General features: G+C 65.4%; 58 protein-coding genes, 1 tRNA gene and 1 pseudogene (1 of these 60 running past the window's edge). 10 read left to right on the top strand and 50 right to left on the bottom strand.

From position 1 onward, the window contains the following. The 4 genes from ruvB to moaA form a co-directional block, all read right to left on the bottom strand. Positions 1–879, bottom strand: partial view of a Holliday junction branch migration DNA helicase RuvB gene (gene ruvB / locus Q1X76_RS03330; protein ID WP_300718105.1) — the 5' portion only. It extends 198 nt beyond the left edge of the window; only the first 879 of its 1077 coding nucleotides appear in the window; the start codon lies at positions 877–879; its stop codon lies off the left edge, out of view. A 75-nt stretch (positions 880–954) separates the two neighbouring features. Next, entirely contained in the window at positions 955–1566 is a 612-nt protein-coding gene (gene ruvA, locus Q1X76_RS03325) for a Holliday junction branch migration protein RuvA (protein WP_300718104.1), read from the bottom strand. Between the two features lie 56 nt (positions 1567–1622). Beyond that, positions 1623–2036, bottom strand: a complete 414-nt coding sequence (locus Q1X76_RS03320; RefSeq protein ID WP_300718103.1) for an EamA family transporter — start codon at positions 2034–2036, stop codon at positions 1623–1625. Positions 2037–2221: 185 nt separating this feature from the next. Next, positions 2222–3229, bottom strand: coding sequence for a GTP 3',8-cyclase MoaA (moaA, locus tag Q1X76_RS03315; protein ID WP_300718102.1), 1008 nt, complete (start codon positions 3227–3229; stop codon positions 2222–2224). 57 nt (positions 3230–3286) lie between these two features. On the opposite strand from moaA, the gene Q1X76_RS03310 reads away from it, so the two are divergent. Next, positions 3287–3592: a DUF5334 domain-containing protein gene (locus Q1X76_RS03310; RefSeq protein WP_300718101.1), complete on the top strand. Its 306-nt coding sequence runs from the start codon at positions 3287–3289 to the stop codon at positions 3590–3592. Between the two features lie 54 nt (positions 3593–3646). Here Q1X76_RS03310 and Q1X76_RS03305 read toward each other — a convergent pair whose 3' ends face one another. Next, on the bottom strand, positions 3647–4210 hold the full coding sequence (locus Q1X76_RS03305) for a hypothetical protein (protein ID WP_300718100.1): 564 nt from the start codon (positions 4208–4210) through the stop codon (positions 3647–3649). Positions 4211–4377: 167 nt separating this feature from the next. Here Q1X76_RS03305 and Q1X76_RS03300 point away from each other — a divergent pair, with 167 nt between their 5' ends. Genes Q1X76_RS03300 through Q1X76_RS03290 form a run of 3 tightly spaced genes read left to right on the top strand, consistent with a single transcriptional unit; the run spans position 4378 to position 6714 of the window. Further along, a complete protein-coding gene (locus tag Q1X76_RS03300) occupies positions 4378–4761 on the top strand; it encodes a hypothetical protein (protein ID WP_300718099.1) in 384 nt (127 codons plus the stop codon). Positions 4762–4765: 4 nt separating this feature from the next. Beyond that, entirely contained in the window at positions 4766–6109 is a 1344-nt protein-coding gene (miaB, locus tag Q1X76_RS03295; protein WP_300718098.1) for a tRNA (N6-isopentenyl adenosine(37)-C2)-methylthiotransferase MiaB, read from the top strand. Continuing rightward, a complete protein-coding gene (locus Q1X76_RS03290; RefSeq protein WP_300718097.1) occupies positions 6103–6714 on the top strand; it encodes a bifunctional nuclease family protein in 612 nt (203 codons plus the stop codon). Before miaB ends, Q1X76_RS03290 begins: the two co-directional genes overlap by 7 nt. 161 nt (positions 6715–6875) lie before the next feature. Here the strand turns inward: Q1X76_RS03290 and Q1X76_RS03285 are convergent, their stop codons facing one another. The 4 genes from Q1X76_RS03285 to Q1X76_RS03270 form a co-directional block, all read right to left on the bottom strand. Continuing rightward, positions 6876–11120, bottom strand: a complete 4245-nt coding sequence (locus Q1X76_RS03285; RefSeq protein ID WP_300718096.1) for an acyl-CoA dehydratase activase-related protein — start codon at positions 11118–11120, stop codon at positions 6876–6878. Beyond that, on the bottom strand, positions 11092–11856 hold the full coding sequence (locus tag Q1X76_RS03280; protein WP_300718095.1) for a TetR/AcrR family transcriptional regulator: 765 nt from the start codon (positions 11854–11856) through the stop codon (positions 11092–11094). The genes Q1X76_RS03285 and Q1X76_RS03280 overlap by 29 nt, the downstream gene beginning before the upstream one ends. Before the next feature lie 320 nt (positions 11857–12176). Further along, positions 12177–13655 carry an MATE family efflux transporter gene (locus Q1X76_RS03275; protein ID WP_300718094.1) on the bottom strand — a complete coding sequence of 493 codons (1479 nt, stop codon included), beginning with the start codon at positions 13653–13655 and terminating at the stop codon, positions 12177–12179. Positions 13656–14209: 554 nt separating this feature from the next. Continuing rightward, on the bottom strand, positions 14210–15028 hold the full coding sequence (locus tag Q1X76_RS03270; protein WP_300718093.1) for a 1,4-dihydroxy-6-naphthoate synthase: 819 nt from the start codon (positions 15026–15028) through the stop codon (positions 14210–14212). 297 nt (positions 15029–15325) lie between these two features. On the opposite strand from Q1X76_RS03270, the gene mqnE reads away from it, so the two are divergent. Continuing rightward, positions 15326–16459, top strand: a complete 1134-nt coding sequence (gene mqnE / locus Q1X76_RS03265) for an aminofutalosine synthase MqnE (protein WP_300718092.1) — start codon at positions 15326–15328, stop codon at positions 16457–16459. Continuing rightward, positions 16456–17583 (top strand): cyclic dehypoxanthinyl futalosine synthase, encoded by a 1128-nt coding sequence (mqnC, locus tag Q1X76_RS03260; RefSeq protein WP_300718091.1) that lies wholly within the window; start codon positions 16456–16458, stop codon positions 17581–17583. The genes mqnE and mqnC overlap by 4 nt, the downstream gene beginning before the upstream one ends. A 583-nt stretch (positions 17584–18166) precedes the next feature. Here mqnC and Q1X76_RS03255 read toward each other — a convergent pair. Together Q1X76_RS03255 and Q1X76_RS03250 are read right to left on the bottom strand one after the other, a co-directional pair. Next, positions 18167–19623: pseudogene (locus tag Q1X76_RS03255) on the bottom strand (catalase). A 311-nt stretch (positions 19624–19934) separates the two neighbouring features. Continuing rightward, entirely contained in the window at positions 19935–20444 is a 510-nt protein-coding gene (locus tag Q1X76_RS03250; protein WP_300718090.1) for a heme-binding protein, read from the bottom strand. A 187-nt stretch (positions 20445–20631) separates the two neighbouring features. Here Q1X76_RS03250 and Q1X76_RS03245 point away from each other — a divergent pair, with 187 nt between their 5' ends. After that, positions 20632–21486: a menaquinone biosynthesis protein gene (locus tag Q1X76_RS03245; RefSeq protein ID WP_300718089.1), complete on the top strand. Its 855-nt coding sequence runs from the start codon at positions 20632–20634 to the stop codon at positions 21484–21486. Between the two features lie 642 nt (positions 21487–22128). Here the strand turns inward: Q1X76_RS03245 and lon are convergent. The 39 genes from lon to queF all read right to left on the bottom strand — a co-directional run bounded on the left by lon (position 22129) and on the right by queF (position 52979). Continuing rightward, positions 22129–24570: an endopeptidase La gene (gene lon, locus Q1X76_RS03240; protein ID WP_300718088.1), complete on the bottom strand. Its 2442-nt coding sequence runs from the start codon at positions 24568–24570 to the stop codon at positions 22129–22131. A gap of 249 nt (positions 24571–24819) precedes the next feature. After that, complete coding sequence (gene clpX, locus Q1X76_RS03235; RefSeq protein ID WP_300718087.1) at positions 24820–26097, bottom strand: ATP-dependent Clp protease ATP-binding subunit ClpX; 1278 nt, start codon at positions 26095–26097, stop codon at positions 24820–24822. 3 nt (positions 26098–26100) lie between these two features. After that, positions 26101–26703 carry an ATP-dependent Clp endopeptidase proteolytic subunit ClpP gene (gene clpP / locus Q1X76_RS03230; RefSeq protein ID WP_300718086.1) on the bottom strand — a complete coding sequence of 201 codons (603 nt, stop codon included), beginning with the start codon at positions 26701–26703 and terminating at the stop codon, positions 26101–26103. 138 nt (positions 26704–26841) lie between these two features. Further along, positions 26842–28164 (bottom strand): trigger factor, encoded by a 1323-nt coding sequence (gene tig / locus Q1X76_RS03225; protein WP_300718085.1) that lies wholly within the window; start codon positions 28162–28164, stop codon positions 26842–26844. Between the two features lie 583 nt (positions 28165–28747). Next, positions 28748–28831 (bottom strand) — tRNA-Leu (locus Q1X76_RS03220). Between the two features lie 323 nt (positions 28832–29154). After that, complete coding sequence (selD, locus tag Q1X76_RS03215; protein WP_300718084.1) at positions 29155–30213, bottom strand: selenide, water dikinase SelD; 1059 nt, start codon at positions 30211–30213, stop codon at positions 29155–29157. Positions 30214–30852: 639 nt separating this feature from the next. Further along, on the bottom strand, positions 30853–31257 hold the full coding sequence (gene rplQ, locus Q1X76_RS03210) for a 50S ribosomal protein L17 (RefSeq protein WP_300718083.1): 405 nt from the start codon (positions 31255–31257) through the stop codon (positions 30853–30855). Then, positions 31247–32290 carry a DNA-directed RNA polymerase subunit alpha gene (locus Q1X76_RS03205; RefSeq protein WP_300718082.1) on the bottom strand — a complete coding sequence of 348 codons (1044 nt, stop codon included), beginning with the start codon at positions 32288–32290 and terminating at the stop codon, positions 31247–31249. Before Q1X76_RS03205 ends, rplQ begins: the two co-directional genes overlap by 11 nt. A gap of 11 nt (positions 32291–32301) precedes the next feature. Further along, the gene (rpsD, locus tag Q1X76_RS03200) at positions 32302–32928 is read right to left on the bottom strand and encodes a 30S ribosomal protein S4 (protein WP_006008451.1); all 627 of its coding nucleotides are present in this window, start codon (positions 32926–32928) and stop codon (positions 32302–32304) included. A gap of 47 nt (positions 32929–32975) precedes the next feature. After that, a complete protein-coding gene (gene rpsK, locus Q1X76_RS03195; RefSeq protein WP_006008449.1) occupies positions 32976–33365 on the bottom strand; it encodes a 30S ribosomal protein S11 in 390 nt (129 codons plus the stop codon). A gap of 45 nt (positions 33366–33410) precedes the next feature. After that, on the bottom strand, positions 33411–33779 hold the full coding sequence (rpsM, locus tag Q1X76_RS03190; RefSeq protein ID WP_040369828.1) for a 30S ribosomal protein S13: 369 nt from the start codon (positions 33777–33779) through the stop codon (positions 33411–33413). A 15-nt stretch (positions 33780–33794) separates the two neighbouring features. After that, positions 33795–33908: a 50S ribosomal protein L36 gene (rpmJ, locus tag Q1X76_RS03185; RefSeq protein ID WP_005027799.1), complete on the bottom strand. Its 114-nt coding sequence runs from the start codon at positions 33906–33908 to the stop codon at positions 33795–33797. Between the two features lie 149 nt (positions 33909–34057). Then, positions 34058–34852 (bottom strand): type I methionyl aminopeptidase, encoded by a 795-nt coding sequence (map, locus tag Q1X76_RS03180; protein ID WP_300718081.1) that lies wholly within the window; start codon positions 34850–34852, stop codon positions 34058–34060. Between the two features lie 24 nt (positions 34853–34876). Further along, a complete protein-coding gene (secY, locus tag Q1X76_RS03175; RefSeq protein ID WP_300718080.1) occupies positions 34877–36190 on the bottom strand; it encodes a preprotein translocase subunit SecY in 1314 nt (437 codons plus the stop codon). Between the two features lie 117 nt (positions 36191–36307). Beyond that, on the bottom strand, positions 36308–36772 hold the full coding sequence (rplO, locus tag Q1X76_RS03170; RefSeq protein ID WP_300718079.1) for a 50S ribosomal protein L15: 465 nt from the start codon (positions 36770–36772) through the stop codon (positions 36308–36310). 27 nt (positions 36773–36799) lie between these two features. After that, on the bottom strand, positions 36800–36976 hold the full coding sequence (gene rpmD, locus Q1X76_RS03165) for a 50S ribosomal protein L30 (RefSeq protein ID WP_300718078.1): 177 nt from the start codon (positions 36974–36976) through the stop codon (positions 36800–36802). A 2-nt stretch (positions 36977–36978) separates the two neighbouring features. Next, positions 36979–37491, bottom strand: a complete 513-nt coding sequence (rpsE, locus tag Q1X76_RS03160) for a 30S ribosomal protein S5 (protein ID WP_300718077.1) — start codon at positions 37489–37491, stop codon at positions 36979–36981. Position 37492: 1 nt separating this feature from the next. Continuing rightward, on the bottom strand, positions 37493–37852 hold the full coding sequence (rplR, locus tag Q1X76_RS03155) for a 50S ribosomal protein L18 (RefSeq protein WP_006008437.1): 360 nt from the start codon (positions 37850–37852) through the stop codon (positions 37493–37495). Between the two features lie 14 nt (positions 37853–37866). After that, a complete protein-coding gene (gene rplF, locus Q1X76_RS03150) occupies positions 37867–38406 on the bottom strand; it encodes a 50S ribosomal protein L6 (protein WP_300718076.1) in 540 nt (179 codons plus the stop codon). Between the two features lie 9 nt (positions 38407–38415). Further along, on the bottom strand, positions 38416–38796 hold the full coding sequence (gene rpsH / locus Q1X76_RS03145; RefSeq protein ID WP_006008433.1) for a 30S ribosomal protein S8: 381 nt from the start codon (positions 38794–38796) through the stop codon (positions 38416–38418). A 691-nt stretch (positions 38797–39487) separates the two neighbouring features. Next, a complete protein-coding gene (locus tag Q1X76_RS03140; RefSeq protein WP_006008429.1) occupies positions 39488–39673 on the bottom strand; it encodes a type Z 30S ribosomal protein S14 in 186 nt (61 codons plus the stop codon). Positions 39674–39683: 10 nt separating this feature from the next. Then, the gene (gene rplE, locus Q1X76_RS03135) at positions 39684–40223 is read right to left on the bottom strand and encodes a 50S ribosomal protein L5 (protein WP_006008426.1); all 540 of its coding nucleotides are present in this window, start codon (positions 40221–40223) and stop codon (positions 39684–39686) included. Between the two features lie 9 nt (positions 40224–40232). Next, positions 40233–40565 carry a 50S ribosomal protein L24 gene (gene rplX / locus Q1X76_RS03130; RefSeq protein ID WP_040369827.1) on the bottom strand — a complete coding sequence of 111 codons (333 nt, stop codon included), beginning with the start codon at positions 40563–40565 and terminating at the stop codon, positions 40233–40235. A 9-nt stretch (positions 40566–40574) separates the two neighbouring features. After that, a complete protein-coding gene (gene rplN, locus Q1X76_RS03125) occupies positions 40575–40943 on the bottom strand; it encodes a 50S ribosomal protein L14 (RefSeq protein ID WP_006008423.1) in 369 nt (122 codons plus the stop codon). A 9-nt stretch (positions 40944–40952) separates the two neighbouring features. Further along, positions 40953–41216, bottom strand: a complete 264-nt coding sequence (gene rpsQ / locus Q1X76_RS03120) for a 30S ribosomal protein S17 (RefSeq protein WP_006008421.1) — start codon at positions 41214–41216, stop codon at positions 40953–40955. Between the two features lie 12 nt (positions 41217–41228). Beyond that, on the bottom strand, positions 41229–41447 hold the full coding sequence (gene rpmC, locus Q1X76_RS03115) for a 50S ribosomal protein L29 (RefSeq protein WP_006008419.1): 219 nt from the start codon (positions 41445–41447) through the stop codon (positions 41229–41231). A gap of 1 nt (position 41448) precedes the next feature. Continuing rightward, on the bottom strand, positions 41449–41862 hold the full coding sequence (rplP, locus tag Q1X76_RS03110; protein ID WP_300718075.1) for a 50S ribosomal protein L16: 414 nt from the start codon (positions 41860–41862) through the stop codon (positions 41449–41451). Next, positions 41862–42503, bottom strand: coding sequence for a 30S ribosomal protein S3 (gene rpsC / locus Q1X76_RS03105; protein WP_006008414.1), 642 nt, complete (start codon positions 42501–42503; stop codon positions 41862–41864). Before rpsC ends, rplP begins: the two co-directional genes overlap by 1 nt. A gap of 3 nt (positions 42504–42506) precedes the next feature. After that, positions 42507–42845 (bottom strand): 50S ribosomal protein L22, encoded by a 339-nt coding sequence (gene rplV / locus Q1X76_RS03100; protein WP_006008412.1) that lies wholly within the window; start codon positions 42843–42845, stop codon positions 42507–42509. A 9-nt stretch (positions 42846–42854) separates the two neighbouring features. Further along, positions 42855–43139, bottom strand: a complete 285-nt coding sequence (rpsS, locus tag Q1X76_RS03095; protein ID WP_006008410.1) for a 30S ribosomal protein S19 — start codon at positions 43137–43139, stop codon at positions 42855–42857. A gap of 9 nt (positions 43140–43148) precedes the next feature. After that, positions 43149–43979: a 50S ribosomal protein L2 gene (rplB, locus tag Q1X76_RS03090; RefSeq protein ID WP_300718074.1), complete on the bottom strand. Its 831-nt coding sequence runs from the start codon at positions 43977–43979 to the stop codon at positions 43149–43151. Between the two features lies 1 nt (position 43980). Next, positions 43981–44271: a 50S ribosomal protein L23 gene (gene rplW / locus Q1X76_RS03085; RefSeq protein WP_300718073.1), complete on the bottom strand. Its 291-nt coding sequence runs from the start codon at positions 44269–44271 to the stop codon at positions 43981–43983. A gap of 12 nt (positions 44272–44283) precedes the next feature. Then, a complete protein-coding gene (gene rplD, locus Q1X76_RS03080; RefSeq protein WP_300718072.1) occupies positions 44284–44907 on the bottom strand; it encodes a 50S ribosomal protein L4 in 624 nt (207 codons plus the stop codon). Positions 44908–44920: 13 nt separating this feature from the next. Beyond that, on the bottom strand, positions 44921–45550 hold the full coding sequence (gene rplC, locus Q1X76_RS03075) for a 50S ribosomal protein L3 (protein WP_300718071.1): 630 nt from the start codon (positions 45548–45550) through the stop codon (positions 44921–44923). A gap of 12 nt (positions 45551–45562) precedes the next feature. Continuing rightward, positions 45563–45880 (bottom strand): 30S ribosomal protein S10, encoded by a 318-nt coding sequence (rpsJ, locus tag Q1X76_RS03070; RefSeq protein WP_006008400.1) that lies wholly within the window; start codon positions 45878–45880, stop codon positions 45563–45565. Between the two features lie 1043 nt (positions 45881–46923). After that, complete coding sequence (gene ftsY / locus Q1X76_RS03065) at positions 46924–48234, bottom strand: signal recognition particle-docking protein FtsY (protein WP_300718109.1); 1311 nt, start codon at positions 48232–48234, stop codon at positions 46924–46926. Between the two features lie 1434 nt (positions 48235–49668). Continuing rightward, on the bottom strand, positions 49669–50679 hold the full coding sequence (locus Q1X76_RS03060) for a hypothetical protein (RefSeq protein ID WP_300718070.1): 1011 nt from the start codon (positions 50677–50679) through the stop codon (positions 49669–49671). Beyond that, positions 50676–52343: a murein biosynthesis integral membrane protein MurJ gene (gene murJ, locus Q1X76_RS03055; protein WP_300718069.1), complete on the bottom strand. Its 1668-nt coding sequence runs from the start codon at positions 52341–52343 to the stop codon at positions 50676–50678. The genes Q1X76_RS03060 and murJ overlap by 4 nt, the downstream gene beginning before the upstream one ends. A 132-nt stretch (positions 52344–52475) precedes the next feature. After that, a complete protein-coding gene (gene queF / locus Q1X76_RS03050; protein WP_300718068.1) occupies positions 52476–52979 on the bottom strand; it encodes a preQ(1) synthase in 504 nt (167 codons plus the stop codon). Positions 52980–53103: 124 nt separating this feature from the next. On the opposite strand from queF, the gene Q1X76_RS03045 reads away from it, so the two are divergent. From Q1X76_RS03045 to yjgA, 3 genes are all read left to right on the top strand, one after another. After that, complete coding sequence (locus Q1X76_RS03045) at positions 53104–53886, top strand: MogA/MoaB family molybdenum cofactor biosynthesis protein (RefSeq protein ID WP_300718067.1); 783 nt, start codon at positions 53104–53106, stop codon at positions 53884–53886. Between the two features lie 117 nt (positions 53887–54003). Beyond that, on the top strand, positions 54004–54828 hold the full coding sequence (locus Q1X76_RS03040; RefSeq protein ID WP_300718108.1) for a 4-hydroxybenzoate octaprenyltransferase: 825 nt from the start codon (positions 54004–54006) through the stop codon (positions 54826–54828). 1 nt (position 54829) lies between these two features. Continuing rightward, positions 54830–55378 carry a ribosome biogenesis factor YjgA gene (gene yjgA / locus Q1X76_RS03035; RefSeq protein ID WP_300718066.1) on the top strand — a complete coding sequence of 183 codons (549 nt, stop codon included), beginning with the start codon at positions 54830–54832 and terminating at the stop codon, positions 55376–55378. The last annotated feature ends 145 nt before the right edge of the window (positions 55379–55523 follow it).

The raw sequence follows: 55523 nt of genomic DNA, 5'->3' as shown, positions 1-55523 counted from the left end.
CAGGCGCCTGTCCATGCGGTCCAGCCCCATCTCGTCCACGTCCATGCAGCGCAGGGCTTCGGCAGCCTGCTCGGCGCTGATGACGTCGTGGCCGCCCATCATGGCAAAATCCCGCACGCGGCGCAAGAGGCGGTTGGCGATGCGCGGCGTGCCCCGGGAACGGCGGCCGATCTCCTCCGCGCCCTCCGCCGTGACGGAGATGCCGAGGATGCGCGCGGTGCGCCGGACCACCCGGGCCAGGTCGGCGGGCGTGTAGAACTCCAGATGCGCCAGGATGCCGAAGCGGCCGCGCAAGGGCGAAGAGATGAGGCCCATGCGCGTGGTGGCACCCACCAAGGTGAAGGGCTCCAGATCGATCTTCACCGTGCGCGCCGCCGGGCCCTGACCGATGACCAGATCCAGCTTGAAGTCCTCCATGGCCGGATAGAGGACCTCCTCCACGGCGATGGGCATGCGGTGGATCTCGTCCACGAAAAGGATGTCGTTGCGGGACAGATTGGTCAGGATGGCCGCCAGGTCGCCGCTGCGCTCCAGCACCGGGCCGGACGTGCAGATCAGGTTGACGCCCAGCTCGGCGGCCATGATCTGGGCCAGGGTCGTCTTGCCCAGACCGGGGTTGCCGTAAAAGAGCGTATGATCCAGCGCGCCGCCGCGTTCGCGGGCGGCCCCCAGATAGACGCGCAGATTGGCGCGCAGTTCCTCCTGGCCGATGAAATCATCCAGGCTGCGGGGCCGCACGCTCTCTTCCAGCGCGGCCGTGCTCAGGCCGGGATCGTCCGGAACGGACGCGGGCGCGGGGCTCGTGCGGGCCGCGGGCGCGTCCCAGGCGTCATTGCCGAAGAACTGCGCCGCGGGAGAAGGATGATTTTTCTGTGCCATGATCCCTGCCGGTCAGGAGGCTTGCCCCGTCCGGGCCAAAGCCCGCGCGGGAGATGGGAAAAAGAAAGCGGCGGCCTACAGACGACCGCGCGCCAAGGCCTTGAGCGCCGCCCGCAAAGCGCCGGTGACGTCAAGGTCGGGCTCCTGCAGCAGGATGTTCTTGACCACAGGAGCGCATTCATCCTCAGAGTAGCCGAGATTGGCCAATCCATCAAGCACGTCCCGGAACACGGAGCCCGGACGGCCGTCGGCCGCCAGCACCGCCGCCTGCGGCGCGTCCTCCACCTTGAGCTTGTACTTGAGCTCCAGGAAGACGTGCTGGGCCGTCTTCTTGCCGATGCCGCTCACCCGGGTCAGGGCGTCCACGTCGTCTTCCAGCACGATGCGGCGCAGGTCGTCGGGCCGGTACAGGGAAAGGATGGCCAGGGCCGTGCGCGCGCCGACCTTGGAAATGGTCAGCAGCACCCCGAAGACCTGCCGCTCCTCGAAGGTGGCGAAGCCGAACAGCTGCTGGGCATCCTCGCGCACCACCATGCTGACATACAGGGCCACCTGTTCGCCGCGCCCGGGCAAGGACGCCATGGTGTGGGCGGGCAGGTCCACTTCGTAGCCCACGCCGCCGCGCGTGACCACGATGCAGGAGGTGCCCCAGGTCTCGGCCAGCAGGCCTTCAAGATAGGCGATCATGGATGCTCCTTGTCGTGCGGGATGGTTCGGGGGACGGCGACGCGGCCGCGGGCGCCTCACAGGACCAGCAGCAGGGCGCCGGCCGTGATCAGCAGGCCGCCGGCCACGGTCTTGATGTCACAGGGCTCGCCCAAAAAGAGCACGCCCAGCAGCATGGCCAGCGGCACGCTGAGCTTGTCCAGCGGCGCGACCCGGGACACGTCGCCCAGTTGCAGGGCCTTGAAATAGCACAGCCAGGACAGGCCCGTGGCCACGGCGGAAAGAAAGAGGAAGAGCCAGGTCTGGCCGCCCAGCTGGCGCACCTCCCGCCAGGTGCCGGCATAGAGGCTCATGCCCCAGGTCAGGAGCAGGATGAAGCCCACCCGAATGGCCGTGGCCAGCCCGGAATCCACATCCCGCACGCCCAGCTTGGAAAATATGGCCGTCAGGGCCGCGAACACGGCCGCCAGCACCGCATAGACCTGCCACATCGTCTTTCCCCTCCCCGGTCCTCCGGGACCGGCCTGCCGCGACGTCCTGCCCGGGTACCGCCCGCTTTCCCCAGCGCGTTTTTTCAGATGGGCGCGGGAGCATGCGGCAAGTTCCTTCACCGGACAGGCGTGGCCGATATTCTCTATTTACCGGCAATGACTAGCAAAAGTTGCACCAACACGCCCTAGCCGCCGATGGAGACCATCTTGCTGCTGGCCACGGCGGAGCCCTGCCGGGCCGCCAGCAGGTCCGCGCCCACCGGTTTGCTCCTGCAGGCCCGGGCGATGACCCGGGCAAGCTGCTCGTCCGTGATCCTGGAGTGCCGCAGCAGGGGCCGCAGGGGGTATTCCCTGTCCGCGAACAGGCAGGTGCGCAGATGCCCGTCGCTGGTCAGGCGCAGGCGGTTGCAGGAGAGGCAGAAATGGTTGGTCAGGGGCGTGATGAAGCCCATGCGCCCCTTGCCGCCCTCCACGGCGAACATGCGCGCCGGGCCGCGCCGGCCCTCGTTGGCGTCGCCCAGCGGCACCAGGCGGACGTGCTGTTCCACAGCGGCGCGGATCTCGTCCGCGGGCCAGAAATTTTCCGGGCTCCACAGGGTATCGCTGCCCATGGGCATGAACTCGATGAAGCGCACGTCCACGGGCATGGTCCGGGCCGCATGCACGAAATCGGCCATCTGCCCGTCATTGATGCCGCGCAGGCCCACGGCATTGATCTTGACCCGGATGCCCGCAGCCAGCATGGCGTCCAGGGCGCGCAGCACGTCGGGCAGCATGTCGCGTCCGGTCACCCGGGCGAAGGTGGCGCGGTCGAAGCTGTCCAGGGAGAGGTTCACGGCGCTGATGCCGATCTTCCGCAGCAGGGGGATGTGTTCTTCCAGCAGGGTCCCGTTGGTGGTGATGCGGATGTCCAGGTCGCCGAAATCATGCCGCAGGCGGCTGAGGAAGTCGTCACAGCCCTTGCGCGCGAAGGGCTCGCCGCCGGTCAGGCGGACCTTGCCCACGCCCATGGAGCGCACGATCCGCACCAGGCGGAGCATCTCCTCGTAGCGCAGCACCTGCTCGTGCGGGATGCACTGGTGCCGGGCGTTGCTGTGGCAGTACAGACAGCGCAGGTTGCAACGATCGGTCAGCGACAGGCGCAGGTAGCGCACCGTGCGGCCGTGATCGTCATGCAGGGCAAGGATGCTCATTCTCCCTCCGGGGGCCTCCTGTTGCCAAGAAGCCAAAATGGTTTTACACATGCAGCCATGAAGACTTTGTTACGCAATCAGCGTGTCCGGCGTCTGCCGGCCGTCATCGGCCTTTGCGCCTGCCTGGCCCTGCCGCTTCCCGCCCTGGCCTGGGACGGCTTTGATGCGGACTCCGCCGACCTGGTGGAGATCATCCCCGATGCCCTGCCCAACAAGGGGGACACCGTGGACGTGCGCAATTACAGCAATGACGAGACGACCACCTGCCTGGTGGTTTCCGTCACCCGCAACAGCCGCACGGTGGAGATCGTGGTCCGCACGCCTGACGGCGTGGCGCATACCCTGGTCATGGAAGGGCGCTGACCGCCGCCGGCAGGGTGCGCCGGAACCCGCAGGCCCCGGCGCGCTCCAGACATGCTATTCGGCCTGCCCCTGCTCGTAGCCGGGCAGCACCACGCTGGCGGCCTCGCTCTTGCCCTGCCCCTTGGGGCAGTTGGACTGCAGATGACAGATCTCGCAGCCGCCCTTGAAAGGATAATGGGTCACCAGGGCGAAGCGGCGGTTCAGGGTGGGGGCATCCGTGCGGTACTCCAGCCCCAGCCCGGCCAGGGCCTCGCGCAGGGCCTCGGTGGGGCGCGGCGCGGGCGCGCAGCCGGCGTCTTCCACCTGGGGCAGCACTTCCTGCACGGCGGACATGCACATGTACTGGGCCAGGTTGTTGTCCTGCCAGCCGTCCGAAGGCGATCTTTCCCAGGCGGCGTCCACCTGCTGTTCCACGCTCTCGGGCAGCCAGACAGCCAGGTAGGAGATCTTGGCCGTCTTGATCTCGCAGACCTTGAGCTGCGGCATCCATTCTTCCCACAGCTTGCACAGCCGTTCCAGCGTCGCGCCGCCCAGGCGCGTTTCCTGGCTCAGGGTCATGAAGCCTTCCATATCGAAATAGGGACGGATCTCGTGTTCCGTAACGGTAATCTCGCTCACAGTCTCTCCTTGCGGGCATCAGGATGAGCCCTTCGTTACCCGGCTATTGTAACCAAGGAAAGGCGACCGTCAAGCCCGCCCCGCCCTTCTCGCGGGCCACGGCAGCCGGACTTTACTATTGCGGCGGTCTTCTTTACCATCCCCCATATTTTTTTCAAGGAGCCTGCATGAGCAACCAACCCGAGCTTCCCAAGAAGATCCGCTACAGATACGTCATGGACGACAGCGTGCGCATGAGCACGGCCCACGGCGTCTGGGGCGGCATCAATCCCCAGGGAGAGATCGAACTCAATTTTTATGAGGAAAGCGACTCCCTGCCCCAGTGGTCCGAATGCCTGGTGGCCCCCGACGGCTCGCTGGGCCCCGAGATGATGGACGAGGAAAACCTCGAAGTGCGCGAGGTGGTGCGCCGCATCAACACCCGCGTGCTGCTCAACTACAATACGGCCCGCGCCGTGCTGGAATGGCTGGAAGACCGCGTCGCCGCCCTGGAGATGGACGAGAGCGGCATGGCCGTCTACCCCCGCAACATCACCGGGCCCGAACAGTAGCGCCATGATCGACAACAGCTTCCACATCATCACCTTCGGCTGCCAGATGAACGTCCACGACTCGCAGTGGCTGGCCCGGGCCCTGGAGGCGCGCGGCTTTTGCGAGGCGCCGCTGGAGGAGGCCCGCGTGGTGGTGGTCAATACCTGTTCCGTGCGCGAAAAGCCGGAACAGAAAGTCATGAGCACCCTGGGCCGCATCCGGCAGGTCACCCATGATTCGCCGCGCGTGCTGGTGGCCGTCACCGGCTGCGTGGCCCAGCAGCTGGGCGAAAAGCTCTTCAGCCGCCAGGTGCGCCTGGTGGCGGGCAGCGACGGCATCAGCGGCGCGCCCCAGGCCATCGAGCGCCTGCTGGACGAGCCCGCCCTGCGCCTCTCCCTGCTGGACTTCACCAGCCATTATGTGGAACGCGAACCCGGGGCCGATGTCCCCGCCCCGCCCGTGGGCTTCGTGAACATCATGCAGGGCTGCGACAATTTCTGCGCCTACTGCATCGTGCCCTATACCCGGGGCCGCCAGAAGTCCCGCCTGACGCCCGCCATCCTCGACGAATGCCGCCATCTGCTGGATCGCGGCGCGCGCGAGATCACCCTGCTGGGCCAGAACGTCAACGCCTTCGGCCGCGACAGGAGCGGCGACGGCACCAGCTTCGCCGCCCTGCTGGAAAAAGTGGCCGCCCTGCCCGGCCTGGAGCGCCTGCGCTATGTGACGCCCCATCCCAAGGACATGGGGCCCGAGGACGTGGCCGCCTTCGCGAACATCCCGCAGCTTTGCCCGCGCCTGCACCTGCCCCTGCAGGCCGGGTCCGACGCCGTGCTCAGGCGCATGGGGCGCAAGTACGACAGTGCCCGCTATCTGGAACTGGTGGCCAGCCTGCGCGCCGCCCGCCCGGACATGGCCCTGTCCACGGACCTCATCGTGGGCTTTCCCGGCGAGACCGAGGACGACTTCGCCGCCACCCTGGAGCTGATGCGCGCCAGCGACTTCATGTCCAGCTTTTCCTTCTGCTATTCGGATCGCCCCGGCACCCGCGCCAGCCGTTTCCTGGACAAGATCGCGCCCGACGTGCAGCAGGACCGCCTGCTGCGCCTGCAGGCCCTGCAGGAGGAACTTTCCCAGCGCTGGCTCGACGCCCGCGTGGGCCGGGAATGCGTGGTCCTGCTGGAAAGCGCCAGCCGCCGCGACGCCGCGGAGGGCGCGCTGCAGAGCTGGCAGGGCCGCGACAGCCACGGCGCGCTGGTGCATGTGCCCCTGCCCGCCGGCGACCATACGGGCCGCCTGGTGGCCGCCCGCATCACGGAGGCCAAGAAGCACAGCCTGCTGGCCGAGGCCCTGGGGCCATCATGGTAGAGATGTATGTGGAAGGCCTGAGCCTCGACCCCCGCACCCGCAAGCCCATCGTGATCCTGCGGCAGAACGACGGCAAGGGCCTGCTCCCGCTCTGGATCGGCGCCATGGAGGCCATGACCATCTCGCTGGTGCTCAACGGCGAGGAGCTGCCCCGCCCCCTGACCCACGATCTGCTGCTCATGGTGACCCGGGCCCTGAAGGGCAGGCTCACCGGCGTGGACATCGTGGACTACAGGGACGACATCTATTACGCCGTGCTCCTGCTGCGCGGGCCGGAGGGGCTCATCAGCGTGGACTGCCGCCCGTCGGACGCCATCGCCCTGGCCCTACTGGCCTCGGTGCCCATCCGCGTCAAGGCCGAGGTCTTTGAGAAGGCCGCCCGCGAACAGGAACCCGGCAGCATCCATCCCGCCACTCGCTCCCCGGCCGCTTCCGACGCCGCCACGGACATGGCCCGCAGCGCCGACGCCCGCAAGGAGGCCGATACCCTGGCCGCCCTGCTGGCCAGGGGGGCCGTGCCCGAGGATCTGGGCGAGGCCGCCGGGCCGGAGCGCCTGCGCGAGCTTCTGCGCGCCCTGGAGCCCGTGTCGCGCCACAAGATGTAGATGCGCCTTTCCGGTGAGGTTCCTGTTGTAATGAGGTTGGAGACCTCCCTGAATCAGAATAGCAATAGCCATCATCGACCTGATATGCAAAACAGCCCGAAACGTCGTGTTTTCGGGCTGTTTTTTTACCTGTTTCAGTGGATGCCTGCCGCTCCCGGCCGTCAGTCCTGCTGCATCCTGGCGTGGGCCATGGACATGAAGAGCTTGATGCGGTTGAGCTGGTTGGCCTCGCTGCTGCCGGGGTCGTAGTCCACGGCCATGAGGTTGGCCTCGGGCCGCAGGCGCTTGAGCTCCTTCATGACGCCCTTGCCGGTGATGTGGTTGGGCAGGCAGCCGAAGGGCTGCAGACAGAGCACGTTGGGCGCGCCGTTGTCGATGAGCTCCAGCATCTCGGCCGTCAGCAGCCAGCCCTCGCCGGCCTGGTTGCCGCGCGAGACGATGCCCCTGACGCTGTGCCACAAATGCCGGATGCGCGACACGGGCATGAAGCGGCTGCCCTTCAGGGCCTTGCGCATGGCGGAACGCAGCATCTCCACGCGCAGGATGAACAGCCCGCCGCCCAGGGCGGGCATGATGCGGCCGCCCAGCCTCTGCCAGCGGTAGAGCGGATCCATGAAGCAGTAGAGGAAGAAGTCCATGATGTCCGTGAGCACGGGCTCGCCGCCCTCCTCCATGATGTGCCGGGCCACATGGTTGTTGGCGTCGGGATGGTACTTGAGCAGGATCTCGCCCACGATGCCCACGCGCGGCCGCTCGATACCGTCACGCGGGATCTGCCCGAATTCATCCACGATGCGGCGCATGTCCTTGCGGAAGGCCCGGGTATCGCCCCGGGAGACCACCTCGCGGGCCCGCTGCGTCCATTTTTCCAGCAGGGCGTCGGTATCGCCCTTGTGCAGCTCGTTGGCGCGGCAGGACATGGAGACCCGCTGCAGCATGTCGCCGTACAGGCAGCTCAGGATCATGCGGTGCAGCATGCTGCCCGACATCTTGAAGCCCGGCTGCTTGTTGAGCGTCCCGCTGCTCAGGGTCAGGATGGGCACCTGGGGGAAGCCCGCCTCCTCCAGGGCCTTGCGCAGCAGGGCCGGATAATTGCTGGCCCGGCAGGGGCCGCAGGTCTGGGCCAGCATCAGGGCCGTGCGCTGCGGATCGCACTGTCCGTTGAACAGGGCGTCCAGCATCTGGCCGATGACCACGATGGCCGGATAACAGGCATCGTTGTGCACATAGGTCAGGCCCAGCTCGATGGCCCGGTGGCTGACCACGGGCAGCACCTGCAGGCGATAGCCGGCGCTGTTGACCGCCGCGGTCATGATGCTGAAATGCAGGGGCGCCATCTGCGGGGCCACGATGGTGTGGGTCTTGCGCATCTCCTCGGTGAAATAGGGGCGTTGCGGGCTGGGCAGGCGCCGGAAGGCCGGCGGCCGGCTTTCCCGGCGTTCCCGCACCGCGGCCAGCAGGGAACGGATGCGGATGCGCGCCGCGCCCAGCGAGGCCCCCTCGTCGATCTTGATGAGCGTATGCAGCCGGCCGTTGCGGGCCAGCAGTTCCGCCACCTGGTCGCTGGTCACGGCGTCGAGCCCGCAGCCGAAGGAGGTGAGCTGCACCAGCTCCAGCAAGGGGCGCTCGCAGACCAGGGCCGCGGCCCGGTACAGGCGGGAATGGTAGCTCCACTGGTCCACCACGCGCAGGGGCTCGCGCAGCACGCCCAGGTGGGACACGCTGTCCTCGCTGAGCACCGCCGCGCCCAGCGAGGCGATATAGTCCGGCAGGCCGTGATGCACGGCCGGGTCCGCATGGTAGGGACGGCCGCAAAGCACGATGCCCAGGCCCTGCTCGCGCTCCACCCGCTCCAGGATGCGCTCGCCCTCGGCCCGCAGCTCGGCGCGATAGGCCTCCTGTTCGGCGCGGGCCGCATGGGCCGCGTCCCACAGTTCCAGAGCGGGCAGGCCCAGCTCCTCATGCAGACGGTCCACCAGGGTGTCCAGATGCTCCAGCGAGACGAAGGGCGTGTGCAGGCGCGCGCCCAGCTCCCGCAGCTCGTCGGTGTTCAGGCGCGTCACTTCGGGATAGCCGGAGACCACGGGGCAGTTGTAGCCCCGCACCGAGGTGTCCTGCCCTTCGCGCGGCAGGCAGGGGAAGAAGATCTCGCGTATGCCCTGGCGCAGCAGGGCCGTCACATGGCCGTGGGCCAGCTTGGCCGGGTAGCAGACCGTCTGCGAGGGCATGGACGAGAGCCCCAGGTCATAGAGCTCCTTGTCCGATGCCGGCGAAAGCTCCACCCTGTAGCCCAGCCTGGTGAAAAAGGTGAACCAGAAGGGATAGTGCTCATAGATGTTGAGCACCCGCGGGATGCCCATGCGGCCGCGCGGGGCTTCTTCCAGGGGCAGGGGCTCGTAACGGAACAGGCGCTGCGCCTTCCAGGCATAGATGTTGGGCATGGACGGCGCATCGTCGCCGGGCTGGCCCATGCCGCCGCGCTCGCAGCGGTTGCCGGACACGAAACGGTGGCCGTTGGAAAAACGGTGGACCTTGAGCAGGCAGTGGTTGCCGCAGCCCCGGCAGCGCACGGAACGGGTGCTGATCTCCAGCGAACGCAGACCGGCGGAACTCAGGGGGGTGCGTTCCTCCTGCCCGGCGCAGCGGCGCAGGGCCAGCAGGGCCGCGCCGTAGGCGCCCATGAGCCCGGCGATGTCGGGACGGCTCACCTCGCGCTGCAGCAGGCGCTCCATGACGCGCAGCAGGGCGTCGTTCATGAAGGAGCCGCCCTGCACCAGCACCCGCGCGCCCAGCTCGTCGGGCGTGCGCAGGCGCAGCACCTTGTACAGGGCGTTGCGGATGACCGCGTAACAGAGCCCGGCCGCGATGTCGCCGATGGAGGCCCCTTCCTTCTGGGCCTGCTTGACCTTGGAGTTCATGAACACCGTGCAGCGCGAGCCCAGGTCCACGGGATGCCGGGCAAAGAGCGCCGCCTGCACGAAATCTTCCATGCTCAGGTTCAGGCTCTGGGCGAAGGTCTCCAGAAAGGCGCCGCAACCGGCGGAGCAGGCCTCGTTGAGGGTCACGCCCGCGATGCAGCCCTGACGGACCTTGAGGCATTTCATGTCCTGGCCGCCGATGTCGATGACATAGGTGGCATCCGGCACCAGACGGCAGGCCGCCTTGAGGTGGGCCACGGTCTCCACTTCGGAGATCACCGAGCCCAGGGCCGCGCGCGCGTAGTCCGCGCCATAGCCCGTGGCCGCGCTGGCCTGTATCCAGGCCCCTTCGGGCAGGCGGTCCACCAGATCGGCCGCATAGGGCAGCAGGCCCGCCAGCGGATCGCCCTGATTGCGCCGGTACCAGGAATCCAGCACCGCGCCGTTGATGTCCACCAGCACGGCCTTGACCGTGGTGGAGCCCAGATCCACGCCCAGATAGAGCGGCCCGGAGGCTTCGGCCAGCGTGCCGCGCGGGGCCGCGTCATGGCGGTGACGGTCGAGGAATTCGCGGTATTCGGCCTCGGAGTCGAACAGGGGCGGCAGGCTGGCGCTGGTCTCGCCCTCGAAGGTGCGCGTACGGGCCCGCTCGGCCAGTTCGGCCACGCTCACCGGCGCGGAGGCCACCGGACGCCCCATGCCCGGGACGTCCACCAGGCTCAGGGCCGTGCCGCGCGCCACAACATACTGGGAGTCGGGCACGTCCACCACGTCTTCGGGGGCCATGCGCAGGGTCTCCACGAAACGGGTCCGCAACTGGGGCAGGAAATGCAGGGGACCGCCCAAAAAAGCCACCTTGCCGCGGATGGGATGGCCGCAGGCCAGACCGCTGATGGTCTGTTCCACCACGGCCTGGAAGATGGAGGCCGCCAGATCCTCCCGGGGCACGCCTTCGTTGAGCAGGGGCACCACGTCGGTCTTGGCGAACACGCCGCAGCGCGAAGCGATGGGATAGATGGCGGTATGCCGCGCGGCCAGGGCATCGAGCCCGGCGGCATCGGTATCCATCAGGCTGGCCATCTGGTCGATGAAGGCCCCGGTGCCGCCGGCACAGGCCTCGTTCATGCGCAGATTGTCCGAACCGTCGGAAAAATAGAGGATCTTGGCGTCTTCGCCCCCCAGTTCCACAGCCACGTCGGTCTCGGGGGCCAGCACGCTGATGGCGCGCGAGGTGGCCAGCACCTCCTGCACGAAGGGCAGCTCCATGGCCTGCGCCAGACGCAGGGCCGCGGAACCGGTCATGGCCGGACGCACCACCAGTCCCGGCCGGCGCTCGGCCAGATCTTCCAGCAGCATGCGCAACGTCGTACGCACCGCCGCGCCGTGACGTTCATAACGGGCTTCCAGCAGCGTGCCCCGCGCGTCCACCAGAGCCAGTTTGACCGTGGTGGAGCCTGCGTCAAGCCCGAGATACAGCGCTTCTTCCATTACCTGATTCCCCCGCTTCCGCCGGATAGATCGTCATATGTTGCCGGACCTGTTCCCGTGCCGCCGCCTCCGGCGGCCGCGCGCGCCACTTGGCCGCGGCATCGTCCAGACCGGCAAAGATGAAGTCCTTGAGCATCTGGTCCAGAGACACGCTCTTTCCCGCCAGATTCGGGAACAGGCTGTCGGCAAAGGCCGGATCCAGCATGATGAGCATCATGCAGGTCCCCATGGTGGTGGCGATGCAGCAGTCCAGCTGGGAGGCCCCCTGCGGGATGCCGGTGATCTCGCTCAGCAGGCCGCGCAGCAGCCGGGCCTTGGGATGGACCTTCTCCTGCAGGAAAGGATCCAGAGAGCCCGAAGGCGAAAAAAATTCCCGCGCCAGCACGCGCACATGCCAGCTGCGCGGCCCATGCAGATGGGCCAGCAGTTCGTCCAGGATGCGCGAGAGCTTTTCGCGCGCCGCGCCTTCGGCCAGTATCTGCTCCAGGCGCTCCAGCGTGAACAGCCGGTCGTGGGCCTCGGCCAGCACGGCCGCATACAGCCCTTCGCGGCTGCCGAAATGATAGTTGACCGCCGCCATATTGACATGGGCCCGCTCACAGACCTGCTTGCTGGTCACGCTGGCATAGCCGCATTCGGCCACCAGCCGGCCCGCCGTTTCCAGGATCCGGGCCCGGGTCAGATCCCCGTCACCACGCTTGCCGCGTTCGTGCCCCCCGAGGGAAGTGCCGCCCATCGCCGCCTCATATTGCATAATGTTTCAAACAATGACCACGAATAGTTCCTGTTACATTATACCGATAGTAACCAATTAAAATTCAAATTTCAATTATTTTCCTTGGCCCGGAAAAAACGGTGCTGGCGCGGGGCGCCGCGCAGCCGCAAAACGGGACCTGGCGCGGCATGGGACCCGGTCATCCCGCCCATGCGGAAGGCCGCCGGCGCGGGGCCCGGCCGCCGTCCGCGGCCATGCCTGCGGCCATGACAGGGGGCCTTGACGGGGCGGTGGCCTGTCACATTCTGTCACCCGCGACAGGGCCGCTCCCGGACAGGGCCTCAATGCTGGATGCGCCGCCGGACGCTTTCAGCGTCCAGACCGTGCAGCTGGTGCACCCGTGTCAGGTAGCAGAGCGCGCCGAAACCCAGGGCCGCGATATAGGCTATCCAGAAGCCCGCGGCGCCCATGGCCGGGACCAGCAGGTCGGTGCGGGACAGGGCATAGCCCAGCGGCAGGCCCAGCACCCAGTAGGAGGCGAAGCAGACCAGGGAAATGGTGCGGGTATCGTTATAGGCCCGCAAGATGCCGATGCAGATGGTCTGCAGGGCATCCACCAGCTGGTAACAGGAGGCGAACAGCAGCAGGCTCATGGCCAGGGCGGTCACGGCGGGGTCGTTGTTGTAGATGCGGACGATCTGCTCGCGGAACAGGGCCGTGCAGCTGGCGATGCACAGCGCGGCGGCCGCGCCCATGCACAGGGCCGTACGGGCCGAGAGCCGGGCCCGCCCCAGACGCCCGGCCCCCACGCTCTGCCCCACCCGGATGGCCGCCGTGATGTTCAGCGACAGGGGCAGCATGAAGACCAGCCCGGCAAAGTTCATGGCGATCTGGTGCCCGGCCACCACAACCTTGCCCAGCGGCGCCAGCAGGAGCGCCGTGACGGCGAAGAGCGAGACCTCGAAGAAGACCGCCAGCGCACCGGGCAGACCGATGCGCAGGATGCGCCAGATCAGGGGGAAGTCGAAGCGCCGGGGCGCGGCCTGCGCCGCATAGGGGGCGGCCAGCGGACTGGCGTCTTCCCGGGCGCGCGCCGCGCAGGAGCAGGCGGGGGCCGTGCGCGGCAGCAAAAGGGGCAGGAACAGGGGCCGCAGGTCGCGGTACTGGGCGTCCCGGCGCACATAGTAGATCATGCAGGCGGCCATGAACCAGTAGCAGAGGGCCGTGGCCACGCCGCAGCCCACCGCGCCCAGCTGGGGCAGGCCCAGCTTGCCGTAGATGAGCACATAGTTGCAGGGCACGTTGAGCGCCAGCCCCAGGATGCCGATGATCATGGCCGGGCGGGTGCGCGCATAGCCTTCCAGGAAGCTGCGCACATTGACGAAGAGCATGAAGCCCGGCAGGCCCCAGAGCATGGCGCGCAGATAGCCGCCGCCCAGACGGGAAAGCTCCTCGTCCAGGCCGAAAGACTGCAGATGCCAAGAAATGACATAGAAGACGCTCATCAGCAGCGCGCTGATGACCAGGGTGAGCCAGATGCCCTGGCGCAGCAGGTGCGGCGTGCGCGAACGCTGTCCGCCGCCCACCAGATGGGCGCTCATGGCCGGCAGGGACAGCAGGCAGCCGATGCCCAGCAGGGAAAGGGGGGCCCAGATGGAGCCGGCCACGGCCACGGCGGCCATGTCCGCGGTGCTGGCCTGGCCGGTCATGGCCGTATCCACGAAGTTCATGCCCATCTGCGACATCTGGGCCACAAAAACAGGAAGGCCCAGAGCGACAAAGCGCCGGGCCTCGGACAGCGAGAAGAACCGGTTCTGCATGGTCCCCATCCGCAGCCGGAACGATCCGGTTACATGACAAGCCCTTGTGCCGGGCCGGAGGCAGGCGGGCCCCTGCCCGGCACAGCCGTGACAGGGTAGGGTCCGCGCTCCCTCTATAGCCGCTCCCCCCCTGAATGACAAGCCCGGCGGCCCGGCCCGCGCACAGGGAGCGGACGGAAGACGGGCGTGGCAGGCGCACGCCCTCCCGAAACGCCGCCTGCCGACAGGCCTCCCTGCCCGTGAAACAGAGGGCGGTGCAGGCGGGGCATGGAAACCGCCGGGGACCGCGGGGAGCTCCCTGCGCGCGAGAGCGGATGCGGCGAGGACGCTGCGTTCGAGACCGGGGACACAGGGGATGCCGGACGGGACGCAAGGCCGGCAGCTTTCTCCGGGACCGTGCCCGTTGCGACGAAGGAAGCTACGGGCAGCGACAGCAACGCGCGACCGGATGGCGGCCGCAGGCCGTGCCCGTTGCGACGCAGGAAGCTGCGGGCAGCGGCAGCAACGCAAAGGGCTTTCTCCTCCCCCAAAACAAAACGTCTTACGTCCTGAGCCTAGAGGAAAAGCCCCGCCTCGGGCAGGCGCAGGCCCTGCAGCTTCGCCGCGGTCTCCACCAGACGGGCGATGGCCTGACGCCCGGTATCGCCCAGGTCGCGGCTGTATCCGGTCACAAAGGTCTTGATGTGGGCCGAGGTCACGCTCTCGGCCAGTTCCTGCGCATGCTCGCGGATGAAGTCCGCCGAGGCGCGCGGGTTGGCGTTGGCATAGTCCACGCTGGCCGTGATGGCGGCCTCTATGCCCCGGGCCAGCTCCAGGGGCACGTCGCGCCGCACGGCGATGGCGCCCAGCGGCAGGGGCGCGTGATAGGTGGCCTCCCACCACTGGCCGAGATCCAGCAGCTTCACCAGCCCGCGCTCGGCGAAGGTGAAGCGGCCTTCGTGGATGATGACGCCCATGTCGGCCTCACCGGCCAGCACCGCGTCCATGACGTCGCTGAAGAGCATCTCCTCGCGCGGGCCCTGGAAGCCGCCGTGCAGGGTCAGCAGCAGGTTGGCCGTGGTCATGAGCCCCGGCACGGCCACGCGGGCCGTCCGCCACTTTTCTTCCGGCAGGTCCTCGCGGGCCACCACCAGCGGACCGCACCCCCAGCCCAGGGCAGCACCCGAGGCCATGATGGCGTAATCGTCCATGATGTAGGGCACCACGCCCAGCGAGAGCTTGGTCACGGGCAGCTTTTTCTGCCGGGCAAGGGCGTTGAGCTCTTCCACATCGGCCATGTGCGGCACGAACTGCGCCGGAGAGGGCACCAGATGATGCAGCAGGGCATGGAAAATATAGGTATCATTGGGACAGGGCGACAGACCCAGCGTCATCTTCTCCGCCACGGAACACCTCTCTTTTTTTGATCCGGCGCGACAGTTTGACAGGCAGCGAGACTGGAACATATACTGCGCCGTTCCGGCCGCAAGGTCAGGACGCATGCCCCCGCCTGCCGGAAAGTTGCCTTTTCCCGCGCAGCAGCCTTGCCTGGGTGAAACCGGCCTCGCGGTATGCCGATACGGCTTCGCCCGCTTTTCCCGCACGCCTGCCGCACGCAAAAAAGCGGCTTTCCGCCAAAGCGCCTCACCGCGTCCTGCTCCGGGGCCAATCATCAGTTGAGGATAACCATTATGCTGGATGCATCCTATTATGCAAGCCTCGGTCTTGCCGACGTCCTGGACAAGGTCCTTGCCGGCCGGCGGCTGAGCGCCGAAGACGGCATGGCGCTCTTCGCCTGCCCGGACATCACCGCCGTGGGCGCGCTGGCCCACCATGCGCGCTGTCGCATGCACGGGGACAAAACCTCGTATGTGGTCAACCGCCAAATAAATTATACCAATGTCTGCGTCAACGGCTGCGTGTTCTGCGCCTTCCGCCGCGACCGGGAAGAAGACCAGGGGGCCTTCTGCCTGAGCACCGAGGAAGTACTGGAACGCCTGCGCGCCGCCGACGCCACGCCCCTGCATCTGGACGAGCTGCACATCGTGGGCGGCTGTCATCCCACCCGCCCCTTCCAGTGGTTCCTGGATACCCTGCGCGCCGCCCGCGAACTCAATCCCGACCTGCTCATCAAGGCCTTCACCCCGGTGGAGATCGCCCATTTCGCCAAGATGGAAGGCTGCTCCACCCTTGAGGTGCTGCAGCGCCTCAAGGAAGCCGGGCTGGTCATGATGCCCGGCGGCGGCGCCGAGATCTTCGACGAGGACCTGCGGGCCCGAATCTGCCCGCACAAGGCGGGCTCCGCCGAATGGCTGCGCATCTCCGGCGAGGCCCACAGCCTGGGCATCAAGACCAACTGCACCATGCTCTACGGCCATCTGGAGACCCACGCCATGCGCGTGGACCATCTCTGCCGCCTGCGCGAGCAGCAGGACAGGAGCGGCGGCTTCACCTGCTTCATCCCCCTGCCCTTCCTGACCGAGAACAGCAAGCTCAAGCTGCCGGAAGAAAAGCTCGGGCCCGTGCGCGGCCTCGACCAGCTGCGCACCGTGGCCGTGGCCCGCCTGATGCTGGACAACATCCCCCACATCAAGGCCTACTGGATCATGATGGGCACCAAGCTGGCCCAGACCGCCCTCTGGTACGGCGCCGACGACCTGGACGGCACCGTGGTGGAAGAACATATCGGCCACATGGCCGGAGCGGGCTCCGCCCAGGGCCTGACCCTCAACGAACTGGAACACATGATCCGCGAGGCCGGCTTCACGCCCGTGCGGCGCAACGCCGTCTTCAACACCGTCCAGAGCGAGGAGGCCCGCGCATGAGCAACCAGCAGTTCCGTCCGGCGCACAGCGCCTTTGACGAAAGCCCCGAAGTGAAGGAAGCCGCGGCCCTTGCCCTGGCCGGCCAGCGTCTGGACCGCGCCGCCGCCGAAGCCCTGTATTACGGCGCCTCCCTGCACACCCTGGCCCGGCTGGCCCACGCCATGCGCCTGCGCCTGCATCCCGAGCCCGTCGTCACCTATGTGGGCGACCGCAACATCAATTATTCCAACGTCTGCGTCTGCGCCTGCCGCTTCTGCGCCTTCTTCCGCCCGCCCGACTCCCCGGAAGGCTACGTCATCACCCGCGAGGAGATGACGCGGAAGATCGACGAGACCCTGCGCCTGGGCGGCACCCAGATCCTGCTGCAGGGCGGGCATCACCCCGACCTGCCCCTGGAATGGTACGAAGACCTGCTGCGCTGGATGCGCGCCACCTGGCCCGGCCTGCACATCCACGCCTTCTCGCCGCCGGAGATCTTCTTCTGGTCGCAGAAGTTCGGCCTGAGCGTGGACGAGGTCATCTCGCGCCTCAAGGCCGCGGGGCTGGATTCCATCCCCGGCGGCGGCGCCGAGATCCTCCAGAACGAGGTCCGGGCCCAGGTCTCGCCCAACAAGTGCAGCGCCGACCAGTGGCTCCACGTCATGGAACGCGCCCACAACCTGGGCATGCGCACCACCGCCACCATGATGTTCGGCCATGAGGAAGAGCCCCGCCACCGTCTGGACCACCTCTTTGCCGTGCGCGAGGTGCAGGACAGGACCCACGGCTTCACGGCCTTCATCCCCTGGACCTTCCAGCCCGCGCACACCCGCATCGATGTGACGGCCCCCCTGCCCGCGCCCGCCTACCTGCGCCTGCTGGCCGTGTCGCGCCTGGTGCTGGACAATATCGACAACATCCAGTCCTCGTGGGTCACCATGGGCCCCGAAGTGGCCCAGCTGGCCCTCTTCTACGGCGCCAACGACTTCGGCTCGCTCATGATCGAGGAAAACGTGGTGGCCGCCGCCGGCGTCTCCTACCACCTGACCCGCCACGAGATCCACAAGATCATCCGTGCCGCCGGGTTCACCCCCGTGCAGCGCACCATGGACTACACCCCCGTGGACCCGCAGCCCGAAGACTAGCTGAAAGAAACATGATGCGCGCAGGAGGCCCCCCTTTGGTGGACAAAGGGTGCGGCCTCCCCCGCGCGCTCCCCGCCACGACGGGGCATGCGGCGCATGCCGGCCGCACCGGAAAAGACCGGCACCGGACGATGCGGAAAAGCGGACATGACCCTATCGGTCATGTCCGCTTTTCATATGACGACGCTTCGCCAGCGGAAGGCCTGCCGCGCTCCGGCAGCCTTCTGCCGTCTGCAAGGCTGAAGCGCCGCCGGGGGCACCGAAGGAAGTTTTCCGGCAGCTGAAGGAGCGACCTGCCCTGTCAAGCAGGCGCCCCTTCATTCATCCGTGTTTGGGCAGGAAGGCCCCTGCTCCGTCGGGAGCGGCCACAGGCCGTCCGCAGGGCCGTGCCCGTTGCGACGAAGACCTGGCCTGTGGCGCTGCGGGAAGCCGCGCATCGCCAGTCGGCCAACGCCGCAGCCTGTACTCACGGCCCCTGCCGCCATGCGCAAGCCCTTCGCCACCGACCGCCGCGCAGCGCCGCACATCGACAGCGCGAAACAGGGGGCCTCCCGTTGTCATGTTTTCCCTTGTCGTGTTTTCCCTAGATCTCGCTTTCCGGGATGCCGCAGGCCCGGGCCACGCCCGCACCGTAGGCCGGATCGGCCTTGGCGCAGTGGCGGATGTGGCGCAGCTTGATCTCGCGGGGCGCGTCGCCCAGCGCCCGGGCCGTATTGCCGAACAGGGCTTCCTGCTGCTCCGGCGTCATCAGGCGGAACAGCTTGCCGGGCTGCTCGAAGTAGTCGGCATCATCGCAGGGATAGTCCCAGCGGGCCGCGTCGCCGCTGATCTTCAGGGGCGGTTCGCCGAAGTCCGGCTGTTCCCGCCAGGCGCCCCTGCTGTTGGGTTCATAGCTGGTATGGCTGCCGTAGTTGCCGTCCACGCGCATGGCCCCGTCCCGGTGGAAGCTGTGATAGGGACAACGCGGGCGGTTCACCGGGATCAGGTTGTGGTTGACCCCCAGACGGTAGCGCTGGGCGTCGCCGTAGGAAAAGAGACGGCCCTGCAGCATCTTGTCGGGCGAGACGCCGATACCGGGCACCAGATTGGCGGGATTGAAGGCCGCCTGCTCCACCTCGGCAAGTAGTTCTCGGGATTGCGGTTCAGCTCCAGCACGCCCACTTCCATGAGCGGATAGTCCTTGTGGTACCAGACCTTGGTCAGATCGAAGGGATGATAGGGCAGCTTCTCGGCGTCTTCCTCGGGCATGACCTGGAAATACAGGGTCCAGCGGGGGAAGTCGCCCTTTTCGATATGCTCGTACAGATCGCGCTGGTGGCTGTCGCGGTCACGGCCGATGAGCTCCCGGGCCTCGGCATCGGTAAGGTTTTTGATGCCCTGCTGGGACTTGAAATGGAACTTGACCCAGAAGCGCTTGTTCTCGGCGTTGATCAGGCTGTAGGTATGGCTGCCGAAACCGTGCATATGCCGGTACGAAGCCGGGATGCCGCGGTCGCTCATCAGCACCGTGACCTGATGCAGGGCTTCGGGCAGCAGGGTCCAGAAATCCCAGTTGTCCGTGGCGCTGTGCATGTTGGTGCGCGGATTGCGCTTGACCACATGGTTCAGGTCGGGGAACTTGAGCGGGTCACGCAGGAAGAAGACCGGCGTGTTGTTGCCCACCATGTCCCAGTTGCCCTGCTCGGTATAGAATTTGACGGCAAAACCGCGGATATCGCGTTCCGCATCCGCCGCGCCGCGCTCGCCGGCCACGGTGGAGAAACGGACGAAGACCTCCGTCTGCTTGCCCACCCCGGCAAAGAGCGCGGCCCTGGTATAGGCGGTGACGTCGTGCGTCACCGTGAAGGTCCCGTAGGCGCCGGAGCCCTTGGCATGCATGCGCCGTTCCGGGATGACCTCGCGGTCGAAATGGGCCAGTTTTTCCTGGAACCAGACATCCTGCATCAGCATGGGGCCGCGCGGACCGGCAGTCAGGGCATGATTGTTATCGGCTACCGGCGCACCGGCACTGGTGGTCAGGCGGTCGTTGTTGTCAGTCATGTGCTTTCTCCCTGGTTTGCGCACCGGGTGGTGCAGTGTGCAGCCTCCCCCCAAGGGATATCCAGGCAGAAGATAGCATGACCGGTTATTTTTGTAAATAATAATTATTACTATTTTGTATCCTGCTCTTTTTTCCCGCAAGGCGCTTTGCCCGTGCGTGCGCGTACGCGCCCCATCGTGGCATGCGGCGGCCTGGCCCGCTGATCCCTGCCCGCACATGCGGACGGCCCCGGCCTTCCGGCCACGAACGCGCGAACGGCGGGGCAACAGGCCGTGCCCGCTGCTCCGCCGTCCGTCCGCGCCTTGCCGCATCAATGCGGCAGCACATGCAGACCGATACGGGCCAGGCGGCTGTCCTCGCTGCCGTGGGCCCCGCCCACGCCGATACCGCCCACGACCACCGATTCCATGACGATGGGGACCCCGCCTTCCATCAGGGAAAAATGGGGATCGAGGAAACGGATGTCCGCCGGGATGGAGCCGTCGCGCACGCCGCGGGCGATGACGGCCGTCTCGCGCTGCTGCGAGGCCGCCGTATAGGCTTTTTTGTAACTGGCGTTGAGCGTGTGGACCCCGGCCCGGTGTTCGCGCAGCACCGCCAGGACCTGCCCGGAACGGTCCACCACCGTCACGGTGACGGCCTGCCCGCTTTCGCGGGCTTCCTGCATGACCAGTTCCACCATGGCCTGCGCCTGCTCGCCCGTCAGGACAGGTTCGCGCACCACGCTGCCCGGGGCTTCATTTTCCAGGGCCCCGGCCGGGGCAAAACTTCCCAACAGCAACGCGCCTGCCAGCAAAGAAGAAAATAGATGCTTGTACATGCCTCACCTGCTTTTTGCCATCATACGCGGGAAGACCGCCGGACGTCAAAATCCCGGCCCCCCCGCCCTTTCCTTTTTGCCGTGGCCCTGTTATGGAGCTTTGCGGATGCATCCCGCGATGCCTGCCCTCCGCTGCCCATCAGACAGCCAACCTCAAAAGGCCGCTCTGCCGGTCAGGAGGAACGCCATGTCCAGTGAAAACGGACTGCCCGCCACCACCCTGCGCATGGGGCGTATCGGCTATCTCAATGTCCTGCCCATCTACCATCCCCTGGAAACGGGCATCATCCCCCACGAGTTCGAGATCATCTCCGGCCCTCCGGCCGTACTCAACAACATGATGGCCCGGGGGGAGCTGCATATCTCGTCCAATTCCTGTTTTGAATACGCCATGCGTCCCGAGCGCTACCATCTGGTGGAAGACCTTTCCATCGGCTCGCACGGCAACGTCATGAGCGTGCTGCTCATGTCCCGCCGCCCCATCGAACGGCTGGGCGGCCAGACCATCCTCATCAGCGGCGAGACGCACACCTCCGTGGCCCTGCTGCGCCTGCTCATGCACGACCACTATCACTGCGACGTCACCTACGTCACCGGCCCGGTCACGCCCACCCTGGGCACGGACAGGGCCCCCGAAGCCTTCCTGGCCATCGGCGACGAAGCCCTGCGCCTGCGCAACCATCCCGATTATCCCTACCGCCTGGACCTGGCCGACGCCTGGGTGGAATGGACGGGCCTGCCCTTCATCTTCGGCGTCTGGGTGGTCAGCGACGACGCGGTGCAAAAAAAACTCTTCCGCAGCGATCCCGGCGCGCTCATGCGCCAGGGCCGCGACTGGGGCCTGGCCCACATGGATATCGTCCTCGACCTCACAGGCCACGGCTGCCCCCTGTCCCGCGAGGAACTGACCATCTACTATAACGAAGGCCTGACCTACAGCCTGGGCGATCGCGAGCTCCAGGGCCTGAGCCTGTTCTATCGCAAGCTGGCCGGGGCCCGCATGATCCCCGGCGTGCCGCCCCTGCGTTTCTTCCACATGTAAGCGGAGACATGTTTTTGGGGGGCGGGGGGACCCCTCCGCTCTCGCGCGAGGGGCCCCTGCCCCCCAAGCTCCCATCCCCTCTCCAGCGCGCGTTATGCGGCGCCCGGACAAGGCCGGGCGCTCCCCTGCCGCCGTGCCCCGGCAACATGACCACAGCGGATGCGGCTCTCCGGCAAAAGGAGGCCGTCTTCCCCACAGCACAGAATGCGGCAAGTACGCTGCCTGCCGCGTTCTGTGCCGTCATCCGTGCAAGGACACACGCTGGGATCAGGCCCCATTATCGAGGCTGTGCGGGAGAGTTTACGGGGGAAGGATCTCTTTTTTGCCGCGAGCAACGCCCCCAAGCAGGCCCGCGGGACCGTGCCCGTTGCGACGAAGGAAGCTACGGGCATCGACAGCAAGGCAACGGGCCTCCTTCCCTGAGCTTACGCTCGCAAAAAACGGCATATGCGCGGGAAGACAAAACGGGGAAGGCGGCTTGCCTTCCCCGTTTTGTCTTCCTGATCTTCGGGTCGTTGACCGCACCCCGCCCTCCGGCGACGGGGACCGGCGGCCCCGTCTGAAAAAAGGTTTGGGGAGGGGCGTGGGGAAGGAGCTTTTGTCCGCAAAAGCCTTCCCCCGCGGACGCTCCCCTCTCATCAGCTATTGCGGCGCGGCGGCGCTGCTGTCCTTGTCGCCCTTGGCGGCGCGCAGGCTGAGGTAGAGCGGCCGGGCAGTGGCGCGACCGGAGAAGATCTCTTCCGTGCCGGCGGCCAGGGCGTGGGGCAGGACCTCGTCCACATGGTCCACGAAGACGATCTCCAGATCCTCCAGCACCTCGGCGGGAACTTCCTTGAGGTCCTTTTCGTTGTCGTGGGGCATGAGCACCTTTTTGATGCCGCTGCGGCGGGCGGCCAGCAGCTTTTCGCGCAGGCCGCCGATGGGCAGCACGCGGCCGCGCAGGGAGATCTCGCCGGTCATGGCCACATCGTTGCGCACCGGGATGCCCAGCAGGGCCGAGGTGATGGAGGTGGCCAGGGTGATGCCGGCCGAGGGGCCGTCCTTGGGCGTGGCACCGTCGGGCACATGCACATGGATGTCCACCTTGCGGTGGAAGCGCGGATCGAGGCCCAGCAGCTCGGCACGGGAGCGCACATAGGTCAGGGCCGCGCGGGCCGACTCGGTCATGACCTCGCCCAGCTGGCCGGTGATGACCACCTGGCCGGAACCGGACATGAGGCTGGTCTCCACCATCAGGATCTCGCCGCCGCGCTGGTTGTAGGCCAGACCGGCGCAGACGCCCACCTGGGGCTCGTTTTCGCGCTCTTCGTGGCGGTACTTCTTGACGCCGAGGAAGGTGCCCAGGTTCTGGCGTGAGATGCTCACGCACTTGTCCAGATCGTTCTCCTCCACCAGACGGATGGCGGTCTTGCGGCAAAGGGCGGCGATCTCGCGTTCCAGATTGCGCACGCCCGCCTCACGGGTGTAGGAGCGGATGATCTCCAGGATGGCGCCGTCGGAAAGGGCGATGTTCTCCGGCTTCAGACCGTGTTCCTTCACCTGGCGCGGCAGCAGGAAGTTGCGGGCGATCTGGCGTTTTTCCGTTTCCAGATAGCTGTTGAGCTCGATGATCTCCATGCGGTCCAGCAGGGGGGCCGGGATGGAGTCCAGAGAGTTGGCCGTGGTGATGAAGAAGACCCTGGACAGGTCGTATTCCAGATCCAGGTAGTGGTCCATGAAGGTATTGTTCTGTTCCGGGTCCAGCACTTCCAGCAGGGCCGAGGCCGGATCGCCCCGGAAGTCCGAGGTCATCTTGTCGATCTCGTCCAGGCAGAACAGGGGGTTGCTGCTCTTGACCCGCTTCAGGGACTGGATGATCTTGCCGGGCAGGGCGCCCACATAGGTGCGGCGATGGCCGCGGATCTCGGCCTCGTCGCGCACGCCGCCCAGGGAAAGGCGCACATATTCGCGCCCCGTGGCCCGGGCCACGCTCCTGGCCAGCGAGGTCTTGCCCACACCCGGAGGGCCCACGAAGCAGAGGATGGGACCGCGCAGGCCGTTGGAGAGCTTCTGCACGGCCAGATATTCCAGGATGCGGGCCTTGGGCTTTTCCAGGCCGAAGTGATCGCCCTCAAGGATGGCACGGGCCCGGGCGATGTCGATGTCTATCTCCTTGAGGTCGTTCCAGGGCAGGTCCAGGAGCCAGTCCACATAGTTGCGCACCACGGTGTACTCGGCGGCCGAGGGCGGCATGCTGCGCAGCTTGCGGATCTCGGACTGGCAGCGGTCGTGGGCTTCCTGCGGCATGTTGCGGGTCTCGAGCTTTTTTTCCAGCTCGTCCACTTCGGCCTGGGGATCGTCCTCGCGGCCCATCTCCTTGTTGATGGCCTTGAGCTGTTCGCTCAGGTAATATTCGCGCTGGTTGCGCTCCATCTGCACCTTGACGCGGTTCTTGATGCGCTTTTCCACCGAGGCCAGGGCCACCTCGCCCTGGAGCAGTTCATAGACCCGTTCCAGGCGGGCGGTGACGTCGGCGATCTCCAGCACTTCCTGCTTCTTGCGGTAGTCCACCTTGAGATGCGGCACCACGGCGTCGGCCAGGGGCCCGGCGTCGCGCAGGGCCATGATGGACATGAGCGCTTCCTGGGTCAGCTTCTTGTTGTTCTTGGCGTATTCTTCCAGGGCTTCCTGCACGGCGCGCACCAGGGCCTCGCGCTCCTCGGGGCGGCTCTCGCTTTCCGGGACGGTGCGCAGCATGGCCATCAGGCAGCTGTCCTGCTCGCGCAGGCCGGTCCAGCGGGCGCGGTGCAGGCCCTCGAACAGCACCTTGATGGTGCCGTCGGGCAGGCGCAGCATCTGCAGGACCTTGCAGACGACCCCCACCTGGCTCAGATCGTCGGCCCCGGGTTTTTCCACATCGGGCTCGCGCTGGGCCACCAGGAACATCTGCTTGTTATAGCCGGACTGGGCCAGTTCGATGGCCTTGATGGAGGCCTCGCGCCCCACGAACAGGGGCATGATGGTCCGCGGCAGCATGACCACCTCGCGCAGGGGCATGACCGGCAGTTCGGCAAGGAAGCGCGCTTCGCGCTGGGATTCGGACATAGTGTACCTCGTGAGCAGGCCGCCGTGGCGGCCGGGCCGGGATCGGCCATGATCTGTCGTTGAAGGGGGAAGGATCCCTTCTGCGTGCGGCAAAAGCGGATGCTTCCCCCTTTTCGGATGCTGACAGCTTAACGCACGGTGCGGCCACCGGCAAGACGGCCGGCGGCCTGCGGGGCCAAGCCTGACCGCCATGAAGGCGGCGGCACGGACGGGCCGGACATCGCACCCGTGAAGTCGGGCTGCCCCGTGCTAGGTGCGGTTGCCGGCCTCGGCGGCCGCTTCCGCGTTCTCGTCATAGAGCAGCACCGGCTCCTTGCCCTTTTCGATGACGGCCCGGTTGATGAGGCATTCCTTGACGCCGGGCAGGGAGGGCAGGCGGAACATGATGTCCAGCATGGTCCGTTCCATGACGTTGCGCAGGCCGCGCGCGCCGGTCTTGCGTTCGATGGCCTTGGCCGCGATGGCCTTGAGGGCGTTGGGCGTGAAGCGCAGCTGCACATGATCGAGCTCAAAGAGCTTCTGGTACTGGCGCACCAGGGCATTTTTGGGCTCGGTGAGGATGCGCACCAGATCGGCCTCCTCCAGATCGTCCACATGGGTGATGATGGGGATGCGGCCCACGAATTCGGGGATCAGGCCGAACTTCACCAGGTCCTGGGGCTGGATCTTTTCCAGCAGCTCGCCCAGGGGCATCTCCTTCCGGGAGCAGACCTGCGCGCCGAAGCCCATGGAGCTGCCGCTCATGCGCGAGCCCACGATCTTGTCCAGGCCCACGAAGGCGCCGCCCACGATGAACAGGATGTTGGTGGTGTCCATGCGGATGAATTCCTGCTGGGGATGCTTGCGCCCCCCTTTGGGCGGGATGTTGGCCTCGGTGCCTTCGATGATCTTGAGCAGGGCCTGCTGCACGCCTTCGCCGGACACGTCGCGGGTGATGGAGGGGCCGTCGCTCTTGCGCGAGATCTTGTCGATCTCGTCGATGTAGATGATGCCCTTGCTGGCCGCCTCGATGTCATAATTGGCGTTCTGCAGCAGCTGCACCAGGATGTTTTCCACATCCTCGCCCACATAGCCGGCTTCGGTCAGGGTCGTGGCGTCGGCGATGGCGAAGGGCACGCGCAGCACCTTGGCCAGGGTCTTGGCCAGCAGGGTCTTGCCGCTGCCCGAAGGGCCCACCAGCAGGATATTGCTTTTTTCCAGTTCCACGTCGTCGCCCAGGGCATCGGCGAAGAACACCCGCTTGTAGTGGTTGTGCACGGCCACGGAAAGGATCTTCTTGGCTTCGGTCTGGCCGATGACGTACTCGTCCAGACGGGCCTTGATCTCCTGCGGCGAAAGCAGGCGCTCGTCGGCCTCTTCCACCTGCTGCTGGGCCTTGTCGCGGGCGATGATCTCGCCGCAGGCCCGGACGCAGTTGTCGCAGATGCAGGCATTGTCCTGCACGATGAGGTTGTTCACCTCCAGCTCGCTGCGTCCGCAAAAGGAGCAGCGCAGCGGTTCCTGTCCGGAATTCTTGCTGTTGGCCATAGATCAGTCGTTCTCCGTCATATCGCGGCGCGATACCAGCACCCGGTCGATGAGGCCGAACTGGAGGGCCTGCTCGGGGGTCAGGAAGTTGTCGCGTTCCGTGGCTTTGACCACCTCGTCATAGCTCTTGCCGGTATTCTCGGCCAGGATGGTGTTCAGGCGTTCCTTGATACGCAGCATCTCACGGGCGTGGATGTCCACATCCGTGGCCTGGCCCTGGAAACCGCCCAGAGGCTGGTGGATCATAATCTGGCTGTTGGGCAGGGCGTAGCGCATGCCCTTTTGCCCGGCAGCCAGCAAAAATGCCCCCATGCTGGCGGCCCGGCCCATGCAGACCGTGCTCACGGGCGCGGTGATGTAGCGCATGGTGTCATAGATGGCCAGACCGGCGGTCACGGAGCCGCCGGGAGAATTGATGTACAGGTTGATCTCCTTCTCCGGGTCCTGGGATTCCAGGAACAGGAGCTGGGCGCAGACAAGGGAGGCCACAGTGTCGTTCACTTCGCTGCCCAGCAGGATGATGCGGTCCTTGAGCAGACGGGAATAGATGTCATAGGCGCGTTCGGAACGGCCCGTGGTTTCTATGACCATGGGGACAAGGGACATGAAAACCTCTCTGTGAGTTAAACCGTATAAATCCGACGCCGCCGCGACGGGAAGACCGCCGCGGCGTACGTCGGAAGCGGGCGACGATGCGTCGCCGGAGGATGCGTCGCGCTCCCGCAGCGGGGCGGGAGGTGCGCTTTAGTTGTTTTCTTCAGTCTTTTCAGGGGCCTTGGGCTCCACTTCCTTCACCTGGGCCTTGGCATAGACGGCGTCCATGGCCTTGTCGGCCAGGATGCGGTCACGCAGGGTGAAGATCATGCCGCTCTTTTCGTAGGCTTCGCGCACCTGCTTGAAGTCTTCGCCGCTGCGCAGGCACATCTGGTAGAGCTGGGTGCTGACTTCCTGCTCACTCACGTCCAGGCCTTCCTTCTTGGCGATGGCCAGCAGCAGCACCTGCATGCGGGTGATCTCCTCGGCCTGGGGCTGGACTTCCTTCAGCAGTTCTTCTTCGCTCTTGCCCAGGGCGTCCAGGCTCTTGCCCTGGCGTTCCATGCGCGAGCGCATGTCGGCCAGCAGGGTGCGGGCCTGCACGTCCACCATGCTGGGCGGCAGCTCGAAGTCCACCATCTTGACCAGCTTGTCCAGCATGGACTTCTGGGCGGAGCCCTTGTTCAGGTTGTAGCGGCTGGAGCGGTAGCTTTCGCGGATGCCGGCCTTGAGCTTTTCCACATTTTCCACGCCCACGGCCTTGGCCAGTTCATCGTCCACGGCGGGCAGCTGGCGTTCCTTGATGGCGTGCACCTTGACCTTCATGGTCACGGTCTTGCCGGCCAGGTCCTTGGCCAGGAAGTCTTCGGGGAAGGTGATCTCGCCTTCGCCTTCGCAGCCCAGCTTGATGGTCTTGACCAGGTCTTCAAAACCTTCCAAGGCCTGCTTTTCGCCCAGGGCCAGGTCGAAACCGTCGGCCTTGATGCCTTCCAGGGGCTGGCCGTTCTCGTAGGCGCAGAAGTCGATGTTGGCCACCTGGCCGTCCACGGCCGGGCCGTCGCCGTCCACGGGCACCAGCTTGGAACGGTCGCGGCGGATGCGTTCCACCACTTCTTCCACTTCGGCGTCGTCCACGACGGTCTTTTCCTGCTCCACTTCCATGCCTTCGTAGGGCGGCAGATCGAAGGTGGGCAGCACTTCGAATTCGATGCTGTAGCTCATGCCCTTGCCGCGTTCCATGACGGGATCGCCGTCGGCCATGTGGATGGCGGACACGGGGGAGACGTTCAGCTTGGTCATCACATCGTTGATGTGCACATTGACGAGGTCCTGACGGGCTTCTTCATAGATGCGGTCGCGGAAACGCTGTTCGATGACGGAAGCGGGCACCTTGCCCTTGCGGAAACCGTCTATCTGCACAGACGTCTTGTACAGGGCGACAGCGCCCATGATGGCGGCTTCCACTTCCTTGGCGTCAGTGGTGATGGCAACCTTTTTCTTGACCGGGGACAAATCTTCGACAGTATATTCCACGAGGCGCTCCTTTAACGAAAAGTCTCTTTTTTTCCGCCGCGCCCCGGGAAAACCCGAAGACGACACGCGACCGGGGCCGCACGGCAGTTCTGTGAACGATGCTGCGCCGGGGCGCAGGGCATCCGGCATGGCCATGACCTCGCCAGCCACGGCAATCGCTTCTCATAGCCCAAAGAACAGCGGATTTCAAGCGGCACGGGAGGCCGTGTCGCGCGCTCCTGCAGCTCAAGATAAGCACGAAAGCGTGACGGTCAAGGCACAAGACGGCCCGGGCAACGGACGGCTGCCAAGGGGCCTGCGGCCAGCCGCGGCCCACCCGCGAAGCGGTCACCGGACGGGCACGCGGCGATCCCCGGCATGCCCCATGCCGGGCAAAGGACGGCAACAGCGCCCGCCTTGCCGCGCCAGCCGCCCGGCCGTACGGCTCTGCCCGCCGGGACAGGCCCTGGGCCAGGACGCAATGAAGAGCCTGCGTCCTGCATGACAAGAGGCCCATTGGTTGCCGATGGTTGCTTAACCAAAATGGTACAGCAGCCATGCTCCAATGGGCCTTGGTCTTGTATAAGGTGTTGATATAATGTGATGGTGCGAGAGACGGGACTTGAACCCGTATGGATGAACCGCTGGATTCTAAGTCCAGTGCGTCTACCAATTCCGCCACTCTCGCAGGGACGGTTCTTTTACCACAGACCATGCTTCCCCGCAAGCCATGCCCGCGCACCGGGATGCCACCTTGCCGGAACGTCCGGCGGCTGGTGTCGCGGCAGGCCGCGCAGAGCCGCGTCGTTCCCCGCAGGCAGCTCTGCCGCCCCGGCCAACGCGCCGCTGGACGGGCCGGGGAAACACGCACTGCCGCACGGCCGTGTCCAGGGCATCGTGCCGGGGGGCGGCGCCAGAAGTGCCTGTTGGGACGCCGGTCTGGAAGGCAATGTCTGGAGCGCCGGCCCCCCCTGCAGACGGGCGTCGTCCCGCGCAGACGCGGCACCTCGGCTAGCGCAGCAGCAGATGGATGGCGTCCGTGCGCGCCTCCAGCACTTCGCCGATCTCCACGGCCAGCTCGCCGCGCTCCTCCAGCCAGGCGCGCACCGTGGCCAGCTCTCCGGCCTCCACGGCCAGCACGATGCCGCCCGAGGTCTGGGCGTCGAAGGCGATGCTTTCCACCGCCTCGTCCACCGTGGGCGCCACCTGCACCGCCGGAGCACAATGCTTGCGGTTCAGATGGCTGCCCGCCGGGATCAGGCCCATGCGGGCATAGTCCAGGGCGTGGGGCAACAGGGGCAGGGCCTCGGCCTGCACGGCCACGCAGACGCCCGAGGCCTGCGCCATTTCCAGCAGATGCCCGCCCAGCCCGAAACCGGTGACGTCCGTGGCCGCCGGGATGCGGAAGTGCGCGATGGCCTCGCCGGGGATGCGGTTGAGACGACCGCACCAGCGCTGCAGCAGGGCCTCGCTTTCCTCGTGGTCTTCCCAGCGCGCCTTGACGCCCGTGGCCAGGATGCCGGTGCCCAGCGGCTTGGTCAGCAGCAGGCGCAGCCCGGGACGCAGCCGGTCATTGGACGCCACATGTTCCGGGTCGATGATGCCGGTCACGGCCATGCCGTACTTGAGTTCGTCGTCCTGCACCGTATGCCCGCCGGCCAGCACCGCACCCGCTTCTTCCAGGGCATCCATGCCGCCACGCAGGATGTTGGCCAGGATGTTCTCGGGATCGTGCTCCGTCAGGCAGGTGGGGAAAAAGGCCACGTTCATGGCGCACCAGGGCTGGCCGCCCAGGGCATAGACGTCCGACAGGGCATTGCAGGCCGCGATGCGGCCGAACCAGAAGGCGTCGTTGACGATGGGCGCCAGGATGTCCACGGTCTGCACGATGGCCTTGCCCGCGGGCATGCGCACCACCACGGCGTCCTCGTTGCGGGCGCGCCCGGCGATGACGCGCTGCTCCAGAGCCGCGGATCCGCGGGGAGCCAGGCCGCACAAAAGCTGCTCCAGGGCCCCTGGAGCCATTTTTGCCGCTCAACCGGCGGCCCGGGCCTTTTCCAGCAACTTCATACGAACCTCGCTTTGTTGAAATGAAAAATATCCGTCCGCGCCGGACAAGGCGGGCAGACCTTTTGCCGGGGACCGCGCATCCCGCCGGGCAAACGGCGCATGCGGCGCACCGGGCGGACAGGCCGTCCATGCCATGAAAGGGCCGCGCTGGCAAGTCGCCGGGCACGGGGAAGCTTTTTTCGAGGGGGCGAGGGCAACTTTCCCTCGCGCCAGAAAGTTTCCCTCGCCCCCTCGGGCTCCCCCACTCCCTTCAAAACGCGCCCGTCAGGGACAAGGTACGCTCGCCGCACAGCCCGTCTCCGGCACGGGGAGATGTCCCCGGCCTCCGCAGGATGGGAAGGCAGGGCCTACGCGGCGTGAAAGCGGGGGACTGGGGGCAAGCCCCCCTCCCTGGGCAGCCCCGCTCCGGCGCGGGAAGATGGTCGCTGGCTCCGCAGGACGGGGAGTCAGGCACAACGCGACGGCACGCGACGAGATGCGGGAGGAGGAAGGCAGGGAGGACACAGGGAAAACTGTGCGGGCCGTGACGTAAAGGCTCGCGCGCCATCGCTCCCCGGCGCGGCAACGAAAAAGGCCCCCTTGCGGGGGCCCTTGTGTTCGTTTCCCGTGGTCCGGTCAGACCGGACATGGTCGGCGGAACTACTCGGCGCTTTCAGCCTTGGCGGGAGCTTCCGTCTTGGCTTCGGGCAGGCGGGTCAGTTCGATGATGGCCATGGGAGCATTGTCGCCCTTGCGGGGCATGGCCAGCTTCAGCACGCGGGTGTAACCACCAGGCACACCGGCGAACTGGGGGCCGATTTCGTCAAACAGGCGCTTAACCAGAGCGTAGTCGCACAGCACACGGTACGCCAGACGGCGGGAGTGCAGGTCGTTGCGCTTGGCCAGGGAGATCAGCGGCTCGACAACGCCGCGGAGTTCCTTGGCTTTCACTTCGGTGGTGCGGATGCGGCCGTGGATAAGCAGCGCCTTGGCGAGATTGTGCAACAGGGCCTTACGGTGCGCAGGCGTCCGCGAAAGTTTTTTGCCGGAATTGCTATGCCTCATTTTGCTGCTTCCTTTTCCAGTCCTGATATTTCTTTTCGAAACCGTCAACCTTCATGCCGAAATCAAGGCCCATGTCGTGCAGGACTTCCTTGATCTCGTCCAGAGATTTGCGGCCGAAGTTCTTGGTTTTGAGCATTTCAGCCTCGGAACGCTGCACCAGCTCGCCCACCAGCGCGATATTGGCGCTGCGCAGGCAGTTGGTGGCGCGCACCGAAAGCTCAAGATCGTCGATGCTCTTGAAGAGATGCTCGTTGGTCTCGCCGCTGTCGCTGCTGCCGTGACGCATGTCGCCGGAAACACGTTCATCGAAGTTGATGAACACCGAGATCTGGTCCTTGATGATCTTGGCGCTGTAGGCGATGGCGTCTTCAGGGGTCAGCGAGCCGTCGGTCCACACTTCGAGGATCAGGCGGTCGTAGTTGGTCATCTGACCGACACGGGCCTGTTCCACGGTGTAGGCGACCTTGCGCACCGGCGAGAAGGAGGAGTCCAGCTTAATCAAACCGATTTCATCGGCCAGACCTTCGTGCATGTCGGCGGGCACATAGCCCTTGCCCATGCGCACTTCAAATTCCATTTCCAGCACCACATCCTCGGTGAGGGTGGCGATGTGCTGTTCGGGATTGAGTACGGTCACATGCTGGTTGGCCTGGATCTGGGCGGCCGTAACAGGCCCTTTGCTGTCCACGCGAAGCGTCAGGCGCTGCGGTTCGTCCGTGTCCATGCGCAGACGCACCTGCTTGATGTTCAGCACCACGTCGGTCACGTCCTCGAGGACGCCGTGGATGGTGGTGAACTCATGCTGCACGCCGGTAATCTTCACAGACACAAAGGCAGCACCCTGCAGGGAGGCGAGCAGCACACGACGCATGGCATTGCCGATAGTGGTGCCGTAACCTCTCTCCAGCGGTTCGCAAACAAACTTGCCGTGCGTGCTGCTGGCCGTGTCTTCGTCGCGCAGGATCTGGTCGGGCTTGACGAGCTCGTTCCAGTTGCGCGCATTGATAAGGCGTTCGCCCTGTTTGATAAGCATGAAGCCCCCGCTTATTTCGAGTAAAGTTCAACGATCAGCTGTTCATTGACCGGGAACTGGATGTCGTCACGCTGCGGCAGAGCCTTGACGGTGCCCTTGAAGGCGGCGCCGTCGGCTTCAAGCCAGGCGGGGCAACCGCGGCGGGCGATGACTTCCTGGGCTTCGGCCAGAACGGGGATCTTGCGGTTCTTTTCGGGCACTTCGATGGTATCGCCCACGCGCACCTGCAGCGAGGGGATGGTCACCTTGTGGCCATTGAGGGTGAAGATGCCGTGGCGCACCAGCTGGCGGGCCTGGTTGCGGGAGTTGGCGAAACCGAGACGGTACACCACGTTGTCCAGACGGCGTTCCAGGATCACCAGCAGGTTGGTACCGGTGACGCCCTTCTGCATTTCAGCCTTTTCAAAGTATCCGCGGAACTGCTTTTCCAGGATACCGTAGCTGCGGCGGGTCTTCTGCTTCTCACGCAGCTGGACGGCGTATTCGCTGACTTTCTTACGCGCACGGCCATGCTGGCCAGGAGCGTAGGGACGGCGATCATAGGCGCACTTGTCGGTAAAGCAGCGGTCGCCCTTCAGGAAGAGCTTGCAGCCTTCGCGACGGCAAATGCGGCATTTGGCTTCAGTATATTTGGCCATTTGAAGAATCCTCTTGCGTTGATTACCACTGCCTCGCGGGCAGCCAACTACACGCGACGGCGCTTGGGCGGCCGGCAGCCATTGTGGGGGATGGGCGTGACGTCGCGGATGAAAGCAACCCGGAAGCCAACAGCGGCAATGGCGCGCATGGCGGCTTCACGGCCGGAGCCGGGGCCCTTCACATACACACCCACGGTGCGCATGCCGTTGTCCTGGGCCTTGCGGGCGGCAGTTTCGGCGGCAACCTGGGCGGCGAAGGGGGTGGACTTGCGGGAACCCTTGAAACCGCTCTGGCCGGAAGAGGCCCAGCTGATGGCGTTGCCGCGCGTGTCCGTAAAGGTGATGATGGTATTGTTGAACGAAGCCTGGATGTGGGCGATGCCCACGGGCACGTTCTTCTTTTCTCTTTTCTTGACCACTTTCTTGGGTCTGGCCATGATGTTACCTCAATCTGGCTAAATTCGCGTGAAAAAGAATGCGCCCTACTTCTTCTTGCCCACGACGCCGCGACGGGGACCCTTGCGGGTACGCGCGTTGGTATGGGTGCGCTGGCCGTGCACGGGCAGACCACGACGGTGACGCAGGCCACGGAAGCAGCCGATGTCCATGAGGCGCTTGATATTGGTAGAGATCTCGCGACGGAGGTCGCCTTCCACCTTGTAGTTCTGTTCGAGTTCCTTACGGATCTCGTTCACTTCGTCGGCGGAAAGATCATCGATGTTGCGCTCCCAGTTCACACCGGTGGTGCTCAGGATCTGCAGGGCCGTCGCACGGCCGATGCCATAGATATAGGTGAGCGCAATGTCCACACGTTTGCCACGAGGCAAATCAACACCTGCAATTCTCGCCACAGTACGTCTCCTGCCCTAGCCCTGGCGCTGCTTGTGCCGGGGGTTTTCGCAGATCACTCGAAGAACACCCTTGCGCCGGATCACCTTGCACTTGGGGCATATTTTTTTGACGGAAGGTCTGACTTTCATGATTCGTCTCCAGTGAGTGGCAAAGCCATACGGCTCTGCGTGACCAAGGTCTGCCGCTGCCGGAAGCACAACACAAACCCGGTCAATACGGCTGCTCACCGCCCGTTAGCGGCGGGAACAGAAACCTTTATCCATCTTTACCTGCTCTGTCAACAACCAATTGTCGTCCGGTTCAGGCCGCGATCCGAAATGCTCAGGATGCGCGGCCCGGCCGGAGTGATGGCTACGCTGTGTTCAAAATGCGCAGCCAGCTGGCGGTCGCGTGTCACAGCAGTCCATTTGTCTTCCAGAACGTCCACCTCGTAACTGCCGGCGGTGACCATGGGCTCAATGGCGATGACCATGCCGTTGCGCAGGGTCAGCCCGCGGCCGCCGGGGCGATAGTTGGGGACTTCCGGCTTTTCGTGCATCTTGGCGCCCACTCCGTGGCCCACATACTGACGCACGACGTTGAAACCGGCGGCTTCCACATAGTCCTGCACGGCGGCCCCGATGGCATAGACATCGTTGCCCGCCCGCGCCTGCTCGATGCCGACGTACAGACTTTCTTCCGTGACGCGCATGAGCTTGCAGGCCTCCTCGCTCACCTTGCCCACAGGGAAGGTGCGCGCAGCGTCGCCCACAAAACCGTCAAAGACCACGCCCATGTCGACGCTGACGATGTCCCCTTCCTCAAGCAGCCGCGGGGAGGGGAAACCGTGGACCACCTGCTCGTTGACCGAGCAGCATGTGGCGTAGGGGTAGCCGTAATAACCCAGAAAGGCCGGTTTCACTTTATAATCGGCGCACATGTCGCGCGCCAGTTCTTCAAAGCGCATGGTCGTTTCGCCCGGCTTCACGATGTCGCCGATGGCGTCCAGGATGTTGGCCACCATCCGGTTGGCCTCGCGCAGGCAGGCGATCTCCCGCTCATTTTTAATGAATGCGCCTTGATACTTTTTCATGACTTCCAGCTCGCTTTGCCAGAATTACATGCGGCCGCCCTTGCGGGCCGCCTTGTTCATCAACCCCTGGTACTGGGTTGAGATCATGTGGGATTCGACCTGATTCATGAAGTCCATGGCCACGCCGACAAGGATCAGCAGACTGGTGCCGCCAAAGTAGAACGGCACGTTGAACTTGGCGATCATGAGCATGGGCAGCAGCGAAATGGCCGAAATGTACACCGCGCCGCTCAGGGTCAGGCGCGAGAGCACCGTGTCGATGTATTCCTGGGTGCGTTCGCCGGGGCGGATGCCGGGGACGAAGCCGCCGTTCTTCTTCAGGTTCTCGGCCATGTCCTTGGGATCGATGATGATGGCCGTGTAGAAGTAGCAGAAGAAGAAGATCAGGACCACATAGAGCACATTGTAGAGGATGCCGTGCGGCGCGAAGAAGTCCGTGACCATCCGCACATATTCATTGGTGGAGAACTGGCCCACCGTGGCCGGGAACAGCAGCAGCGACGAGGCGAAAATGGGCGGGATGACGCCCGCCGTATTGACGCGCAGGGGCAGGTGCGTGTTCTGGCCGCCAAACATCTTGCGTCCGATCTGGCGCTTGGCGTAGCTGATGGGGATACGGCGCTGGGCACGCTCCACGAACACGATGGCCGTCAGCACGGCGGCCATGAGCAGCACGATGATGACCGCGAGGAAGATGCTCATGCTGCCGGACTTGATGAGGTCCATAGACTGCATGATGCCGCGCGGGATGCCCACCACGATGCCGCAGAAGATGATCAGGGAGATGCCGTTGCCGATACCGCGCTCGGTGATCTGCTCACCCAGCCACATGACGAGCATGGAGCCCGCCGTGAAGGTGGCCATGGTCACCATGCGGAACTGCCAGCCCGCGTTGAGCACGATGGGCGTGCCGTCGGGGCTGGTCATGGATTCGAGCCCGATGGAAATGAACAGGCCCTGCACCAGGGTGATCAGCACGGTCAGGTAACGGGTGTACTGGGTTATCTTGCGGCGTCCGGCCTGGCCTTCTTCCTTGGCCATGCGCTTGATGTCGGGGCTCACCACCTGCAAGAGCTGCATGATGATGGACGCCGAGATGTAGGGCATGACGCCCAGAGCGAAGACGGACACGTTGGACAGGCCGCCACCGGAGAACATGTCGAACATGTCGAACAAGGTTCCCGACAGGCTCTTGAAGTACGCGGCAAGGGCCGCGGCATCCACGCCGGGGATGGGCACATGGACCCCGATTCTGTAGCAGCACAGGAGGAGGAAGGTCCAGCCCAGGCGCTTGGCCAGGGAAGATTGTCCGAGAGGATTAGCCGATGTTGATGCCATGAATCACTCGTTACCTTTTACGCTGTAAGGGACGCTATGCGCGGGAGCGTCTTTACCCCGCGCCCATTCCGGCGCGGGGTAAAGACGTCCGCCTGCCGTTGCCGGCATGGCGCATGGTTACTCAGCCGCTTGCGCAGCTTCAAGTTCGGTGGCTTCGCCGCCGGCGTTGCGGATCTTTTCCGCAGCGGCCTGGCTGAACTTGTGAGCTTCCACCTTGAGGGCCGACTTCACTTCGCCGCGGGAAAGCACTTTCACGGGCGCGCCCAGACGGGCCAGGCCGCGGGCGTAGATGTCGTCCAGGGTGATCTCGCTCTTGCCTTCGAAGGCTTCCTGCAGACGGTCCAGGTTGATCACGTCGTAGGTCACCTTGAAGGGATAGTTCTTGAAGCCGTGCTTGGGAAGACGACGCTGCAGGGGCATCTGGCCGCCTTCGAAGCCGGGACGCACGCCGCCGCCGGCACGGGCATTCTGACCCTTGTTACCCTTGCCGGAGGTGCAGCCCAGGCCCGAACCGGAACCACGGCCCACGCGACGGCGGGTTTTGCGCTCTTCCGGGAAGGGAAAGAGATTGTGCAGTTGCATGATATATACTCCTCCTGCGGCCGTGGACTAGTCCACCAGGGCCACAAGGTGCGAAACTTTGGCAATGATGCCCCGGATGGCCGGGGTGTCCTTGAACGTCTTGACCTGTTCGCGACGCTTGAGGCCAAGGGAGTCCAGCAGCTGGCGCTGGGCCGGCGTGGTGCCGATGCGGGAACGCACGAGTTTGACCGTGATTTCAGCCATGACTACTTCCTCGGGGCTTCAAGCTTCTTGCCACGCAGCTCGGACACTTCGTCGGCGCTGCGCAGGGAGATCAGGCCCTGCATGGTGGCACGCAGCACGTTATGGGGGTTGTTGGTGCCGATGGCCTTGGCCAGGACGTCACGCACGCCCACGGCTTCCATGACGGCACGCACGGCGCCGCCGGCGATGATGCCGGTACCTTCGGAGGCGGGCTTCAGCATGACGCGACCGGCGCCGAAGCGGCCCAGCACTTCGTAAGGCAGGGTGCCTTCCACCAGAGGAACCTGCACGCGGTTCTTGCGAGCGCGTTCAGTGGCCTTGCGCAGGGCTTCGGGCACTTCCTGGGCCTTGCCCAGGCCGTAACCCACGCCACCCTTGCCGTCACCCACCACCACGAGGGCGCTGAAGCTGAAACGGCGACCGCCCTTGACCACCTTGGCCACGCGGTTGAGGGAGACGATCTTTTCGATTTCGCCCAATTCGTTCTGTTTGGTTTCGGTATTTTCCTGACGCATATTAGAACTCCAGGCCGCCTTCGCGGGCGCCGTCGGCGACGGCTTTCACGCGACCGTGATAGAGGTACCCGTTGCGATCGAACACCACCTGGGTGATGTTCTTTTCCTTGGCAAGACGGGCGATTTCCATGCCCACCTTCTCGGCGCCGGCCAGGTTGCAGTGCATGCCGGCTTCGGTCTTGGCAAGGCTGAGGGTGGAGGCGGCAACCAGAGTGGCGCCTTCCTGGTCATTCACGATCTGAGCGTAGATGTGCATGTTGGAACGGTAGACCACCAGACGCGGACGCTCGGCAGTACCCTGCACTTTTTTACGAATGCGGACCTTGCGGCGCTGACGGGATTCATTCTTGGTAAGTTTCATGACGCAATCCCTACCTACTTCTTACCGCCAGACTTACCGACCTTGCGGCGGATGGTCTCGGTGGTGTACTTGATGCCCTTGCCCTTGTAAGGTTCGGGCTTGCGGATGCGACGGATCTTGGCGGCCATTTCGCCCACCAGTTCCTTGTCGGCGCCGCTGATGGTCAGGACCTGACCTTCAGCCTTGGCCTGGATACCTTCGGGCAGTTCCACCAGCACGGGGTGGGAGAAGCCCACGGACAGTTCCACCAGGTTGCCCTTGACGGCAACGCGGTAGCCCACGCCGATCACTTCCAGGGACTTGGAGAAGCCCTTGGTCACGCCTTCGATGCAGTTGGCGAGCAGGGTGCGGCGCAGACCGTGCTGGGCACGGCTGTGACGGTTGTCTTCCACGCGGGTCAGGGTCAGCACACCGTCGGTGAGGTCATAATGCAGCAGGCTGCACACAGGGGTATGCAGCGTACCCTTGGGGCCCTTCACTTCCACAACATCCGTCCCGATCTTGACTTCAACGCCAGCGGGGACGGTAATGGGCTGTTTGCCGATACGAGACATGGCGCACCCCTACCAGATTTCACACAGAAGTTCGCCGCCCACCTTCTTTTCATGGGCGGTCATGCCGTCCAGCACGCCGCTGGACGTGGACAGAATGCAAATGCCGAGGCCGTTCTGCACTTTGGGGATCTGGTGAGCGCCCACATACACGCGGCGACCGGGGGTGCTGACGCGCTTCAGGCCGGAGATGACGGCCTTGCCCTTCTGGTACTTCAGCGTGATGGTAATGTTGCGGTCGTCGATAGCCACGTCTTCGACGTAACCTTCCTGCTTGAGGATGGCGGCTAAGGCTTCTTTCATCTTCGAGCGCGGCACATTCACTTCCTTGTGCAGGGCCAAATGTGCGTTGCGGATACGGGTCAGCATATCCGCAATAGGATCTGTCAACATCGATAGCTCCTAAGGTTGGTTTCGTGAGGGGTTAGCGGCCCCATGCCGCCACTTCCCGCACACAATCGAAAGTCCATATCCCAAGCCGGGCCAAAAGGCAATGATTTTTTTGCCGCGACCCGCCCGTTCCGCCCCGGGGAACCGGGCCCGGCTCCAGGCCGGTGACGAACGACGTCGCGCCCGGACGGGAACGCACGCCACAGAGCCACGGCGCCCGGTCACGGCACCGGAGCCGTGCCTACGGGCAGGTCCGCAGGCACGGCGCTCCGCTCCCCTGCCGCCGGACCGGCAAAGCGGCGCCCCCCGCATGGAAGCGGCGGGCCAGACCTGCCGGGAAAGCGTGGGCCGCAAGCCATGCGTCCACCCTTTGAGCGGAGCGAGTCCCCTCCCCACCGCGGGGCGAACAGCGCCGTAAAGCGTGCCGGTCTCCGGGCAGGCCTCGGGCACGGCGCTCCGCTCTCCTGCCGGCGGCCCGGAACACCAGCCCCCCACACACACCGGGACGGCCAGCAGCTCCCTGCCCCGTCCTGACAGGCAGCTGCCGCCACTACAGGAACACACACCGCCCTGACAGGTGCTTGCTACCACCATAAAAGGCACGCAGCGCCCCGCCCGCCCGGACACAGATGCACGAAAAGAAAGAGGGACCCCTTGCGGAGTCCCTCCATCGTTCAGATCTGTCGGGATGCGCTTACCAGCTGGATTTGCGCACACCGGGCAGTTCGCCGCGCAGGGCCATGTTGCGGAAGCAGATACGGCAGATGCCGAACTGGCGCATGAAGGCCCGGGGCCGCCCGCAGATGGGGCAGCGGTTGTAGGCGCGGGAGCTGAATTTGGGCTTGCGGGAAGCCTTCACTTCAAGAGCGGTACGGGACATAGCTCTACTCCTACTTGCGGAACGGCATGCCCAGCTGGTCCAGAAGGAACTTGCCTTCCTTGTCCGTGGTCGCCGAGGTGACAATGGTGATGTTCATGCCCTTGGGGTTTTCCACACGGTCAGCTTCCATTTCGGGGAAGATGGTGTGTTCCTTGATGCCCAGGGTAAAGTTGCCGCGACCATCAAAACCACGGTCCGGGATACCGCGGAAGTCACGCACGCGGGGCAGGGCGAAGTTCATCAGCTTGTCCAGGAAGTCCCACATACGATCCTTGCGCAGGGTGACGCGAGCCCCGATGGGCATGCCTTCACGCAGCTTGAAGGAAGCGATGGACTTCTTGGCGCGGGTCACCACGGCCTTCTGTCCGGCGATGGCGGTCAGTTCCGCCACGGCTTCTTCCATCAGCTTGTTGTTCTGGCTGGCGGCGCCGAGACCGATGTTCAGAGAGATCTTCTCGATGCCGGGCAGTTGCATGGAGGAGGAGTAGTTGAACTCCTTCTGCAGTACCGGAACCACTTTCTCTCTATAAATCTTTTCAAGGCGTGTCATCGTATCACCTTATTCCATAACTTCGTTGCACTTCTTGCAGAAGCGCACTTTTTTCTGCTTGCCTTCGGACTCAATGTACTTGTAGCCCACCTTGGTCGGCTTGGCGCAAGCGGAGCACACCACCATCACGTTGGACACGTGGATGGGCATTTCCTTTTCCACGATGCCACCGGGCTGCTGGGCATAGGGGTTGGGGCGCATATGGCGCTTGGCCACATTGACCTTTTCCACCAGCACGCGATCCTTCTTGGGAAGGACCTTGAGCACCTTGCCGATCTTGCCCGCGTCCTTGCCGGTGATGACCATCACCTTGTCGTCCTTGCGGATGCGATACGTTTTCATAGTCATCTCCTACAGCACTTCGGGGGCAAGCGAAATGATCTTCATGAAGTTGGCGGCGCGCAGCTCACGGGCGACGGGTCCGAAGATACGGGTGCCCACGGGTTCGCCCTGGTTGGAGAGCAGGACAGCGGCGTTGCCGTCGAACTTGATGTAGGAGCCGTCCATGCGGCGCACTTCCTTGGCGGTGCGCACGATAACGGCCTTCATGACGTCGCCTTTCTTGACCTTGCTGTGGGGCATGGCTTCCTTGACGGAGACGACGATGATGTCGCCCACGGAAGCGTAACGGCGATGGGAACCGCCGAGCACCTTGATGCAGGCCACCTTTTTGGCGCCGCTGTTGTCGGCCACCTGAAGCGTCGATTCTACCTGGATCATGGTTCTACCCTACACAGCCTTTTCGATGATGGAGACCAGATGCCAGCGCTTGTTGCGCGACATGGGGCGGAACTCCACGATTTTAACCTTGTCGCCCATGCCGCATTCGTTCATGGGATCATGAGCCGTGAACTTTTTGCGGCGCCTCACATACTTCTTGAGCAGAGGATGCTTCACCAGCGTTTCAACGCGCACGACGATGGTCTTGTCGTTCTTGTCGCTGACAACGATACCGGTGAGGGTTCTGCCCTTGCGGTTTTCCAGAGCTTGCATGGTTCAGCCCCTCTATTCCTTTTCAGTCAAAACGGTGGAAATGCGAGCCACCTGACGGCGCATGGCCTTGAGCTCGGAAGTCTTTTCAAGCTGCGCGGTGGCATGCTTGAAACGGGCCGTCATGAGTTCTTCGCGCTGTTCGGCCAGTTTGGCACGCAGCTCTTCGACGCTCATGTCGCGCAGCTCGGCGGCAGTGGCCATGGCGGCTTTTTCGTTCTTCTTGGCAGCCATACTACAGGCCCTCCCTCACCACGATGATGGTCTTCACGGGCAGCTTGTGGGCGGCGCGGGTCAGAGCCTCGCGAGCCAGGTCAAGGCTGACGCCCTTGATTTCATACAGCACGCGGCCGGGCTTGACCGGAGCGCACCAGCCCACCGGAGCCCCCTTACCGGAACCCTGACGGGTTTCCAGAGGCTTGGCGGTCACGGGGCGGTCAGGGAAGACGCGGATCCAGACTTTGCCGCCGCGCTTGATGTGACGCATCATGGCGATACGGGCGGCTTCGATCTGCTGGCTGGACAAATGACCGTGCTGCACGGCCTTCAGGCCAATATCACCAAAGGCGATGGTGGCGCCGCGGCTGGCCAGGCCGCGCAGGCGGCCCTTCTGCCATTTACGGAATTTAACTTTCTTGGGCGCGAGCATTACTGATCAACCTCTTTGTCAAGGATTTCACCCTTGTAGATCCACACCTTGACACCGATGATGCCGTAGGTGGTGTGCGCTTCGGCAAAACCGTAGTCGATGTCGGCGCGCAGGGTCTGCAACGGCACGCGACCGTCACGGTACCATTCGGTACGGGCGATTTCAGCGCCCGCCAGACGACCGGAGCAGGTCACCTTGATGCCTTCGCCGCCGAACTTGCGGGCCATGGACACCGTGCGCTTCATGGCGCGACGGAAGGCCACGCGGCGTTCCAGCTGCTGGGCGATGTTTTCGGCCACGAGCTGGGCTTCCACTTCGGGACGGCGGATTTCATTCACTTCCAGCGAGAACTCACGGCCAAACTTCTGGCGGAGATCGCCGCGCAGCTTTTCGATTTCCACGCCCTTGCGGCCGATGACGATGCCGGGACGGGCCGTGGACAGGATCAGACGGATCTTGCCGCCGGCGCGTTCGATTTCGATCTTGGCCAGCCCCGCATGATAGAGGAGCTTCTTCACATAGGCGCGAATCTTGCTGTCTTCAAACACAAAGGCAGGGTAGTCCTTCTTGCTGAACCAGCGGGACTGCCAGTTCTTGTTGTACCCCAGCCGGAAGCCAAACGGATGAACTTTCTGACCCATAGCCTATTCCTGCCCTTCTGCGAGTATAACGGTAACGTGGCTGGTACGCTTGTGAATCTTGGTGGCACGGCCCTGGGCGCGGGGCATGAAGCGCTTCCAGGTGGGGCCTTCGTTCACGATGACTTCCTTGATGACCATGGCGTCCACGTTCACGCCACCCAGCTGGGAGGCATTGGCCACGGCGCTCTTGAGCACATTCAGCAGCACGCCGGCGGGCTTGTTGGGGGTGAAGCGCAGAATGTTCATGGCTTCTTCCACACCCTTGCCCTGCACGTTCTTGGCCACAAGGCGGGTCTTGCGGGGCGACACGCGCTGGAATTTCGCGATAGCTTTGGATTCCATATCTCTACCCTACTTCTTGCCGGCCTTGGCCTTTTTGTCGGCGGCATGGCCGTGGAAGGTACGGGTGGGCGAAAATTCGCCCAGCTTGTGACCCACCATGTTTTCGGTCACGAACACCGGCACAAACTTTTTGCCATTGTGCACCGCAAAGGTCAGACCCACCATTTCGGGCAGGATGGTCGAGCGGCGCGACCAGGTCTTCACCACGCGATGGTCATTGCTGGCCACCGCAGCGTCAACCTTTTTCATCAGATGGCCGTCAATGAACGGCCCTTTCTTCAAAGATCTGGGCATCTGCTACTCCTACTTCTGGCCGCGGCGCTTGATGATAAGGCGCGAAGAAGCCTTGTTCTTGTCGCGGGTCTTGAAGCCCTTGGCAGGCATACCCCAAGGCGACACGGGATGACGACCACCGGAGCTGCGGCCTTCGCCACCGCCCAGGGGATGGTCGATGGGGTTCATGGCCACACCACGCACCTGGGGACGGCGACCCAGCCAGCGGTTGCGGCCGGCCTTGCCCAGCGAGATGTTTTCGTGCTGGATGTTGCCCACCTGGCCCACGGTAGCGACGCAGGAAGCCAGGACCTTGCGGACTTCGCCGGAGGGCAGGCGCAGCAGGGCGTACTTGCCTTCCTTGGCCACGAGCTGGGCATAGGTGCCAGCGGCGCGGCAGAGCTGGCCGCCCTTGCCGGGGTACAGCTCGACGTTGTGGATCACGGTACCCACCGGGATGCGCGACATCTGCATGGCGTTGCCGGGCTTGATGTCGGCGCCGTCACCGGCCAGCACCACGTCGCCCTGCTTCAGACCCACAGGAGCGATGATGTAGCGCTTTTCGCCGTCCACATAGTGGAGCAGGGCGATACGGGCGGTACGGTTGGGGTCGTATTCGATGTGCGCGACTTTGGCGGCGATGCCGAACTTGTTGCGCTTGAAGTCGATGATGCGGTACAGGCGCTTCACACCGCCGCCACGGCGACGGCTGGTCACGCGGCCGCGGTTGTTGCGACCGGCCTTCTTGGTCAGGCCCACGGTGAGCGACTTCTCAGGGGTCGTCCGGGTGATTTCCGCAAAGTCGGAAACCGTCTGGAAACGACGCCCGGCGGAGGTCGGTTTCAGCTTACGGACAGCCATGTTACACTCCCTCGAAGAACTCGATTTTATCGCCCTGGCGCAAGGTCACATAGGCCTTTTTCCAGCCGGGCTTGCGGCCCACCACGCGACCCTGGCGTTCCCGGTTGGCGGGAGCCTTGCGGACCACGTTGACCGCTTCCACTTTCACATCAAAAGCCTTTTCCACGGCCTGCTTGATCTCAAGCTTGTTGGCGCGGGGATGAACATAAAAAGCCACCTGACGGGACGCATCCTTGAGCAGGGTGGTCTTTTCCGTCAGCAGGGGCTTGATAAGGACCTGGGTGAATTCCATGAGTTGCCCCTCTTATTTCTCAAAGCGGGCCTGCACGGGCGCCACGGCGCCTTCCAGCAGGACCAGCTGCTTGTGACGGAGGATCTCCAGCACGCTCAGGCGATCAGGCGTGGTCAGCGTGATGCCGGGGATGTTGCGGGCGGAGCGGGTCAGGGCTTCGCTTTCCTCGGCGGTCACGATCAGGGCCTTGTTCAGGCCCAGGGTACCGGCCACTTTGGCGAAGTGCTTGGTCTTGGCTTCGGGCAGCTCGATGCCCTTGACCACCATCAGGTCTTCAGCGGCCAGGCGGCTGGACAGGGCCATCTTCATGGCCAGGGCGCGCACCTTGCTGTTGACCTTGAAGCTGTAATCGCGGGGCTGGGGGCCAAACACGATGGCGCCGCCACGCCACACGGGCGAACGGTTGGAGCCGGAACGGGCGCGACCGGTGCCCTTCTGCTTCCAGGGCTTCACGCCGCCGCCGGAAACGAAGGCGCGGGTCTTGGCCATATGGGTGCCAGCGCGCTTGGCGGCCATCTGGGCACGCACCACGAGGTTGAGGATCTCGGGGCGAGCCTCAACTTCAAACACGTCGGCGGAAAGCGTCAGTTCGCCGCATTCCTGCTTGTTCTGGTCATAAACTTTCACGGTAGCCATTGTTGTGCTTCCTCTACTGCTTGCGGATCAGCACCAGCCCGTTCTTGGGGCCGGGCACGGAACCCTTGATCAGGATGACGTTGTCGTCAGGACGCACGTCAACGATCGTCAGGCCCATTTCCGTCACGGTTTCGTTGCCCCAATGGCCAGCCATCTTGCGGCCCTTGAACACGTGGCCGGGGAAGGTGTTGTTACCGATGGAGCCGTTGTTACGGTGCACTTTTTCGCAACCGTGCGTATCCTTGGAACCGGCGAAGTTCCAACGGCGCATACGGCCCTGGTAGCCCTTACCGATGCTCTTGGCGGTCACTTTGACCACGTCGCCGGTAGCAAACATTTCCACGGTCAGTTCCTGACCGGGTTCCATTTCAGGCGCATTTTCCAGGCGGATCTCGCGCAGTTCGCGGTACAGGCCGGTGCCGGCCTTGGCGAAGTGGCCCTTCATGGCCTTGCTGACGTGCTTTTCCTTGTCTTCGGTCAGCGCGATCTGCAGGGCGTTGTAACCGTCGGTCTCAACGGTCTTCACCTGGGTGACGGGGCAGGGCCCGGCCTGAATCACCGTGACGGGCACAGCGGCGCCGTCGCCGGCAAAAATGCGGGTCATACCAAGTTTACGACCCAAAATTCCCATTTTCTCAGCCATGACTGCCTCTCACTAGAGCTTGATTTCAACGTCCACGCCAGCGGGCAGGGAAAGCTTGCCGAGGGCGTCAACGGTCTGCTGCGTGGGTTCAAGGATGTCCATAAGCCGCTTGTGGATGCGCATTTCGAACTGCTCACGGGACTTCTTGTCCACATGCACGGAACGCTGGATGGTGTACTTGTGAATATTGGTGGGCAGCGGGATGGGCCCGGCCACACCGGCACCGGTATTGCGCGCCGTATCCACGATTTCCGCAACAGCCTTGTCCAGGATGCGGTAATCGTAGGCTTTGAGCTTGATCCGAATGCGATCACTGCTAACTGTCGTCATTGTTGCCTACTCCGTTTGAAAAATCCTGGCCGGTTGGGTTCGGCACAGGTTTCTTAACAGCTTTTCGCGGGCCAAAAACCACGGGCCCGAAGGTCGGCCTCACCCGTTGGGGAGACTGGGCAACAACTTGGGGAAGAAAAGCGCTTGGATCAGCGCACATCACAGGATCTGAAGGAATCAGATGTATCGGAAGGTACGGACGCCTGAGCGTGCCTGCATCATCCGTGTGATGCTTCCCGGCGTAGCCCAGGCCTGTCACTGACTGAAGCAGTGACGAGGGTGGTCCCGCAGGGTCACCAAATGGGGGAACATCCCCCCTTACCTTTACAGCCCGGGGTCACCTGATCGCCAGGTGGGATCCGCTGTGTGGGCTGGAACGGCTCGACATTGTCTCGGCATCTGGTAACGCCTGCACATGTCAAAACCCGCCGCGGAGCGACCGCTTTGGGTGCATCAGGACAGGCTCGACCTGTCCTTCCCTGCCGTCCAGGGAACAGCCTTGTTGCTCAAGGCGAGGTTTCTTCTAGCCGGAATGGCAGGACGCGTCAAGTTTTTTTCACGGCAGCGCATCTTTTTTTGCCTGGCGGCGCGATTTTTTTGTCGCGTCCTGTCACCGGGCGCAACCGGCCGGGATATTTCATGACATTTTTCCTGCAATGCAAAAAAAATGCGATCGCACGGAAGGGCCGCCAACCGCAGGGGACAGGCACGCCGGCATCATCCGCGGCATGAGCAGGATCCCCTCCCATGCCGCCGGGGACCGGGACGGACCAGCCGGACGGACGGCGGAAGACAAGCCCGCGGCTCCGCCGGCATCCTTGCGGCCAGGGAAAAGGCGAAGAGGGGGACGTTCCCCGGCTGCCCCATAAAAAAGAGCAAGGGCGGTGGCCCTCATGAACCACCGCCCCAAAAGAGTTCGCTCATCTCCCGGCTGCCGGACGGCCACGGGAAAAGGGCATCCTGCCCGCGTTGCGCTCCTGTGACGATCCGCCCGCCGGGAAAAGCCCTCTCCCGCTCCCCGGCCCGATCCCTCAAGGCGGCCCCTACCTGCCCTGCTCCAGCCCGCCCAGCAGGGCGCGGGCGTAGTCCTCGCCATTGAAGGGGCGCAGGTCCTCGAGCTTTTCGCCCAGGCCCACATAGGTGATGGGCAGCTTTTCCTGCATGGCCACGGCGATGGCCACGCCGCCCTTGGCCGTGCCGTCCAGCTTGGTGAGGATGAGTTCATCCACGCCCGCGGCCTCCTTGAAGAGTTTGGCCTGCGACAGGGCGTTCTGTCCGGTGGTGGCGTCGATGACCAGCACGCAGCGGTGCGGCGCGCCTTCATGCTTCTTGCCCAGCACCTGGCGGATCTTGGTCAGTTCTTCCATGAGGTTGACCTTGGTCTGCAGGCGACCGGCCGTATCCACGAAGAGGATGTCCACCTTTTCGGCCAGGGCACGGTCCATGGCTTCGTAGGCCACCGAGGCCGGATCGGAGCCGGCGGGACGGGAGTGGAAGAGCGCGCCCACGCGCTCGGCCCAGACCTGCAGCTGCTCGATGGCGGCCGCGCGGAAGGTGTCGGCCGCGGCGATCATGACCTTCTTGCCCTGCATGCGGGCACGGTGGGCCAGCTTGGCGATGGTGGTGGTCTTGCCCACGCCGTTGACGCCGATGAAGAGCACCACCTCGGGCGGGTTCACGGCGCTGATGCGGCGCGGCAGGCGGAAGATCTCGTCCACCTCGGCCATGAGCAGGCCGCGCACGTCTTCCACGCGGGTCACGTTCTCCTTGCGGGCCCGTTCACGCAGGCGCTCCACCAGCTCCAGCGAAGGCTCGTAGCCCAGGTCGGCCATAATGAAGAGTTCTTCCAGCTCTTCCCAGAAACTTTCGTCGAGTTCGCCATGACTGCTGAACAGGCTGTCCAGACGGCGGGAGAACTGCTCGCGGGTGCGGCTCAGGCCCTCGCTGATCTTGAGGAACAGGCGGCTGCGTTCGTCCTCCTCGTCCTCCATGTCCAGGGCCAGGGTCAGACGGTATTGCAGTTCCGAACGGAATTCGTCCAGCTGCACATATTCCATGCGCTCCAGCCAGCCGCGGAAGTCATCCACGAAAGCGTCCACTTCGGCGGCGGGCGCATCCAGCGAACGCAGCAGGAAGCGCAGACGCTTCCAGAGTTCGTCCCCGGCTTCTTCCACCCCTTCCAGCACGATGCCCAGCCAGACGGAAAGGCGCGGCTCGGCCTCGCGCAGACGCAGGATCAGGGACTGGGCCAGGGCCGGATCGAGGCCGCAGGCATCCAGCGCGGGGGCCGCGGGACGTTCGGCCGTGGCGGCCTTGGCCGCGGCAGCAGTGGCCGCAAGGGCCGCCCCGGGCATGACATCAGCAGCGGCCCCGCCCTGTTCCGCCGTGGCGGCAGCGGCGCCCGCCACACTTTCTTCCGCGCCGGCCAGAGGTCCCTGCCCGGCGTTTTCGGGGGCTGCGGCGGCGCTTTCGTCAAGTTCCGCTTTGGCTTCGGCAGCTTCAACGGCTTCGGGACGCACTTCTTCGACCGTGCCCTGCGCCGCAGCAGCGGGAATTTGCCCCGCTCCGCCAGCCTGGGCCGCAGCTTCCGGCCGGGCCGCGTCTTCATCGCTCCCGAAGATGCGCTGCCACCAGCTGCGACGGGGCGCAGCCGCGCCGGACGCTTCTTCCGCCCCTTCGCCAGCATCCTCGCGGGCCGTTCCCTCCTGCGCGGTCTGCGTCCCGGCGGCATCATCTTTTCCAGCGGCCTCCGTCCCGGCATCGACGGTCCCTTCCGCCGCTTCGTCGGATACCATGGACATGGCGGCGGCCCTATCGTCACCGGCAGCGGCATCAGCCACACCGACGGCGGCCTCCGACGCTTCCACGGACAGCGGCGCTTCGCCCTCTTCACGGGCAGCATCCGCAAGGGGGGCGGTCACAGCAGCGGCCTCCCCTGTTCCAGGCAGGGCCTCTGCCGCTTCGGAAAGACCTTCTGCCACAGCGGCTGCGGGAGCCGCATCTTCGCTGACCGGTGCCGCGCAGCCCTCAGCCTCTCCGGCTTCCGGGGCGTCGGCCCCAGGGGCCGCCGTGTCCGAAGCGGTGTCCTCCTGTGCGGGAGCGACGGCTTCCGCAGCAACGTCATCGGGAGTTCCTTCCGCCACCCCAGCCCCGGCAGCCGTTCCCGAAGCGTCCGCTTCGGTCTGGGGCAGCCCGTCGTCCGCGGCAGCCGCCGGAGCCTCATCCGCCCCGGCAACAGCTTCGCTTTCAGCCACCACGGGCGGCGCATCCTGCGGCGCCGGGCCCCAGGCTACCGTCACGGGCTCTACCGCCGCAGCGGCGGCCCCGGCTTCCGCCGGAGCTTCGGACGCCACAGGCCGGCAGGCAGGTGTCACGTCCATCGCGACAGCCCCGACGCTCCCGCTCTCTCCTGCGGCGGTCCCGGCAGCGGCTACCGCGCTCCCGGCGGCCTCGTCCATCGCGGGCTCGCCACCGGCAACAGCGGCCTCCGCATCGGGCTGCGCCTGTCCGGCTTCTCCGGCGGCAGGTGCTGCCACGTCTTCCGGCACTTCGTCCGCAGATGCGTCTTGCGCAGGAGCAGGGCCAGCGTCAGCGGCCGGGACCAGTGCCGCTTCCGGAGCGCTTTCCGGCTCCGCCACGGCGCTCCCGGCAGCAGCGGCAGGCGTCTCCGGGGCAGCAGGGGCAGCGGCCGCGTCCTTCTCTGCGGTCGCGACCTGCGTTTCTTTCACTTCCTCGGCGCCCCCGCCAAAAAACTTTTTCACTGCGGAAAAAAAGCCCATATTCTCTCCTTATTTCACGGCGGCCCCGGACAGGGCCTGCAAAACGTCTTCAAGCTCCGCGGCGCAGCGCTCCACGGCCAGCGCGCGTTCCTCGCACGCCGGATCTTCCAGGGCCCGGCACATCTCGCGGGCGCTCTCCTCCAGGCGGGCGGCCCCCAGACAGGGCGCCGCGCTGACCAGCATCCGCCCCAGATGGCACAGGCCCGCCGCTTCGTCTTCCGCATACAGGCGCAGCATGAGGGTGGGCGCGTGGGCGAAGCTCTGCCGGAACAGGGCCGCGGTCAGATGCCAGGTCTCGGGATGCCGCTTCTGGAAGCGCCGGCCCTGCATGGCGTCCACCGGCAGGGCAGCCGCTGCCTCCGCGCCGGCATGCGCGCCGTGCGGGCCGTCAGGGGCCGGACCGCCCGCGGCAGCGGCCTCCGCAACAGGCTCCCGCCGCAAACAGCGGCGGTACAGGCCCCGCAGCAGCGCCAGATCGCCCCAGTGCCAGTACAAAGCGCCCAGGAACAGGCTGAGCAGCAGGATGTTGAGGACGAAACGCCAGCCTTCGCGCCGGACGACCTGATCCATGCCTTCCTCGATGAGCCGCCGGGAAAGATAGACCTCCACGGAGCCCACGGGCTGGCCCTCACGGCGCAGGGGGCTCATGCCCTGCACGGTGTCGGCCGTGATCTCCCCGTCCCAGGACACGGCTTCCCAGTGGCGGTTGCGCCGCTGGCCGGTGAACAGGCTGTCCGCCACCTGCACCGTCACGGCGTAGAGGCGCTGGTCTTCCATGAGCCCGGTCACCAGGGCCGCCGCGGACGATCCGGCGATATCGCCGTTGAGGCTCAGGAGATGGGCAAAACGGCTGGCGATCCGGCCCGCTTCGCTTTCCAGACGGTTCTGGGCGGCATTGCGCTCGGCCGTGATGTTCCAGGCGGCCTGCGCCAGAAACAGCAGGACGGCCAAAAGCCAGCAGGCCAGCGCCACCCAGCGGCGGTACCTGGCCAGAAAAAGCACGAAATCTGACCGCTTCACGAGCGGGAATCTCCTTGAAGTTTGGCGCGCAGCCTGTGCAGCAGCGTGCGCGCATCCGCATCCCCGCACAACACGAGGACGCATGCCCAGACCAGACAGCCGGCCGCGATGGCCAGGGCCAGGGGCACCGCCACGGGCAGGCCGGGCAGCAGCACCGGTACGGCGGACAACGCTCCCTGCAGGGGACAGGGCATGCCGCACAGACGCAGCGCGACCAGCGCCGCTGCCGCTGCCGCCAGAGCGGCCAGAGCATGGCGCGCGACGGCCTGCCTGTCCAGCAGGCAGGTCCCGGGCAGGTACGGCCGCAGGCGCAGACGCAGGCCCCGCCACAGGCAGAGTGCCTGCAGCCATAGGGCCGCGCTGGCCGCCGCGGCAGGAAGGCAGACATTCATGTCCCTTGCCATACTATGTAACAGGCCCGCCCCGCCTGCAAGTGCAAATAGCAGTGCCAGCAGGGCCGAGGCGGCCGTCAGGCGCACGGCCCCCAGGGCGTTGCAGCCCGCCAGCAGGCAACGGCTCAGGGCGCAGGCGGGCAGGCAGGGCAGATAGGCCCACAGGGCCAGGGTCACGGCCCGCACGCCCGCGGCATCGAACTGCCCGTGATGCAGCAGGGCCTCCACCAGACAGGGGGCCACGGCCCAGAGACCGGCGGCGGCAGGCAGGGAGAGCAACGTCCCCCAGCGCAGGGCCAGGGCCAGATCGCGCCGGAAGGTCCCGAAATCTTTTTCTCCGGCCAGACGGCTCAGGCGCGGCAGGCTGGCCATGCCCAGGCAGACGCCGATCAGGCCCAGGGGCAGTTCCAGCAGGCGTTCGGCATAGTACAGGCCCGCTATCTGGCTGCCCGCGGCCAGGCCCATGGCCGCCAGCATGACCAGTTGCGGCGCGGCCGCGCCCAGCAGCCCCAGGGGCAGACGCCCCAGGCAGGCCCAGAGCTCGCGCCCGGAAGGCATGGCGGCGGGATCCGGCGGGGCCGCCGCGGGCAGGACGCGGCGGACATAGCCCCACTGGGCCAGCCATTGCGCCAGCCCGCCCAGGCTCATGCCCGCGGCCAGGGCCACGGGGACGGCCGCCGTGCCCCCGAGCATCCAGCCGCCCAGCATGGCGCTGATGACCACCCCGTTGAACAGGAGCGGCGAGAGCGCGGGCAGCCAGAAGATCTCGCGGCAGTGCAGCACCGCCATGCCCAGGGCCGCCAGCCCGGCCAGCAGCACATAGGGCAGGCAGAGGCGCAGCAGGCGGCTGCCCCCGGCCAGGGCATCGGGCGTGAGGGCGGGGGCCAGGCAGGCCAGCAGCTGCGGCGCCGCCAGTATGCCCAGCAGCACCAGGGCGCCCAGTGCCAGCGCCAGCCGCCAAAACAGGGCCGCGGCCAGGGCGGGCAGCAGCGCACCGCTCTCCCGGGCACCATCCCGGCGCACCAGCCAGGCCGTCAGGGTCATGGACAGGGAGCCCTCGCCCAGCAGGCGGCGCAGCAGATGCGGCAGGCGCAGGGCGGCCACCAGGGCGTCGGCCAGCGGGCCGCAGCCCACCAGCCAGGCCATGCCCGTGTCCCGTACCAGCCCGAGCACGCGGGACAGCAGGGTGAACAGGGCCAGCATGCCCGCCGTACGGGCCAGGCGGCCGCCGGCTGGGGGGCAGGCGGCAGTGCCATGCGCGGAAGGGCTCATGGATCCATCCTTATAAAAAGGCACGCGCCGGTCCGGCGGGACCGGCTCCGGGCGTGCGGGACACGGCAGGAGGGCCTGCCGCCAGGCAGCGGGCAAGGCCGATGCTCACCTGCTGCCGGCCGGACGCCCCGTTCACGGTCTGTGCGGATCGCTCTCCATGCGCCAGGCCTGCACGGCGGCGCGCACGGCAACATCCTGTTCCTGCGGCATCTCCTTGAACTGCTCGGCGAAAACATGGATGCGCGTGCCGCCCCGGGGCACGAACAGGCCCTTGACGCGGCACCAGCAGGGTTCGAGCACGGTCCAGAGGTCTTCCAGCACCGTGTTGGTGATGGTCTCCATGAAGGACTGGTGATTGCGGAAGGCGAACATGTACAGCTTGAAGCTCTTGGATTCCACGCACAGCCGGTCCGGGATGTACTCCACGCTGATGGTGCCCATGTCCGGCTGGCCGGTCACGGGGCACAGGGAGGTGAATTCGGGGAAGGTGATGCTGATGACGTACGGACGCCGGGGATAACGGTTGGGGAAGGATTCCAGCAGCGCCGTGCTGGGGCCGCCCTGCAATTCGGGCATCTTGCCGGTCCCCAGCACATGCAGATGCTGCGTCTGGTCCTGGCTGCGGGTGGTGGACATGGAAACTCCTTTGCGGGATCTGGCCGGGCCGGGGACGGCGCACGGCTGCCGTCCTTGTAACTTATTGTGCTTGCCGCTACAATAGCGCCCGTTGTCTGCCGTTCCGGCAGCTCGTGGAGGATGCATGAAACTTTCCCTTGCCTTGCGCGCCTGTTCCGCCGGGGGCCTCATGCCCCTGTCCGTGGCCCGGGTCGCAGGGATGCCCAGCCATCGTCTGGCTTCCCCTCTGGTGCGCCAGTGCCCCTTCCTGCCCGTGGGCACCGGCCTGTATGATGCGAACGATATGGAACTGCTGCGCGTCACGGGGCGCTGCTGGCTGCCCGCCGATGACGGCGGCCACGCCCTGCAGTGCCTGATGACCCGCGCCCTGGTGGACCTGCCCGTGGGCGAGACCAGCCTGGAGACGCGCCGCACGGGGCGCGCCCTGGCCTGGGTGACGCTCTCGGACAAGGGCTCGCAGGGCCTGCGCGACGATACCAGCGGCCCGGCCATGGCCGCCCTGGTGGCCGATGCCCTGCCCCTGTGCCACAGCCAGGGCTTCCTGCTGCCCGACGACGCGGTGCAGCTGCGGGCCCTGCTGACGGATCTGGCCCTGGACCAGGGCTATGACATCATCTGCACCAGCGGCGGCACGGGCGTGGGCCCGCGCGACATCTCGCCGCAGGTCACGGCCTCCGTGCTGGACTATCCCCTGCCCGGCTTCAGCATGGCCATGATGCAGGCCAGCCTGACCAAGACGCCCCATGCGGCCATCTCCCGCGCTGTGGCCGGGGTGCTGGGGCAGAGCATCATCATCAATCTGCCCGGCAGCCGCAAGGCCGTGCTGGAAAACCTGGAAGCCGTCCTGCCCGCCCTGCCCCATGCCCTGGACAAGCTGCACGGCGATCCCGCCGACTGTGGAGGTTAATCCCCGATGAAACTGGCCCGATTCCCCCTGCCCCATGTGACGCCGCCCTCCTTCCGCCGCCCCTCCTGCAAGCTGTGCGGCCGTTTTTCCCTGCGCGGCTTCGTGTCCTTCTGCCGCATGATCCGCATCGAGCATTCCATCTTCGCCCTGCCCTACGCCTGGGCCGGGGCCGTCATGGCCGCCGGCGGCCTGCCGCCGTGGGACAAGCTCGCCCTGCTGACCGTCGCCATGGTGGGCGTGCGCTCCTTCGCCATGGGCATCAACCGCATCTTCGACCTGCCCTTCGACCGCGAGAACCCCCGCACCGCCGGGCGGCAGCTGGTCACCGGCGAGATCAGCGTGCGCCAGGCCTGGATCTTCTCCCTGGTCATGGCCGCCATCTTCGTGGGCGCCTGCGCGGCCATCAACATGGTCTGTCTCATCCTGTCGCTGCCCGCCCTGATCTTCGCCGCCGTGTACAGCCTGACCAAACGCTTTACGGCCATCTGCCACTTCTGGCTGGGCGCGACCCTGGGCCTGGCCCCGCTGGCCGGCGCCCTGAGCGTGCATCCCGAAAGCCTGGGCCTCGGCCCGATCATGCTCTTCTTCGCCGTCACCTTCTGGGTGGGCGCCTTCGACATCTACTATTCCTTCCAGGACTATGATTTCGACGTGGCCTTCCGCCTCTGTTCCGTGCCCGCGCTCCACGGGCCCGACACGGCCCTGGCCATCGCCGGCTTCTCCCATGCGGTGACCTCCATCTTCCTCCTGCTGACCGGTCTGGCCGCCGGCCTGTCCTGGCCCTGGTATGTGCTCTGGGCCGGCGTCTCCCTCATCCTGTTCTGGGAACATCATCTGATGCGGCCGCAGGACCTCAGCCGGGTGAACATGGTCTTCTTCACCCTCAACGGCATCATCTCGCCCCTGGTGCTGGTGGGCGTCATCCTGGGCGTGGTGCTCTAAGATGCCGCGCAAGAAACAGTATCAGTGGCATGCGGAGAGCGACGGGCAGCAAGCCGCCGAGCAGCCCAGCCGCTCGGCCAAAAAACGCCAGAGTACCGCCCTGCAGGAACTGGGCGCCGAGCTGACCAAACTGCCCCCCAACGAGCTGGACAGGCTGCCCCTGACGCCCGATCTGCTGGAGGCCCTGCGCCTCTATGCCCGCATCAGCAATCGCGAGGGCAAGCGCCGCCAGCTGCAGTTCATCGGCCGTCTCATGCGCGAGGTGGACGCCGGCCCCCTGGCCGAAGCCATCGAGGCCCGCAAGAACGGCCAGCAGGCCGATGCCGCCCGCCTGCATCTGGCCGAACAGTGGCGCGAACGGCTGCTCACCGCCACGGACGGGGAACTGGACGCCCTGCTGGCGGCCTTTCCCTGGCCCGATGGCGACAGCGGCGGACGCACGGAGCTGGAAGCGCTGCTCTCCAGGGCCCGCCGGGAGGACGCCGCACGTCCGCCCCATGCGCGCCGGGCCCTGTTCCGTGCCATCATGCGCCTGCTGGAAGACCGTTAGGCTCAGGACCCGGGACGTTTTGTCTTGAGGGGGAAGGGACCCCTTTGCGTTGCTGTCGATGCCCGTAGCTTCCTGCGTCGCAACGGGCACGGCCTGCCGGCCGCCATCCGGTCGCGCGTTGCTGTCGATGCCCGTAGCTTCCTGC

This window comes from uncultured Desulfovibrio sp. (genome assembly GCF_949282365.1).
Lineage (GTDB): Bacteria > Desulfobacterota > Desulfovibrionia > Desulfovibrionales > Desulfovibrionaceae > Desulfovibrio.
This window is presented reverse-complemented; position numbering and strand designations above follow the sequence as displayed.

Bases quoted from the DNA above. Each gene is read 5' to 3' on its own strand.
- ruvA (WP_300718104.1), bottom strand. From the start codon at position 1,566: ATGATCGCCTATCTTGAAGGCCTGCTGGCCGAGACCTGGGGCACCTCC.
- Q1X76_RS03320 (WP_300718103.1), bottom strand. From the start codon at position 2,036: ATGTGGCAGGTCTATGCGGTGCTGGCGGCCGTGTTCGCGGCCCTGACG.
- moaA (WP_300718102.1), bottom strand. From the start codon at position 3,229: ATGAGCATCCTTGCCCTGCATGACGATCACGGCCGCACGGTGCGCTAC.
- Q1X76_RS03310 (WP_300718101.1), top strand. From the start codon at position 3,287: ATGAAGACTTTGTTACGCAATCAGCGTGTCCGGCGTCTGCCGGCCGTC.
- Q1X76_RS03300 (WP_300718099.1), top strand. From the start codon at position 4,378: ATGAGCAACCAACCCGAGCTTCCCAAGAAGATCCGCTACAGATACGTC.
- miaB (WP_300718098.1), top strand. From the start codon at position 4,766: ATGATCGACAACAGCTTCCACATCATCACCTTCGGCTGCCAGATGAAC.
- Q1X76_RS03290 (WP_300718097.1), top strand. From the start codon at position 6,103: ATGGTAGAGATGTATGTGGAAGGCCTGAGCCTCGACCCCCGCACCCGC.
- Q1X76_RS03285 (WP_300718096.1), bottom strand. From the start codon at position 11,120: ATGGAAGAAGCGCTGTATCTCGGGCTTGACGCAGGCTCCACCACGGTC.
- Q1X76_RS03280 (WP_300718095.1), bottom strand. From the start codon at position 11,856: ATGGGCGGCACTTCCCTCGGGGGGCACGAACGCGGCAAGCGTGGTGAC.
- Q1X76_RS03275 (WP_300718094.1), bottom strand. From the start codon at position 13,655: ATGCAGAACCGGTTCTTCTCGCTGTCCGAGGCCCGGCGCTTTGTCGCT.
- Q1X76_RS03270 (WP_300718093.1), bottom strand. From the start codon at position 15,028: ATGACGCTGGGTCTGTCGCCCTGTCCCAATGATACCTATATTTTCCAT.
- mqnE (WP_300718092.1), top strand. From the start codon at position 15,326: ATGCTGGATGCATCCTATTATGCAAGCCTCGGTCTTGCCGACGTCCTG.
- mqnC (WP_300718091.1), top strand. From the start codon at position 16,456: ATGAGCAACCAGCAGTTCCGTCCGGCGCACAGCGCCTTTGACGAAAGC.
- Q1X76_RS03250 (WP_300718090.1), bottom strand. From the start codon at position 20,444: ATGTACAAGCATCTATTTTCTTCTTTGCTGGCAGGCGCGTTGCTGTTG.
- Q1X76_RS03245 (WP_300718089.1), top strand. From the start codon at position 20,632: ATGTCCAGTGAAAACGGACTGCCCGCCACCACCCTGCGCATGGGGCGT.
- lon (WP_300718088.1), bottom strand. From the start codon at position 24,570: ATGTCCGAATCCCAGCGCGAAGCGCGCTTCCTTGCCGAACTGCCGGTC.
- clpX (WP_300718087.1), bottom strand. From the start codon at position 26,097: ATGGCCAACAGCAAGAATTCCGGACAGGAACCGCTGCGCTGCTCCTTT.
- clpP (WP_300718086.1), bottom strand. From the start codon at position 26,703: ATGTCCCTTGTCCCCATGGTCATAGAAACCACGGGCCGTTCCGAACGC.
- rplQ (WP_300718083.1), bottom strand. From the start codon at position 31,257: ATGAGGCATAGCAATTCCGGCAAAAAACTTTCGCGGACGCCTGCGCAC.
- Q1X76_RS03205 (WP_300718082.1), bottom strand. From the start codon at position 32,290: ATGCTTATCAAACAGGGCGAACGCCTTATCAATGCGCGCAACTGGAAC.
- rpsD (WP_006008451.1), bottom strand. From the start codon at position 32,928: ATGGCCAAATATACTGAAGCCAAATGCCGCATTTGCCGTCGCGAAGGC.
- rpsK (WP_006008449.1), bottom strand. From the start codon at position 33,365: ATGGCCAGACCCAAGAAAGTGGTCAAGAAAAGAGAAAAGAAGAACGTG.
- rpmJ (WP_005027799.1), bottom strand. From the start codon at position 33,908: ATGAAAGTCAGACCTTCCGTCAAAAAAATATGCCCCAAGTGCAAGGTG.
- map (WP_300718081.1), bottom strand. From the start codon at position 34,852: ATGAAAAAGTATCAAGGCGCATTCATTAAAAATGAGCGGGAGATCGCC.
- secY (WP_300718080.1), bottom strand. From the start codon at position 36,190: ATGGCATCAACATCGGCTAATCCTCTCGGACAATCTTCCCTGGCCAAG.
- rplO (WP_300718079.1), bottom strand. From the start codon at position 36,772: ATGCAACTGCACAATCTCTTTCCCTTCCCGGAAGAGCGCAAAACCCGC.
- rpmD (WP_300718078.1), bottom strand. From the start codon at position 36,976: ATGGCTGAAATCACGGTCAAACTCGTGCGTTCCCGCATCGGCACCACG.
- rpsE (WP_300718077.1), bottom strand. From the start codon at position 37,491: ATGCGTCAGGAAAATACCGAAACCAAACAGAACGAATTGGGCGAAATC.
- rplR (WP_006008437.1), bottom strand. From the start codon at position 37,852: ATGAAACTTACCAAGAATGAATCCCGTCAGCGCCGCAAGGTCCGCATT.
- rplF (WP_300718076.1), bottom strand. From the start codon at position 38,406: ATGTCTCGTATCGGCAAACAGCCCATTACCGTCCCCGCTGGCGTTGAA.
- rpsH (WP_006008433.1), bottom strand. From the start codon at position 38,796: ATGTTGACAGATCCTATTGCGGATATGCTGACCCGTATCCGCAACGCA.
- Q1X76_RS03140 (WP_006008429.1), bottom strand. From the start codon at position 39,673: ATGTCCCGTACCGCTCTTGAAGTGAAGGCTTCCCGCAAGCCCAAATTC.
- rplE (WP_006008426.1), bottom strand. From the start codon at position 40,223: ATGACACGCCTTGAAAAGATTTATAGAGAGAAAGTGGTTCCGGTACTG.
- rplX (WP_040369827.1), bottom strand. From the start codon at position 40,565: ATGAAAACGTATCGCATCCGCAAGGACGACAAGGTGATGGTCATCACC.
- rplN (WP_006008423.1), bottom strand. From the start codon at position 40,943: ATGATCCAGGTAGAATCGACGCTTCAGGTGGCCGACAACAGCGGCGCC.
- rpsQ (WP_006008421.1), bottom strand. From the start codon at position 41,216: ATGCAAGCTCTGGAAAACCGCAAGGGCAGAACCCTCACCGGTATCGTT.
- rpmC (WP_006008419.1), bottom strand. From the start codon at position 41,447: ATGGCTGCCAAGAAGAACGAAAAAGCCGCCATGGCCACTGCCGCCGAG.
- rplP (WP_300718075.1), bottom strand. From the start codon at position 41,862: ATGCTCGCGCCCAAGAAAGTTAAATTCCGTAAATGGCAGAAGGGCCGC.
- rpsC (WP_006008414.1), bottom strand. From the start codon at position 42,503: ATGGGTCAGAAAGTTCATCCGTTTGGCTTCCGGCTGGGGTACAACAAG.
- rplV (WP_006008412.1), bottom strand. From the start codon at position 42,845: ATGGAATCCAAAGCTATCGCGAAATTCCAGCGCGTGTCGCCCCGCAAG.
- rpsS (WP_006008410.1), bottom strand. From the start codon at position 43,139: ATGCCCAGATCTTTGAAGAAAGGGCCGTTCATTGACGGCCATCTGATG.
- rplB (WP_300718074.1), bottom strand. From the start codon at position 43,979: ATGGCTGTCCGTAAGCTGAAACCGACCTCCGCCGGGCGTCGTTTCCAG.
- rplW (WP_300718073.1), bottom strand. From the start codon at position 44,271: ATGGAATTCACCCAGGTCCTTATCAAGCCCCTGCTGACGGAAAAGACC.
- rplD (WP_300718072.1), bottom strand. From the start codon at position 44,907: ATGGCTACCGTGAAAGTTTATGACCAGAACAAGCAGGAATGCGGCGAA.
- rplC (WP_300718071.1), bottom strand. From the start codon at position 45,550: ATGGCTGAGAAAATGGGAATTTTGGGTCGTAAACTTGGTATGACCCGC.
- rpsJ (WP_006008400.1), bottom strand. From the start codon at position 45,880: ATGACGACAGTTAGCAGTGATCGCATTCGGATCAAGCTCAAAGCCTAC.
- ftsY (WP_300718109.1), bottom strand. From the start codon at position 48,234: ATGCCCGGGGCGGCCCTTGCGGCCACTGCTGCCGCGGCCAAGGCCGCC.
- murJ (WP_300718069.1), bottom strand. From the start codon at position 52,343: ATGAGCCCTTCCGCGCATGGCACTGCCGCCTGCCCCCCAGCCGGCGGC.
- queF (WP_300718068.1), bottom strand. From the start codon at position 52,979: ATGTCCACCACCCGCAGCCAGGACCAGACGCAGCATCTGCATGTGCTG.
- Q1X76_RS03045 (WP_300718067.1), top strand. From the start codon at position 53,104: ATGAAACTTTCCCTTGCCTTGCGCGCCTGTTCCGCCGGGGGCCTCATG.
- Q1X76_RS03040 (WP_300718108.1), top strand. From the start codon at position 54,004: ATGATCCGCATCGAGCATTCCATCTTCGCCCTGCCCTACGCCTGGGCC.
- yjgA (WP_300718066.1), top strand. From the start codon at position 54,830: ATGCCGCGCAAGAAACAGTATCAGTGGCATGCGGAGAGCGACGGGCAG.